Below are 43,437 nucleotides of genomic sequence, written 5' to 3'. Positions count from 1 at the left end.
GCTGGCCCTAATAGGCCAGCCGCCTTTTCTTTTTCAAAATGTCAGCGCTGCCACAGATCTGAAGTCATGCGCCTCATGTTTGCTGCGCGACAGCGCAGCCCGGAAGGGCTGGGTGATCTCCCACAGGCATAGCGGCACATATGAAGTCGGTGCTGTACCTGTGGGAGCGGGTTTACCCGCGAAGAGGCTGGTACAGGAGTACCCCCTGCCGTAACCCCCCGCTACAAACTCCCCGGGCATGATCCTGACTTAGCCGTATAATGGCCCACCTGTCGTGTGTGAAAATTTACCCATCCGCAGGTAACCGAGCCTACGCCCAAGAACACAGGTGCTGTACATGGATTTCAACCCGCTGGACCTTATCCTGCATCTCGATGCCTACCTCGATCTGCTGGTCACCAACTACGGCCCCTGGATCTACGCCATCCTCTTCACCGTGATCTTCTGTGAAACCGGGCTGGTGGTCATGCCCTTCCTGCCTGGCGATTCGCTGCTGTTCATTGCCGGCGCCGTGGCCGCCGGTGGCGGCATGGACCCGTTGCTGCTGGCCGGCCTGCTAATGGCCGCCGCGATCCTCGGCGACAGCACCAACTACGTGATCGGCCGCACAGCCGGCGAGCGGTTGTTCAACAACCCCAACTCGAAGATCTTCCGTCGCGACTACCTGCAGCGTACCCACGACTTCTATGAACGCCACGGCGGCAAGACCGTGACCATGGCGCGCTTCCTGCCCATCCTGCGCACCTTTGCGCCGTTCGTCGCCGGCATCGCCCACATGCACTACCCGCGCTTCCTCGGTTTCAGCGTCGCCGGTTCGCTACTGTGGGTCGGCGGCCTGGTGACCCTGGGCTACTTCTTCGGCAACGTGCCATTCATCAAACAGCACCTGTCGCTGATGGTGGTGGGCATCATCATCCTGTCGCTGGTACCGATGATCCTCGGCCTGCTGCGTGGCCGCCTGGGCCGCACGGCCAAAGCGCACTGAAACTTGCCGATGTGGTCGTTCAGCGCCTGGCGGCGCAAGCGCACCCTGGCGCGCTATCCCATCCCCCCCCAGCAATGGCAGGCCGTGCGCGAGCGCCTGCCAATGCTGGACGGCATCACTGACGAAGAGGATCGCTGGCTGCGTGAAGCCTGCATCCTGTTCCTGCTCGACAAGCACCTCACCTGCCTGCCCGGCGTCGAGCCGGATGACGAGCAGCGCCTGTTGCTGGCCGCCCAGGCGCAGTTGCCGCTGCTGCACCTGGGCGAGCTGAACTGGTACCAGGGTTTCCACGAAATCATCCTCTACCCCGACGACTTCAAGAGCCCACAGCGCCACCGCGATGCCAGTGGCGTGGAGCACGTGTGGGACGGTGAGCACAGCGGCGAAGCCTGGCAGCAGGGCCCGATCATCCTCGCCTGGAGCGGCGTGCTAGCCAGTGGTGGCTGGGAGGCCTACAACCTGGTTATCCATGAACTGGCGCACAAGCTCGACATGCTCAATGGTGATGCCAACGGCCTGCCGCCGCTGCACAGCGGCATGCCCGTGGATGAATGGGCAACCGCCATGCAACAGGCCTATGACGACCTCAACCGCCAGCTGGACGCCAACCCCGACGCCGAAACCGCCATCGATCCCTATGCCGCAGAGAACCCCGCGGAGTTCTTTGCCGTCACCAGCGAGTACTTCTTTAGTGCTCCCGACCTGCTGCAACAGGCTTATCCACAGGTCTACCGCCAGTTGTCGCTGTTCTACCGCCAAGACCCGCTGGCGCGCCTGTGCCGGCTGCAGGCCGAACACCCGGAATACCGCGAAAGCCACGCCTGACGGGGCCGCACATCAGGCCAGGCGTGGCATGCCCATGCAGAATGTGCCTATAATCGCCGCCACTTTTTTGGTCAAACACGGGGGCACTGCCCAATGAGCTACAGCAAGATTCCGGCGGGCAAAGACCTGCCGAACGACATCTACGTCGCCATCGAGATCCCGGCCAACCACGCGCCGATCAAATACGAGATCGACAAGGACAGCGATACCCTGTTCGTCGACCGTTTCATGGCTACCCCGATGTTCTACCCAGCCAACTACGGCTTCATCCCGAACACCCTGGCCGATGACGGTGATCCGCTGGACGTGCTGGTCGTTACCCCTTACCCGGTAGCCCCAGGTTCGGTTATCCGCGCCCGTCCGGTCGGCGTGCTGAACATGACCGACGACGGCGGCGGCGACGCCAAGGTCATCGCTGTTCCTCACGACAAGCTGTCGCAGCTGTACGTCGACGTGAAGGAATACACCGACCTGCCAGCCCTGCTGATCCAGCAGATCGAGCACTTCTTTGCCAACTACAAAGATCTCGAGAAGGGCAAGTGGGTCAAGATCGAAGGCTGGGAAGGCGCTGACGCCGCCCGCGCCGCGATCACCAAATCGGTTGCTGCCTACAAGGGCTGATACCGATTGCATGAAGAACCCCGCCTCGGCGGGGTTTTTTTATGCCTGATGGATGGCTGGTCGCCCTGGCACTGGATGACCTGCCTGCGCAGCACTTTTGTGGGAACAACTGTCTTGCTCAAATTCTAGATGCCGACCCGCTCCCACAGGAACCGCGCACTTGCCTGGGAGAGTAAAAAATCCTACGCAGTCCTACTCCAACGCCCTACAAACAGGCGCTTTTCACACAAGCCCCATCAACATCCGGTTCATATCCTTGCTGGCACCCCGCCGCTACACTCGCCGCCATGAACACATCCGGTGACAGACTCAAAGCCCTCCTCCACGAATGTGGCCTGACCCCTTCCGATTTCGCCGCCCAGCGCAGCGTCACGCCCCAGCACGTCAACAACTGGCTCAAGCGCGGCGTGCCCCTGGCCCGGCTGGACGAAATGGCGGACCTGTTCTGCGTGCATCGTCGCTGGTTGCGCACGGGCGAAGGCCCCAAACACCACAACCCGATCCTGCGCACCTGCCCACCGGAGCCGGCGCCCGCCAACCCGCACACGCCGCTATCGGCGCAAGGCGGCCGTACATTGAAGGTGCCCTTTTACGAGTTGCACAACGGCCTGCTGTCGCCCGTGGCCGGCAAACACCTGTGCCTGCCCGCAAAAGCCCTGAAAGGGTTGGGAGTGCATGCCGACGACGCCATCTGCCTGGCCATGCCCGCCAGCAACATGACCCCGCTGATTCCGCTGCAAGCTACCCTGGCCATCGACCTGGGCATGACCCAGGTGGTCGAGGGCGAAACCTATGCCCTGCTGCACAACGGCGCGCTCAGGGTTAACAACCTCAGCCTCGGCCAGCACGGCACGCTGTACCTGCACAGCCATGATCGGCGCAACTATGCGGTCGAACGCTACACCGCCGCCCAGCGCCAGACACAAGGGCTAAAGGTCCTGGGCTGGGTGTTCCACTGGTCGCATTTCCGCCAGCAACGGCCCGACTGAAACAACCTGTGCCATTTTTTGCTGGGCATCCTGCGCGCGCCCTTGTATGCTACGCCGCACATTCAGCCCCGACCGGCGCAAGCCGCGGTCCAGAGGGCTCGGCGATATCCCACACGGGCATCTGCCATCTCTTTCAGGCCCTTGATGGCCACACAGTTAAGGCGATTGCGGCTTACCATAAATTAGTCGGAAGCGTCCCCGAGAAGCCGGCCACAAGCCGGCTTTTTAATGCCCGCCATTCCCATCCTCTGAAACTTTCTGCAGCCTTCCCATGGCCAGGGAATCGCCGCTGCGTGAGCGAAAAAAATCTCATTCGCCATTTATCTGACACTATACTAACGCTCATCCGAAAATCGTCGGATAAATGACGTTTCGCGTAGAGCTTTCACCCTCCTGATCTAGGCTCAAGCCATATGGGAGGAGGTGTAGTCCATGCGCAAATTATTGATTGGCTCGTCGATCCTGGCTTGTCTCGTGGTGTTGGGCGGCTGGTTGAGTCGACCGCAGCCGGTGCCGGTCAGGCTGCTGGAAGTTGAGCGGGGACCGGTGGAGACGGTGGTGGCCAACACGCGCGCGGGTACGCTGAAGTCCTGTCGACGCTCGCACCTGTCCTTCAATGTCGGCGGCCAGGTTGCCGAGTTGCTGGTCAGCGAGGGCCAGCGGGTCCAGCCGGGTCAGGTGCTCATGCGCCTGCGGCAGGACGAGCAACAGGCCAGGCTACAGGAAGCCGAGGCGCGGCTGGAGGCCCAGCGCAACAGCCGCGAACAGCGCTGCCAGCAAGCTCTGCTGGACCGGCGCGACCTTGATCGCCTCGGCCAGTTGGCCGACCGCAAGTTGATTGCCGCCGACCGCCTCGATCAGGCCACGACCAAGGCCAACCTGGCGAAGTTGATGTGCAGTGCCAGTGCCGTGCTGATCCGCGAGGCCGACGCCAGCCTGCAGTTGCAGCGTTCACTGCTGGAACAGACAACTCTGCGTGCACCATTCGCCGGCATCGTCGCAGAAATCAACGGCGAACTCGGCGAGTTCGTCACCCCGTCGCCGCCAGGTATTCCCACGCCGCCGGCAGTCGACCTGATCGACGACAGCTGCCTGTTTGTAGAGGCACCGATCGATGAGGTGGACGCTGCCCGGGTTCACCCCGGAACCGCCGTACGGATCAGCCTGGATGCCTTCCGTGGTCAGCATTTCACCGGCCGCGTCAGCCGCATCGCGCCCTATGTGCGCGAACTGGAGAAGCAGGCGCGCACCGTCGATGTCGAGGTGCGCTTCGACCAGCCGCCGGCAGACCTGGCCCTACTCACCGGCTATAGCGCCGATGTCGAGATCCTCCTGGAGCAGCACGCGGGTGCCTTGCGCATCCCCACCGAGACCCTGCTGGAGGGGCAACGCGTGCTGCGATACGACCCGAGCGCCCGGGTGTTGCGCGAGGTGCAGGTGCAAACCGGGCTGAGCAACTGGCGCTGGACCGAGGTGCTTGCAGGGCTGGACGAGGACGCACGCATAGTCGCCAGCCACGAGCAGGAAGGGCTCAAGGATACCGTGGCGGTGATCCCGGCGGATGCCGCGGAGACCGAGAAATGATCCGCCTGCGCGGCGGTAGCCGCAGCTTCCAGTTGGGCGAACAGCAGGTGATGGGACTGGATGGCCTGGACCTGGACATCGCCGCCGGTGACTACATGGCGGTGATGGGCCCGTCGGGCTCGGGCAAGTCGACCTTGCTGAACATCCTCGGCCTGCTCGACGCGCCGAGCGCCGGCGAATACTGGCTGCAGGGCGAGGCCACGGCGGCCCTGAGCGAGGCGCGCCGCGCCCAGTTGCGCAGCCGGCTGATAGGTTTCGTGTTCCAGTCCTACCACCTGATCGCACGGCTGACGGTGCTGGAAAACATCGAGCTGCCGATGGTCCTTGCCGGCATTGGTGCGGCACAACGGCGCAAGCGCAGCAGCCAATTGGTGGCACGCCTGGGGCTGGGCGAGCGCATTGCCCACCGCCCGGCCGAGCTGTCCGGTGGCCAGCGCCAGCGCGTGGCGATCGCCCGGGCGATGGTCATGCAACCGGCGCTGCTGTTGGCCGACGAACCCACCGGAAATCTCGATAGCCAGGCCGGCGCAGAGGTCTTCAGCCTGCTGGAGGAGCTCAACGGCGAGGGCCTGACCCTGATAGTGGTGACCCACGATGCCAACCTGGGCGCCCGTGCACAGCGCCAGCTGCACATGCGTGATGGGCGGATCCACAGTATTGCGCCGCAGTGGGCGCTGGCCTGATGCGCGCTGCCGATGCCCTGGGCTTCTGGCTAGGTGCCTTGCGTGGGCATCGCTCACGCAGCCTGATGCTACTGCTGGCCATCGCTATCGGGGTGGTCGCGGTCAATCTGCTCACCGGTCTTGGCGCGGGGGCGCGGGCCTTTGTCCTGAACGAGTTCTCGCTGCTCGGGCGCGACATACTCATCGTTTTCCCGGGGCGCAAGGAAACCACCGGGCGAATGCCGCCGCTCACCGGGCTGACGCCACACGAGTTGACCTTGCAGGATGTCCAGGCCATCACCCGGTTGCCGGGCATCCGCCGGGTCGCGCCGCAGCAGGCCGGGCAGATGGAGGTGATAGTCGGCAACCGCAATCGTGAAGTGCTGACGCTGGGCACCACCCGGGACTTCTTCGCCATTCGCCAACTGACCGTCGTACAAGGCCAACCCCTGCCGACGCTGGACCCTGAGCAGGCCGAAGCCGTCTGCGTGATCGGCGGCAAACTCCGGCGCGAGCTGTTCGGGGCTCGCCCGGCCCTGGGTGAATGGTTGCGCGCTGGCGACCGGCGCTTCCGGGTGGTTGGCATTCTCGGCGAGCGGGGCGAATCGCTGGGGATGGATTTCGCCGAGATGTTGATCATCCCGGTGGCCAGTGCCCAGGCCTTGTTCAATAGCGAGGGGTTGTCGCGGGTGTTTGTCGAGGTGCATGGTCCGAGCTTTCTCGACCGTAGCAAGCAGCTGATACTCGCCGCGCTCAAGGAGCGTCACGAGGGTGAGGAGGACGTTACCCTCGTCAGCCAGGACAGCCTGCTCAGCGCCTTCGACCAGATACTCGCGGTGCTGACCCTGGCGGTGGCCGGCATTGCCGCGATCAGCCTGCTGGTGGCAGGCATCCTGATCATGAACGTGACCTGGATTGCAGTAAGCCAGCGCACCGCCGAGATCGGCCTGCTCAAAGCCATAGGCGTGACGGCGGCGCAGCTGCGCCTGCTGTTCCTCGGCGAGGCGGCGCTGTTGGCCCTGACAGGGGCACTGGCAGGGCTGCTGCTGGCCGAAACCTTGCTCTGGCTGGGGCGCCTGGCGTTCGATCTGCCGCTCTATGCCCCCTGGTGGGCGCGGGTTGGCGCCGTGCTGCTGGCACTCGGCACGGCGCTGCTTTTCGCCTGGCTGCCTGCCGCTCGGGCCTCGGCGCTGGAGCCGGTGGCGGCGCTACGCCCGCCGGGGGCGCACTGATGCGCTGGCAAGATGGTTTCCGGCTGACCAGCTCGGCGCTGACCTGCCGCCCGCTGCGCAGCCTGCTGACCCTGCTCGGGGTAGCGATCGGCATAGCCGCCGTGGCGCTGCTCACGGCCATAGGCGAAGGCGTGCGCGGCTATGTGCTGGAGAACTTCTCGCAGTTTGGTACGCGGATCATCACCGTGCGCCCGGGCAAGACCCAGACCAGCGGCCTCGGCGGCCTGCTTGGCAGCGTGCGGCCACTGACCATCAGTGACACCGACGCCCTGCGGCGCTTGCCGCATGTCGAGGCGGCGGTGCCGATCATTCAGGGCAGCGGGAATATCCAGTTCGGTCACCTGAGCCGGCGCAGCGACATTCTCGGTGGCGGCCATCAGATGGCACAGGCCTGGCGCATGCAACTGAGCCTGGGCGAGTTCCTGCCCCCGGCCCGTGACGGCCGTTCGCCGCCCTATGTGGTGCTCGGCCATCAGCTGCGTACCGAGCTGTTCGGTGCGCGCAACCCGCTGGGTGAGCTGATCCGCGTCGGCGGCGTACGTTTCCGGGTGATCGGCGTGATGGCGGAGAAAGGCCAGTTGCTCGGTTTCAACCTCGACGATATCGCCTACATCCCGGTGGACTGGGCGGAAAGCCTGTTCAACCGCACCGGGGTGGTCAAAGCCCATGTGGTGTTTGGCGCCGGTACCACTTCACGGGCGTTGAGCCGGCAGATTCGCGAGGTGCTCGGCGAACGACACGGTGCGGAGGACTTCAGCCTGACCACCCAGGACGACATGCTGCGCAGCTTCAACCGCGTTCTCGGCACCCTGAGCCTGGCCATTGGTGCCTTGGGGGGCATTTCGCTGTTGGTCGGCGCCGTCGGCATTCTCACCATCATGACGACCACTGTGGGCGAGCGCACGGCAGAAATCGGCCTGTTGCGGGCGATTGGCGCCAGTCCGCGGCAGGTACTTGGGTTGTTTCTCGCTGAAGCGACGCTGCTGTCCCTGGCCGGTGGCCTGCTTGGCCTGCTGTTGATGGGCCTGCTGCTGGGGCTACTGCACCTGGCCATGCCGAGCCTGCCCTTGGCGCTGCAACCGCTGTTTCTGCTGCTGGCGCTGCTGCTGGCGGCGGTGCTCGGCATTCTCGCCGGCCTGGCCCCGGCCGTGCGGGCGGCTCGCTTGCATCCGGTCGCGGCGCTGCGCATCGAGTAGCGGCCAGGCCAAAGAGCCCCTTGATGGGGCTGCTTTGCAGCCCTTCGCGGGCACGCCCGCTCCCACAGGCCGCGCGGCGCGCTTACTGAATTTGACCCACCACAAGCTGACAGAAAAGTAATCTGAAGCTCAGCCAGCTGACAGCGCAGGTCCGCTAGCGTTAAGGAAGATTGTGGGGGGCTTCTAGCCCCACGGGCTGGGGCGTTGAACCGCCTGAATACCAGCAACTTTTCGACTGACTGGACGCAACGGCATGCAAAGCAAAACCACCAGACGCTCTTTCGTCAAAGGCCTGGCCGCTACCGGACTGCTTGGCGGGCTTGGCATGTGGCGCGCGCCGGTCTGGGCCGTGACCAGCCCGGGCCAACCGAGTGTGCTGAGCGGCACGGACTTCGATCTCTACATCGGTGAGCTGCCGGTCAACATTACCGGCGCTGCGCGCACAGCGATGGCCATCAACGGCTCCATTCCCGGGCCCATCCTGCGCTGGCGCGAAGGCGATACCGTCACGCTGCGTGTGCGCAACCGCTTGCAGCAGGACACCTCCATCCACTGGCACGGCATCATCCTGCCGGCGAACATGGACGGGGTGCCGGGCCTGAGCTTCCATGGCATCGCCCCCGACGGCATGTATGAGTACAAGTTCAAGGTCCAGCAGAACGGCACCTACTGGTACCACAGCCACTCCGGTTTCCAGGAGCAGGTCGGGGTGTATGGCGCCCTGGTCATCGACGCGAAAGAGCCTGAGCCGTTCACCTATGACCGGGACTACGTGGTCATGCTCAGCGACTGGACGGATGAAGACCCTGCACGGGTGCTGTCCAAGCTCAAGAAGCAGTCCGACTACTACAACTACCACAAGCGCACGGTGGGCGATTTCGTCAACGATGTGAGCGAAATGGGCTGGTCCGCCGCGGTAGCCGACCGCAAGATGTGGGCCGAGATGAAAATGAGCCCCACCGATCTCGCTGACGTGAGCGGCTACACCTACACCTACCTGATGAACGGCCAGGCCCCCGACGGTAACTGGACGGGCGTGTTCAAGCCGGGCGAGAAAATCCGCCTGCGCTTCATCAACGGCTCGGCCATGACGTATTTCGATGTGCGAATTCCCGGCCTGAAGATGACGGTTGTCGCGGCGGACGGGCAGCATGTAAAGCCCGTTTCGGTCGACGAGTTCCGCATTGCCGTTGCCGAAACCTACGATGTCATCGTCGAACCCGAAAGCGAGCAGGCTTACACCATTTTCGCTCAATCCATGGACCGCACCGGGTATTCCAGGGGCACCCTGGCTGTTCGCGAAGGCTTGCAAGCCCCTGTTCCAGCTGTCGATCCACGGCCGATCATTTCCATGAGCGATATGGGCATGGACCATGGCGGTATGGGTGGAATGGACCACGGCAGCATGGCTGGCATGGATCACGGCGACATGGCTGGCATGGACCACGGCAGCATGGCCGGCATGGACCATGGCAACATGGCTGGCGCCAACGCAGCCATGCAGAGCCACCCAGAATCCGAGACCAACAACCCCCTGGTCGACATGCAGACGATGACCCCTACGCCAAAACTGGGCGATCCGGGCATCGGGCTGCGTGACAACGGCCGCCGTGTGCTGACCTATGCGGACCTGCGCAGCACCTTCCCGGACCCGGACGGCCGCGCGCCAGGTCGCACAATCGAGCTGCACCTCACCGGCCACATGGAAAAGTTCGCCTGGTCCTTTGACGGCATCAAGTTTTCCGATGCCGAGCCATTGCGCCTCAAGTATGGCGAGCGCCTGCGCATCACCCTGGTCAACGACACCATGATGACTCACCCCATCCACCTGCATGGCATGTGGAGCGACCTGGAGGATGAGAACGGCAACTTCATGGTGCGCAAACACACGATCGACATGCCGCCTGGCTCAAAACGAAGCTACCGCGTCACTGCAGATGCTTTAGGACGTTGGGCCTATCACTGTCACCTGCTGTTCCACATGGAAATGGGCATGTTCCGCGAAGTCCGTGTGGACGAATGAACTGGAGATCCGAGATGAGCAAACCAATGAAACGAAGCGCGTTTTTCCTTTCTGCTGCAATGGCCGGCCTGTTTGCAGTTTATGCCCCATCATCCTGGTCCGACGGCAACGATCAGCAGTCTGCCGATGCCAAGGAAGCCAGGAGTGCCCAAGGCATGGACCATGGTGCGATGAAGGGCATGGACCATGGCGCCATGAAAGGGATGGATCACAGCTCGATGAAAGGTATGAACCATGACGCCATGAAGGGTATGGACCATGGTTCGATGCAGGGCATGGACCACGGCAAGATGATGGAATCCCATGGCAGTAACAAAGCCAAGGCAGGGAAAGATGCTCAATAGCCTGGCACGACCATCGCTGCTGGCACTGACCGTTACGCTGGGGGCGCTGGGCGCTGCGCCCAGCTTCGCCGCTGAAGAAATGGACCATTCGATGATGGACCACGGCGAGATGGATCATGGCAGCATGCAGGGCATGGACCATGGCGCGATGAATCATGGAGCTATGAATCATGAGGCTATGAATCATGAGGCTATGGACCATTCGACAATGAACCAAGGCTCGGCGGATACACCGACAACAAGCCGTACCCCGATCCCGGTCCTGACCGACGCCGACCGCCAGGCAGCCTTCCCCCCATTGGGTGGGCATCAGATGCACGACAGTGCTATCAACAGCTTCTTCCTGCTAGATCAGCTCGAGTACCAAGATGCGGATGAAGGCAGCACGCTGGCCTGGGATGCTTCTGGCTGGGTAGGCGGCGATATCAACCGGCTGTGGATCCGCTCCGAAGGTGAACGCACCAACGGTGTCACCGAAGATGCCGAATTGCAGCTGCTGTACGGCCGCTCGATCAGCCCATGGTGGGATGTGGTTGCCGGGGTGCGCCAGGACTTCAAGCCTGAATCTCCCCAGACCTGGGCGGCGTTCGGTATCCAGGGCATGGCGCTTTACGACTTCGAAGCCGAAGCCACCGCGTTCATTGGCGAGAACGGCCAGACTGCCGCTCGCCTGGAAGGCGACTATGACATTCTGCTGACCAACCGCCTGATCCTGCAGCCGACCGCTGAAGTCAACTTCTATGGCAAGAACGACCCTGGGCGCGGTGTGGGTTCCGGACTGGCAAATACCGAAGTCGGGCTGCGCCTGCGCTATGAAATTGTCCGCCAGTTCGCCCCCTACATCGGCATCACCTGGAGCCGCTCCTACGGCAAAACCGCCGATTTCGTCCGCGACGACGGTGGTGATGTGGATGAAGCGCGTTTCGTGGCCGGTATCCGCATGTGGTTTTGAGAACCAGACATGAAAAGAACAATAACAACGCTTGTTGCAGCAGGCGCAGTGGCCAGCGTGGCCGTGCTGGGTGCTGCGTACTCCGGCCTGGTCAACGTGGGGGCCGATGATCCCCATTTCCCCGCCGTGCATGCGTTTCTGGCCATGGCCCGGGACCGCTCCATCGCAGTACGGGCCAGGGACATCGAGGTGCCAGACCTGAAAGATGAAGCGCTGATTCGTACCGGCGCCGGTAACTACAATGCCATGTGCATCGGTTGCCACCTTGCCCCTGGCGTCGAGAAGACCGAGCTCAGCCAGGCTCTGTATCCATCACCCCCCAACCTGACCATAAGCGGTATCGGTGGCGACCCTGCTGCGGCGTTCTGGATCATCAAGCACGGCATCAAGGCCTCCGGCATGCCGGCCTGGGGCAAGAGCATGGGCGATGAATACATCTGGGGCATCGTCGCCTTCCTGGACCAGCTACCTCAGTTGAACGCCGAGCAGTACAAAACGATGGTCGCGGCCAGTGGCGGCCACCAGCATGGTGGTGGCGAAAGTGAAATGCACAACCATGAAGGCCAGCACCGCGGCAACGTGCCTGGCCACCATGGTGAGCAGGCCTCGGGCGCAAGCCAGCATGATGAGGGGCATTCAAAGGCCCATACTCATCGCGATGGCAAGCAGCACATGCATAAAGACTGAAGGCTGCTCGGCACTGCCTTCAGTTGTCACGCAGGGTACGCAGCACGCGATCCGCCAATGCCAGGCAACTGGTCAAACCCGGTGACTCGATACCAAACAGGTTCACCAGCCCCGGCACGCCATGCTCGATGGGCGTACTGATGACAAAGTCTGCCGCCGGGTCCTGCGGGCCGCTGATCTTCGGGCGGATGCCGCTGTAGGCCGGTTGCAGGCTGGCGTCTGGCAGGTCGGGCCAATAGCGCCGTACTGCAGCGTAGAAGCTGTCGCCGCGTCGGGGGTCTACCGGGTAGTCGATATTTTCCACCCACTCCACATCCGGGCCGAAGCGCGCCTGGCCGCCCAGGTCGAGGGTCATGTGCACGCCCAGGCCGGCGTGCTCCGGTGCGGGGTACACCAGGTGCCGAAATGGCGCGCGACCGCTCAGGCTGAAATAGCTGCCTTTGCATAGATAGGCCTTGGGCACATGGGCCGGATCGAGGCCGGTGATGTGCCCAGCGACTTCAACTGCCGATAACCCGGCGCAGTTGACCAGCCGCTGGCAGGTCAGGCTCATCGGCTCGGCACCGCCCATGTCCAGGCTGAAACCGGCCTCGATCACCCGCGCGGCAAGCAGTGGGGTATGCAGTACCAAGGTGGCGCCTGCGGCCTCGGCGTCACCCAGCAGGGCGAGCATCAAACCGTGGGAGTCGATGATGCCGGTGGACGGCGACCACAGCGCGGCGACACATGACAGCGCCGGCTCCAACTCACGCGCTTGGTCGGCGTCGAGCCATTGCAGGTCATCGACACCATTGCGCCGGCCCTGCTCCAGCAGGCGCTGCAAGCCTTCGACCTGGGCCGCATCGGTGGCGACGATCAGTTTGCCGAGGCGTTGGTATTCAACGCCCCGACTGTCGCAATAGGCATACAGGCGTTGCTTGCCCTCGACACACAACTGCGCCTTCAGGCTGCCATCGGGGTAATACAGGCCGGCGTGGATCACCTCGGAGTTGCGCGAGCTGACCCCGACGCCAATGCCCTCGCCCGCCTCCACCACCAGCACTTCATGGCCAGCCTGGGCCAGGGCGCGCGCCACCGCCAGTCCGACCACGCCGGCCCCGACCACCACACACTCGATATCAACGCTCACCTGCACCTCGCTTGTCGAAAGGCTTGACTGGCCTGTATCACCCCAGGCGCCACTCTAATCAAGCGGGCCATCAGGTGTATACCGACAGGTTTGCAGCGCCTGTGAGACCGAGCGCCGCCCGCGCGGCGCTTCGCAGCACAAGGCTGCTCCTACATTTGTTTCGGGCCAATATCGCCTGTGCCAGGGGCGCGCGGTCGCCTTGTTTGTGCGACGCGTTATCACGGCATGCGCCAAGGCGTTCGCACGCGAATTACACAGGAAGGACTGGCCCGAAACAGATGTAGGAGCAGCCTTGTGCTGCGAAGCGCCGCGCGGGCGGCGCTCGGTCTGACAGGCGCTGAAACTGCCGCGGCGAACACCTTGCGGCCCTCATGCGACCTAAAGGCAAACGCTCACTGCCCCATGCCCAATTCAGCATCATCCATCAGCGCCTTGGCCATCGCACTCAGGTAGTGCGCAGCCCAGATCATCATCGGCTTCTCATCCATCAGGCCGGTGATGGTCAGTTCGCGGACATAGCCCATCAACTCTGAGGACTGCTCGCGGGCATCGCGGCAGGGGATGCCGGGCTCGATGCGAAACAGTGGGTGGGTGCCGTGTTCGCCTTGGTAGAACGTGGTCTTGCCGACAGTGAAATGGGTGTCTTCTGTGGTCATTTTTGAACCCCCTGAAAATTCTCGACTGCCTGGACGGGCCCTTTCGCGGGTAAACCCGCTCCTACATGGACCACCGATCGTTGTAGGAGCGGGTTTACCCGCGAAAAGGCCGGCCCAGACAACACATCACTCAAGCCTCAGTGCAAAGTCCGAGGCTGAGCGGGCAGCAGCATGGCCTGATGCACAACGGTCGCCGCGCACAGCGCGTAGTCCGTGGCCCGGATCAGGGTGTCTTCAAGGGAATGAATATCGTGGGGGGATCGGGGACAATCTTAAGCATGGTGAGGTTCTCAGTTGATTGGCTAGAACCGCCACTCATTACTTGCAGTGTGATGGGTGGCGGCCACGTACAGGTCTGCAAGACCGGCAGAGAACGAAACCGGCAGGTTCGAAAACCTCCCGTACGCAGCCACCCTCAAGCGCGCGCAATGGCATGCCATTGGGGCGCTAGGAAGCTATTTCAGAAATGGCCTACGCGCAACGGGAAAAATCTGATTATCAGAAGTCATACCGCGGCTCGAATGAAGGGATATCTCGGTAAACCTGTCAGCCCTTCACACACACCACCTGCCGCAAGGTGTGCACCACCTCCACCAATTCCTGCTGCGCGCGCATCACCGCATCGATGTCCTTGTAGGCCATGGGGATCTCGTCGATCACCTCCTTGTCCTTGCGGCATTCCACATGCGCCGTGGCCCGCCGCTGGTCTTCCACGGTGAAGCGGCTCTTGGCCTTGGTCCGGCTCATCACCCGGCCGGCACCATGGCTGCAGGAACAGAAAGACTCCTCGTTGCCCAGCCCTCGCACGATGAAGCTCTTGGCCCCCATCGAGCCGGGAATGATGCCCAACTGCCCTTTCTGCGCCGACACCGCCCCCTTGCGCGTCACCAGCACCTCTCGGCCAAAATGCTGCTCGCGCTGCACATAGTTGTGGTGGCAGTTCACCGCTTCCAGGCTGGCCTCGAACGGTTTACCGAGCGCCTTGCGAGCCGCACCGACCACCGCCAGCATCATCAGCTCGCGGTTCTGCCTGGCGTAGTCCTGCGCCCACTCCACCGCTTCGACGTAGTCGGCGAAATGGCGGCTGCCTTCCTCGAAATACGCCAGGTCCTTGTCCGGCAGGTTGGCCAGGTGCTGGCGCATGTCGGCCTGGGCCAGTTCGATGAACAGGTTGCCAATGGCATTGCCCACGCCCCGGGAGCCGCTGTGCAGCATGAACCAGACGCGGTCGGCCTCGTCCAGGCACACCTCGATGAAGTGGTTGCCGCCGCCCAGCGTCCCCAGGTGATGGCGGTTATTGGTCTTCTCCAGGCGCGGGTACTTGTCGGTGATGGCCTTGAAGCGCCCGGCCAACTGCCCCCAGGCCTTGTCCGCCTTGGCTGGCACATCGGCCCAGGCGCCCTGGTCATGTTTGCCGAAGGTCTTGCCATGCGGCACGGCGTGCTCGATGGCATTGCGCAGGCCATGCAGGTTGTCCGGCAGGTCGCGGGCGTACAGCGACGTGCGCGCGGCGATCATTCCGCAGCCGATATCCACACCCACCGCGGCGGGGATGATTGCGCCAACCGTGGGGATCACACTGCCGATGGTCGAGCCCTTGCCCAGGTGCACGTCCGGCATCACAGCCAGGTGCTTGAAGATGAACGGCATCCTGGCTGTGTTGAGCAGTTGCTTGCGGGCGTCGTCTTCCACCGGTACGCCGTCGGTCCACAACTTGACCGGCTTGCCGCCGGCGACCTGGAGAATGTCCATGGGGCTGTTCCTCGAATGCATAGCCGAATGATACCGCCAAAGGTCGTAGAGCCGTCGGTTGCCAGCGAGGTGGCAATGTGCTGTATGCTTGGCGGGTCTTCAGGGCGGGGTGAAAGTCCCCACCGGCGGTAAATCGAAAGATGAGCCCGCGAGCGCCCCGGCCATGCCGGGGGTCAGCAGATCTGGTGAGACTCCAGAGCCGACGGTCATAGTCCGGATGAAAGAAGGCGTCAGGCAGGGGCCATCCGGGCGCCCCTGCGCGCGCATTTTGTTCGCCCCGAGACGTTCATCGATCATTCACGAGGAGCGTTTCATGTCCACCACGCACCACCCGCAATTCCCCAATGTCAGCGCCGCCATCGCCGCCTTCCGGGCCGGGCGCCCTGTGCTGCTGCTCGACGACGACGACCGCGAGGACGAAGCGGACATCATCGCCGCCGCCGAGAACATCTCGCTGCAGACCATGGCCATGATGATTCGCGATTGCAGCGGCATCGTCTGCCTGTGCCTGGACGAGGCCACCGTCGACGAACTGCAACTGGCACCCATGGTGCAGAACAATCAGGCCCGCCATGGCACCGGCTTCACCGTCACCATCGAGGCGGCGGAAGGCATCACCACCGGGGTGTCCGCCCAGGACCGCATCACCACCATTGGCGCGGCATTGCGCTCTACTGCGGAGCAGCGCCATATCGTCAGCCCGGGGCATGTATTCCCGCTGCGCGCCCGCAATGGCGGGGTGCTGACCCGCCGTGGCCACACCGAAGGCTCGGTAGACCTGGCACGCCTGGCCGGGTTGCGCCCGGCGGCAGTGCTGTGCGAACTGATGAACCCCGATGGCACGATGGCCCGTGGCGAGCAGGTGGCGGTGTATGCGCGGCAATACAATCTGCCGGTGCTGACCATCGAGGAACTGGCGCGGTACCGTGAGGCCATGCTGGAGCTCGAGGCAGAGCCAGCCTGATCCACCGCACGGGGCCGCTTTGCGGCCCATTCGCGGGTAAACCCGCTCCCACAGGGACCGCGCAGACTCGGAACCGGTGCAGTACCTGTGGGAGCGGGTTTACCCGCGAAGAGGCCGGCAAGTGCAACCTCAGGCTGCCGGAAGTTTGCTCCCCCCGCCCCGCTCTGCTAGTGTCGCGCCGTTCTGAATGCTACCGAGACAGTCGCCATGGCCCGCAAAAAAGCCTCCCTCGATTTCGAGCAATCCCTCGCAGACCTGCAAGCACTGGTCGAGCGCCTGGAGAACGGCGAGTTGTCGCTGGAAGAGTCGCTGGCCGCCTTCGAGCAAGGCATCGCCCTGACCCGCGATTGCCAGGGTGCCCTGGCCCAGGCCGAACAGAAGGTGCAGATCCTGCTGGAACGCGATGGCGAACTGGCTGCCCAGCCCTTCGACGCGGAGCCGGAAGCATGATCGGCACCTACCAGGCCAGCTGCCAGGCGCGGGTCGACGCCGCCCTCGAACCGTTGTTCGTCGCCCCGACCAAGGAACTCGAACGCCTTTACACCGCCATGCGCTACAGCGTGATGAACGGTGGCAAACGCGTTCGTCCGCTGCTGGCTTACGCGGCCTGCGAAGCATTGGGCGCCCCGGCCGAACAGGCCAACGGCGCAGCCTGTGCGGTGGAACTGATCCACGCGTACTCGCTGGTGCATGACGACCTGCCGGCCATGGATGACGACGACCTGCGCCGCGGCCAGCCGACCACCCACAAAGCCTTCGATGAAGCCTGCGCGATCCTCGCCGGCGACGGTCTGCAGAGCCTGGCCTTCAGCGCCCTGCTCGACCCGCGCCTGAGCCCACAGGCTGACAGCATTCGCCTGGCCATGGTCCAGGCCCTGGCCAAGGCTGCCGGCCCGGCAGGCATGGTCGGTGGCCAGGCCATCGACCTGGGCTCGGTTGGCCTGAAGCTGGACCAGCAGGCGCTGGAGTTCATGCACCGGCACAAGACCGGCGCGCTGATCGAAGCCAGCGTGCGCCTCGGCGCCCTGGCCAGCGCCCGCGCCGAACAGGCGCAACTGGATGCCTTGCAGACCTATGCACAGGCCATCGGCCTGGCGTTCCAGGTGCAGGACGACATCCTTGACGTGGAAAGCGACACCGCCACCCTGGGCAAACGCCAGGGGGCCGATATCGCCCGTGACAAACCGACCTACCCGGCGCTGCTGGGCCTGGAAGCGGCCAAGGCCTATGGGATCGAACTGCGCGACCAGGCGCTGGTCGCACTGCAAGGGTTCGGCGAAAAGGCCGAACCGCTGCGGGCGTTGGCGCGTTACATCGTCGAACGCCGCAATTAAGCAACGACACCAATCCCTGTGGGAGCGGGTTTACCCGCGAATGCGATGTTGAGTTTACCGCCGCATTCGCGGGTGAACCCGCTCCCACAGGGGCCGCGTAACCCGTGGTTGAATGGGCAGTATTTCCTACAATGGGGTAAACTGCCGCGTCTTCACACACCTATAACGACTCGCCTGATGCCCACGACGTTTCAAGAGATCCCCCGCGAACGCCCGGTCACGCCGTTGCTCGACCGCGCTGACACGCCTGCCGGCCTGCGCCGGCTGGCCGAAGCCGACCTGGAGACCCTGGCCGACGAACTGCGCCAGGAACTGCTCTACACCGTGGGTCAGACCGGTGGGCATTTTGGTGCCGGCCTGGGCGTCATCGAGCTGACCATCGCCCTGCACTATGTCTTCGACACCCCCGACGACCGGCTGGTGTGGGACGTGGGGCACCAGGCCTACCCGCACAAGATCCTCACCGGGCGCCGTAACCGCATGCTCAGCCTGCGCCAGAAGGACGGCATCGCCGCCTTCCCGCGCCGCAGCGAGAGCGAGTACGACACCTTCGGCGTCGGCCACTCCAGCACCTCGATCAGCGCCGCACTGGGCATGGCCATTGCCGCCCGCCTGCAGAACAGCGACCGCAAGTCGATCGCGGTGATCGGTGACGGCGCGCTGACCGCCGGCATGGCCTTCGAGGCGTTGAACCACGCCCAGGAAGTCAACGCCGACATGCTGGTGATCCTCAACGACAACGACATGTCGATTTCGCGCAATGTCGGCGGCCTGTCCAACTACCTGGCCAAGATCCTCTCCAGCCGCACCTACGCGAGCATGCGCGAAGGCAGCAAGAAAGTGCTGTCGCGCCTGCCAGGCGCCTGGGAGATCGCCCGCCGCACCGAGGAGTACGCCAAGGGCATGCTGGTGCCGGGCACGCTGTTCGAAGAACTGGGCTGGAACTACATCGGCCCGATCGACGGCCACGACCTGCCGACCATGATCGCCACCCTGCGGAATATGCGTGACCTCAAGGGCCCGCAGTTCCTGCACGTGGTGACCAAGAAGGGCAAGGGCTTCGCCCCGGCCGAGATCGACCCTATCGGCTACCACGCCATCACCAAGCTGGAGCCGGCCGACAAACCCGCCGCACCGAAGAAAGCCAGCGGCCCGAAATACTCCGCGGTGTTCGGCCAGTGGCTGTGCGACATGGCTGCCGCCGACAACCGCCTGGTGGGCATCACCCCGGCGATGAAGGAAGGCTCCGACCTGGTCGAGTTCAGCGAGCGCTACCCGGAGCGTTACTTCGACGTGGCAATCGCCGAGCAACATGCCGTGACCCTGGCGGCCGGCATGGCCTGCGAGGGCAGCAAGCCGGTGGTGGCGATCTACTCCACCTTCCTGCAGCGCGCCTACGACCAGCTGATCCACGACGTGGCGGTACAGAATCTTGACGTGCTGTTCGCCATCGACCGCGCCGGCCTGGTCGGCGAAGACGGCCCGACCCACGCGGGCAGCTACGACCTGTCGTACCTGCGCTGCATCCCGGGCATGCTGGTGATGACCCCAAGCGACGAAAACGAACTGCGCAAGATGCTCAGCACCGGCCACCTGTACAACGGCCCGGCGGCTGTGCGCTACCCGCGTGGCACCGGCCCGAACGCGCCGATCAGCGGTGACCTGGAGCCGCTGGAAATCGGCAAGGGCGTGGTCCGTCGCCAGGGCGAGAAAGTCGCTTTGCTGGTGTTCGGCGTGCAACTGGCCGAGGCCATGCAGGTTGCCGAGCAGATCAACGCTACCGTTGTGGACATGCGTTTCGTCAAACCGCTGGACGAGGCGCTGGTGCTGGAGCTGGCTGCAAGCCATGAGCTGCTGGTAACCATCGAAGAAAACGCCATCATGGGCGGTGCCGGTGCGGCTGTGGGTGAGTTCCTGGCCAGCCAGGCGATCGTGAAACCGCTGCTGCACCTGGGGTTGCCGGACATCTATGTCGAGCATGCCAAGCCGGCGCAGATGCTGGCTGAGTGCGGGCTGGATGCGGCTGGGATCGAGGCTTCGGTGAAAGCTCGGATGGCCAGGCTCGGGTTGTAATCCCTTGGGGGCCGCTTTGCGGCCCTTTCGCCGGCAAGCCAGCTCCTACCTCGACCGCGCCAGCCTCAAGCCATGCGCTATCCCTGTAGGAGCCTGGCTTGCCAGCGATGGAGGGCGCAGCCCTAGCAGAACCTCACCTGGGCGTTGGTGCTTTAGCCTCGAGCAACGCACACAAACGCGCCGTAGCTTCGATCATCTGCCCACTAGGCCGCTCCAGGCCCTTGTCTGGCACCACCAGTAAACGATCATCGGCAACTGCACGCAGTTGTGGCCAGGCCTTCCAACCCGCCAGCTGCGCCTGATCTCCCGCCAGAATGACCTGCGGGTTGCGCAGCAGCACAGACTCCACATTTACCTGCGGCGCCGCCTGGGTGAAATCGGCGAAGACATTACGCGCGCCGCAAACGGCCAGGGCATCGCTGACCACCTGCCGGCCACCGAGCGTATACAGCGGTCGGTCCCAGACCTGGTAGAACACCTGCAAGGGCTCGTCCCGTCGATACTGCTGGCGCAGCTGACGCAGTCGTTCACGCAGGGCCTGGGCATACCGATGGCCCTGTTCGGCACGGCCGATTCGTTCGGCGATGGCTTCGATCTGCTCGATCAGCTGGTCGATATCATGGGGTTCTGCGCTGTACGTTGCGATACCCAGGCGCTTGAGCTGGTCGCGTTGCGCCGGCGGCACGCTGCCCGGCCACAGCAGCAACAGGTCGGGGCGCAGGCTGAGCAGGCGTTCGAGGTCCAGTTGCCCCTGGCGCCCCACCGAGGGCAACTCGCGCAGCGCCGCCGGCCGTTCGCCACCGTCGAGCACACCGACCAGCAGGTCATCGGCCTGCAGTTCGAGCATGATCTCGCTCATCGACGGGGCCAGGCTGACCACCCGCAGGGGTTCGGCGGCCAGTGCGGAACAGGCGAACAGCACCAGCAGGCCGGGCAGCAGGCGCATCAGCCGAGCTGGCGTGGAATGCGATAGAGGTACAGCACCACTGCGGTGGACAACGCCAGCAGGATCTGCGGCACCGCCTCGAGGCCGACCAGCACCGACAAGGCGGCGACCCAGGCCGGGAAGCAGGCATACAGAATGGCCAGGCGCCGCACCCGCGCCAGCTCGATCCAGGCGGCGGGCTCTTCACCAGTGCCGAGCACCTTGGATGTGGCGATGAGGGCGCGCTTGTAGGCACCGAAGCGCGGCAGGCTGAGGAACATGGTCGCCGCGCCGGCAATGAACAGTGGCATGGCCAGCACCGAGGCCAGCGCATCACCGCCACCGAAGGCCCAGGCCATCACTGGCAGCGGCACCAGGCCCACCGCCAGGTACTGCCACCAGGCCAGCGCCAGGCGCCGCTTGACCTCGGCGCGGGTCACGCCTGAGGCACCTCGCCCTGGTGCTCGTTACCCAGCATGTGGCCCAGCTTGCCGGCCTTCGTCGCCAGGTAGTAGCGGTTGTGCGGGTTGTGCCCGGTGTGCAGCGGTACGCGCTCGGCGACGACGATGTTCATGTCGGTCAGGGCTTTGACCTTGCGCGGGTTGTTGGTCATCAGGCGCAACGACTTCACGCCCAGGTGCTCCAGCATCGGCAGGCACATGGCGTAGTCGCGCTGGTCGGCGGCAAAGCCCAGGCGCTCGTTGGCCTCGACGGTATCGGCGCCACCATCCTGCAGCTCGTAGGCGCGAATCTTGTTAAGCAGGCCGATGCCACGGCCTTCCTGGCGCAGGTACAGCAGCACGCCACGGCCTTCACGGGCGATGGCCTGCAGCGCGGCTTCCAGCTGCGAGCCGCAGTCGCAGCGCTGGCTGAACAGGGCATCGCCGGTCAGGCACTCGGAGTGCAGGCGCCCCAGCACCGGCTGGCCGTCCGCGATGTCACCCAGGCTGAGCACCACGTGCTCACGGCCAGTGGCTTCGTCGAGGAAGCCATGCATGGTGAAGGTCGCGAAGGGAGTCGGGAGTTTAGAGGCGGCAACAAAGACGACGGGCACGTTGTGCTCCTGGAATAAGTTGAAAATTTCTCGTGCGCCGATTGTATCAGCAGGTTGGGGGATGTGGGCTGGCTGAATACCGTGGGGTAAGATCGAAAAGTTCGATGCTTATTAGGCCATCGATCAACCCTGCCCCCTACGCGGGCTTCTGTGGGAGCGGGTTTACCCGCGAAGAAGGTAACGCGGTGCCTGGCACCGGCTTCGCCGGTGTTCGCGGGTAAACCCGCTCCCACAGGGACCGCACAGGCCTTGGTGCTCTGCGCCTCAATGCGGTTTGCTATCCGGGCTGAACGGATACGGCTGCTGCCAGTGCTCGAAGATCGGCTTCAGCTCACCACTGCGCACCAGCTCGGCCATGCGCTTGTCGAACAGGTCGCGCAGGGCCTTGGCCTGGTCGCTGCGGGCAAAGGCCAGGTACAGCGGCAGTTCGGCCACATGGGTGCGGCGGAAGCGCTCGGGCTGGGAGGTCTGGCCGAGCACGTAGTCGATCTCGGTCAGCGCATCGATGTAGAAGTCCACGCGGTCATGCTCGAGCATCGGCAGGATGCCTTCGCGGCGCTGGACTTCGCGGAAGTCATGCACATCGGGCAGATAGCTACCGAAGTCGTAGCCACGCACCCAGGCCAAGCGGTAGCGGCCTATGGTCTGCCGAGTAGGCACTGGCTTGCTGACCAACCCTAGCGCGTAGATGTGGTCCATGTCGAAGTGCCAGCGCGGGTACAGGTTGTCGTCGTTCTCTTCCTTGTACGAGCCTACCCAGGCGTCAGCCTCGCCACGCTTCACCAGCCCGACCGCACGGCTGTAGGGCGCGCTCTGGGTCACTACCTTGACCCCGGCCGGCTCGAACACCTTGCGCAGCACATCCCAGGCTACCCCGGTACCGTCGGCGTTGGTGTAGTCGAGCCACTCTTCGCTGACCAGGTGGATCTGTTTCGGCACACCCTCGGCAGCCGCCGCCCACGGGGCAAGGCTCAGCAGCATTGCCAGCAGCACGGTCCTCATGGCCATTCACACGCTCCCTGTATCAGGCAACCGCCCAAACCAGAACCTGCATCCCCAGCCAGGCAAACACGCCAGCCAGGATATCGTCGAGCATGATGCCAACACCCCCATGCACATGGCGGTCGACCCAGCGGATCGGCCACGGCTTGAGAATGTCGAAGAAGCGGAACATCAGGAACCCCGCCAGCAGCCACTGCCAGCCTTCCGGCACCAGCCAGAGGGTTATCCACATGCCGACGATCTCGTCCCAGACAATGCCTTCATGGTCGTGCACGCGCAAGTCATTGGCGACCTTACCGCATAGCCAGAAGCCGAACAGCATGCTCACGCCCAGCAACAGCCAGTAGCCCCAGTCGGGCAGCATCTGCCACAGCGGGATGAACGGTATGGCCACCAGCGAGCCCCAGGTGCCCGGCGCCTTTGGCAAGGTGCCAGAACCGAAACCGAAGGCGATGAAGTGCCACGGGTTGCGCCAGACCGAAGGCGGAACAAACTCCGCAGGCACCTGGTTGGGGTGATCGGTCACGGTGTCTCCCTAAAATGTTGATAGCCGCGTTGCCGCGGGGTGATGTCCTGGCCCTGCCGGTCGCGCAGGCTCACACCCTGCCCTTCGAGCACCCGCCCGATGACATGGAACGCCGCCAGGCCTTGTGCCTGCAGGGATGAAAGCTCGGCTGGCGGCAAGGTGAACGCCAGCACATAGTCGTCGCCACCGGTCAGCGCCGCCTGCACGGCCGCCTCGGCGCCGAGGAACCCCTGCAGAGCGGCTGACACCGGTACCTGCTCCAGGTTCACCTCGAGCGCCACACGGGAGGCCTTGGCGATATGCCCGCAGTCGGCCAGCAAGCCGTCGGAAATATCCAGCGCCGAGGTGGCACGCCCGCGCAGCAGTTGGCCCAGGGCGAACTGTGGCGATGGTGACCAGTAATGGTCGAGCAACGGTTGCGCCAGCGCGGCATCCGCCTGGCGCTGGCCCAGCACCAGCGGCAAGGCACCCGCCGCATTGCCCAGCTCACCGCCCACGCACAGCAAGTCGCCCGGACGAGCCCCGCCACGGCGCAACGCCTGCCCCACCGGAACCCGGCCGAACACGGTCATGGTGATACTCAGGGGGCCGCGAGTGGTGTCGCCACCGATAAGGCTTAGCTGGCAGTGGCCGGCCATGCGGTTGAGGCCGCTGGCGTAGGCTTGCAGCCAGTCGGCGCTGACCTCGGGCAAGGTCAGGGCAAGGGTGAAGCCGATGGGGGTGGCGCCCATGGCAGCCAGGTCGCTGGCAGCCACGGCCAGCGAGCGCTGGCCGAGCAACCAAGGGTCGCACAGAGCCGGAAAATGCACCCCGGCAACCAGGGTGTCGGTGGACACTGCCAGTTGCTCGCCGACAGGAAGGCCCAGCAAGGCGCAGTCGTCACCAATGCCAAGGGCCACGCCTTCACCGCCTTGCGCACAGGGCGCGGCGGCGAAGTAATGGCTGATCAGCTCGAACTCACCCATGGTCCGCAAGCGCCAGGATCAGCGCTTGTTCGCCTTGACTTCTGCTTCGCGCAGGTTCGGGGCCAGCTTGTCCAGCACACCGTTGACGAACTTGTGGCCGTCGGTGGCACCGAAGACCTTGGCCAGCTCGACACCTTCGTTGATCACCACGCGGTACGGTACGTCGACGCGCTTGATGAACTCCCAGGTAGACAGACGCAGCACGGCCAGCTCGACCGGGTCGAGCTCTTCCAGTGCCAGGTCCAGGCATGGCTTCAGGGCGCTGTCGATTTCGCTCTTGATCGCCGGGACCCCATGGAGGATCTCGCGGAAATAAGCGCCGTCGACATCGGAGAAATCGTTATCGACCCGGAACTGCGCTTCGATCTCGTTCAGCGAATGCTGCGCCATGTGCCACTGGTACAGCGCCTGGGTCGCGAGCTTGCGGGCTTCGCGGCGCTTGGCACTCTTCGATGGCTTGCCGGCATCCGCAGGTTTTGGATCGCGCGGGTTGAAACGATCGCTTTCGTCGCTAATCACTTGGCCTCCAACTGCGCCAGCAGGCTGACCATTTCCAGAGCGGACAGGGCAGCTTCAGCACCTTTGTTGCCGGCCTTGGTGCCGGAACGCTCGATGGCCTGCTCGATGGAGTCGACGGTCAGTACGCCGAAGGCCACCGGAACACCGAACTCCATGGACACCTGGGCCAGGCCCTTGGTGCATTCGCCCGCCACGTATTCGAAGTGCGGGGTACCACCACGGATCACGGCGCCCAGGGCGATGATCGCGTCGTAGGCGCCTTGCTGGGCGACCTTCTGTGCCACCAGCGGGATTTCGAATGCACCCGGGGCACGGATGATGGTGATGTCGCTTTCGCTGACACCGTGGCGTACCAGGGCGTCAACGGCACCGCTTACCAGGCTTTCGACGACGAAGCTGTTGAAGCGGCCAACCACCAAAGCATAGCGACCTTTGGGGGCGATGAAGGTACCTTCGATGGTCTTCAGGGTCATTCCGATATTCTCATCTTCAAGAGCGAGGCCGCATGCTGGCGGCCTCGACAGGGGTATGGACTCGAGCTGGAGGGCGTCACTGCCGCCTCAAGTCACTCGGAGGGCACGTATTCTACAACTTCCAGATCGAATCCGGATATCGCGTTGAACTTCATCGGCGAACTCATCAGGCGCATCTTGCGCACACCGAGGTCGCGCAGGATCTGCGAACCTGCACCCACGGTGCTGTAGGTAGTCGGTGCCTTGACTGGTGCATCGCCAGCGCTTTCGCGGATGTGCGCCAGCAACACGTCGCCGTCCAGCGGGTGCCCCAGCAGCAATACCACACCGCTGCCGGCCTCGGCCACGGCAGCCATGGCGGCGCGCAGGCTCCAGCGGCCCGGTTGCTTGACCAGCAGCAGGTCGCGCAGCGGGTCCATGTTGTGTACGCGGACCAGGGTCGGCTCTTCGGCGCAGATCTTGCCCAGGGTCAAGGCCATGTGCACGTCGCCTTCCACCGCGTCGCGGTAGGTGACCAGGTTGAACTCACCCAGCTCGCTCTCGACCGGTTGCTCGGAGACGCGCTGCACGGTGCGCTCGTGGATCATGCGGTAGTGAATCAGGTCGGCGATGGTGCCGATCTTCAGGCCGTGCTCGGCGGCAAACACTTCCAGTTCGGCGCGGCGCGACATGGTGCCGTCGTCGTTCATCACTTCGCAGATCACGCCGCTCGGCTCGAAACCGGCCATGCGCGCCAGGTCGCACGCGGCCTCGGTGTGGCCGGCACGGGCCAGGGTACCGCCAGGCTGGGCCATCAGCGGGAAGATGTGGCCAGGGCTGACGATGTCTTCGGCCTTGGCGTCCTTGGCAGCGGCCGCCTGCACGGTACGTGCGCGGTCAGCGGCGGAGATGCCGGTGGTGACACCTTCGGCGGCTTCGATCGACACGGTGAACTTGGTGCCGAAGCCCGAGCCGTTGCGCGGCGCCATCAGCGGCAGCTTCAGCGTTTCGCAACGCTCGCGGGTCATCGGCATGCAGATCAGACCACGGGCGTGCTTGGCCATGAAGTTGATGTGCTCGGGCAGGCAGCACTCGGCTGCCATGATGATGTCGCCCTCGTTTTCGCGGTCTTCGTCATCCATGAGGATGACCATTTTGCCCTGGCGGATGTCTTCGACCAGTTCTTCGATGCTGTTGAGCGCCACGCGGCACCCCCTTCTCAATCAGGATTTCAAGAAGCCGTTGGCGGCCAGGAAGCTTTCGGTAATGCCACTGCCCTTGCTCGGTTCGGCGGCCTTGTCACCCAGCAGCAGACGCTCCAGGTAACGGGCCAGCAGGTCGACCTCAAGGTTTACCCGACGCCCTGCACGGTAGTCGGCCATGATGGTTTCGGACAGGGTGTGCGGGACAATGGTCAGCTCGAACTCGGCGCCATTGACCTCGTTGACCGTCAGGCTGGTGCCGTCGACGGTGATCGAACCCTTGTGGGCGATGTACTTGGCCAGTTCCTTCGGTGCACGCACGCGGAACTGGATGGCGCGGGCGTTATCGCTGCGCGAGATGATTTCGCCGACCCCGTCGACGTGGCCGCTGACCAGATGCCCGCCCAGCCGGGTAGTGGGAGTCAGGGCTTTTTCCAGGTTGACCTTGCTGCCGCTCTTGAGGTCGATGAAGGCGGTGCGCTTGAGGGTTTCGACGCTGACGTCGGCCCAGAAGCCGTCGCCCGGCAGTTCGACGGCGGTCAGGCACACGCCGTTGACGGCGATGCTGTCGCCGAGCTTGACGTCACCCAGGTCGAGCTTGCCGGTTTCGACGTAGACGCGCACGTCGCCACCCTTGGGAGTCAGGCTGCGGATGGTGCCGATGGATTCGATGATGCCGGTGAACATTGGGTCTTCCTCAAAAACGTTTTGCGCAGGGCAAGCCAGGCATTATACGCGGGGTGCCGGCAGGGGGATGGCCGTGACCCGCCAGTCATCGCCCACTGCGCGCATTTCGGTAATTTTCAGCCGCGGCGCTTCGCTCATCTTGTCCAGTGGCCAGTCCAACAGCGGACGGGCCTGGGAACCAAGGAACGTGCCGGCGACGAAAAGCTGGTACTCGTCGATCAGGCCTAGCCGAGCGAAGGCGCCGACCAGGCCGGCACCGGCTTCCAGCAGGACTTCGTTGATGCCGCGGGCCGCCAGGGCCTGCAGCAACGCCGACAGGTCTACCTGGCCATTGTCACCCGGCAAGCTGAGCAGTTCGTGGCCGGCAGCGGCATAGCGCGGGTCATCTGCGACAGCGGTCACCACCAGCGCCGGGCCAGCCTGGAAGAACGGCGCATCCAGCGGCAGGCGCAGGTGGCCATCGATCAGCACGCGCAGCGGTGTGCGGCTGAGAGCCAGGGCAGTGGTTTCGGCATCCAGGCCCAGCTCGGCGCCGCGCACGGTCATCCGCGCGTTGTCGGCCAACACGCTGGTGGCGCTGGTCAGTACCACGCTGGAGCGGGCGCGCAGGCGCTGCACCGCCGAGCGGGCGGCCGGGCCGGTGATCCACTGGCTTTCGCCACTGGCCATGGCGGTGCGGCCATCCAGGCTCATGGCCAGCTTGGCGCGAACGAACGGCAGGCCGTGCTCCATGCGTTTGAGGAAACCGGGGTTGAGTGCGCGGGCCTCGGCCTCGAGCACGCCGCTGGCCACTTCGATACCGGCTTCGGCCAGGCGCCGCAAGCCCTGCCCCGCCACTTGCGGGTTGGGGTCCTGCATGGCGGCTACCACCCGTGCCACGCCTGCCTTGACCAGCGCTTCGGCGCACGGCGGCGTGCGGCCATGGTGGCTGCACGGCTCGAGGGTGACATAGGCACAGGCGCCACGGGCACGCTCACCGGCCTGGCGCAGCGCATGCACTTCGGCATGCGGCTCGCCGGCGCGTACATGCCAGCCTTCGCCAACCACCTCGCCATCGCGCACGATCACGCAGCCTACGCGCGGGTTCGGGTGGGTGGTGTACAGGCCCTTGCGCGCCAGCTCCAGCGCGCGGGCCATGTAGTGGGCGTCGAGGATGGCAGCTTGGCTGGGCATGTTCACTCTTTAGCCGGCTCGCGAGCCAGGCGGTCGATTTCTTCGCGGAACTCGTCGAGGTCCTGGAAGCGCCGGTAAACCGAGGCAAAACGGATATAGGCCACTTCGTCGAGCTTGCGCAGCTCGGCCATGACCATTTCACCCACCACCAGCGATTTGACTTCACGCTCGCCGGTGGCACGCAGGCGGCTCTTGATATGCGCCAGCGCAGCTTCCAGGCGCTCGACGCTGACTGGGCGCTTTTCCAGTGCCCGTTGCATGCCGGCTCGCAGTTTTTCTTCGTCGAAGGGTTGGCGCGTGCCGTCCTGCTTGATCAGCCGGGGCAGCACCAGCTCGGCGGTTTCGAAGGTGGTGAAGCGCTCGCCGCAGGCGACGCATTCACGGCGGCGGCGCACCTGCTCGCCCTCGGCGACGAGGCGAGAGTCGATTACCTTGGTGTCGTTGGCACCGCAAAAGGGACAGTGCATGGTGGCAGGCAACAAAAAAAGGGAGGGCCATGGTAGCGCATCCCACTGGCAAGACAAGCCAAAGGGGTTAACATCCATGGGAAATCTGCCCGTGAAGGACTACCCCATGCACTACCGAGCGCTCGTCGTGCTGTGCTGCGCCGCCCTGCTCGCTGCCTGCGGCAGCGACAGGCCGAAGCCCGACACCCCTCCGGCACCCACGCCAGCCCGCACGGCCAAGCCGGCCGCAGTACTGGGCCCGCTGCCGGCCTACCAGCGCGAGCTGAGCGGCACCTTGCTGGAAATCCCCGCCGGTGCCGACGTGGAGCTGGCCTTGCTGGTCATCGACGAACGCGACCGCCCACAACGCTTGCTGGCCAGCAGCAATCTGACTGGCACCGGCCAGGCCCTGCCCTACCAACTGCGCTTCAACCCCGAGGCCTTCCCCGCTGGTGCCCGGGTCGAGCTGCGCGGCCGCGCCAGCAGCTCTGGCCAGCTGATCATGCACCTGCCGCCGGTGCGCATTACCCAGGCCCAGACCCAGGCCACCGGCCCGCTGCGTTTCGAGAAGGCGCCGTAAGTGGCGCCAGTCTCCCTACAACAGCCCCTGCAACAGGCCCTCAGCGGCCTGATCGGCGAAGCGCGTCTTGTCGTCAGCGAGCTGCCCGGCTGCGACCTCAAGCTGTGGCTGATCGACGACCAGAACATGGACCGCGCCTTCAGTAGCGAGGAGACTCGGCGCATTCTTGAAGATCCGCCCTACTGGAGCTTCTGTTGGGCCAGCGGCCTGGCCATGGCCCGTTATCTGGCCGAGCACCCGGAATGGGTAGCCGGCAAGCGCGTGCTGGATTTTGGCGCCGGCTCCGGTATCGCCGGTATTGCCGCCGCCCGCGCCGGTGCGCTGGAAGTGGTGGCCTGCGACCTCGACCCGCTGGCACTCGATGCCTGCCGCGCGAATGCCGCGCTGAACGGGGTGGAACTGGGTTACAGCAGCGATTTCTTCGCCGAAGACGACCGCTTCGATCTGATCCTGGTTGCCGACGTGCTGTACGACCGCGCCAACCTGCCGCTGCTGGATGCCTTCCTCGGCCGCGGGCGCCAGGCGCTGGTGGCCGACTCGCGGGTACGCGACTTCAGCCACCCGCTGTACCAGCAGCTGGGCGTGCTGGAAGCGCTTACCCTGCCAGACCTGGCCGAGCCGCACGAATTCCGCCGGGTCAGCCTGTACCACGCCAGCCGCGACACTTTATAGTGGTGTTATCCACGAGTTTGCGAGAGTCGCGATGACCCAAGACACGCCTTACATTTTCGACGCTACCGATGCCACCTTCCAGCAACTGGTTATCGAGAACTCCTTCCACAAACCGGTGCTGGTGGATTTCTGGGCCGAGTGGTGCGCGCCGTGCAAGGCACTGATGCCGCTGCTGGCGAAGATCACCGAGGGTTATCAGGGCGAGTTGCTGCTGGCCAAGATCAACTGTGACGTGGAGCAACAGGTAGTTGCCCAGTTCGGCATCCGCAGCCTGCCGACCGTGGTGCTGTTCAAGGACGGCCAGCCGGTGGACGGTTTTGCCGGTGCGCAGCCGGAATCGGCGATCCGCGCGATGCTCGAGCCGCACGTGCAACTGCCTGCCGCGCCTACCGCCTCGCCGCTGGAGCAGGCCAAGGGACTTTTTGCCGAAAGCCGTTTTGCCGAGGCCGAAGCACTGTTGCAGGCACTGCTGGGTGAGGACAACAGCAATGCCGAGGCACTGATCCTGTATGCCCGTTGCCTGGCCGAGCGCGGGGAGCTGGGTGAGGCCCAGGTGGTGCTGGATGCGGTCAAGACTGACGAGCACAAAGCTGCACTGGCCGGTGCCAAGGCACAACTGACCTTCCTGCGCCAGGCCGCCAGTCTGCCGGAAGTGGCTGACCTGAAAAGCCGCTTGGCGCAGAACCCGCAGGATGATGAAGCGGCTTATCAGCTGAGCGTGCAGCAGTTGGCGCGCCAGCAGTATGAAGCGGCGCTGGAAGGGTTGTTGAAGCTGTTCCAGCGTAACCGTGGTTATGAGAACGGGCTGCCGCAGAAGGCGTTGCTGCAGGTGTTCGAGCTGCTGGGCGGTGATCACCCGCTGGTCGGCGTGTATCGTCGCAAGTTGTCGGCGGCGATGTTCTGACAATGCCGGGGCCGCTTTGCGGCCCATTCGCAGCACAAGGCTGCTCCTACACCACGTGTTGCGCAGTCCCTGTAGGAGCAGCCTTGTGCTGCGAATGGGCTGCAAAGCAGCCCCCAAAATCCTGAAAGCCTTCACCCAACCCAGTGATACACCGGCGCGTCCACGCCACTTTCCACCTTGACTTCACTGCTATGCCGCAAGCGCACCAGCAGCCGCTTACCCGCTGCCGTACTTCCCGCCAGCCCTTCGAGCCGATCCAGCAATTCCGGCCCGCTCATCTGCCCCGCCAGGCGCAACACCTCACGCGCCGCAGTCCATTGCCCGTCATCCTGACGCGTTGTCGCCACGGTTTCGGTTGCTGCGGTCTGCGCCACCGCGGGCAATTCGATCTGCCGCCCCAGTTGTGCCCACTCTTCAGGCGCCAGCTCGATGGTCAGGTCCACAGGCCAATCACCAATCTGTCCACGAATTCTCATGCTGCATTCCCTGAACCCAAGTCAATGCCGCCATCCTACCCCAACATGAAACCTGCGCCACGCAGGCTGGCAGCACGGGGAAAAGCTGTTATAACATAACCCAATCTTCTTGCCCGCTCCGGAGTCGTCCATGCGTCGCCTGTTGCTTGCCCTGCCCTTCGCCTTGCTGCCCCTGGCCGTGGCCCATGCCCACGATGATGATCACGATCACGACCACGCCCACGGCACCCTCGGCGCCCACGAGCATGGCGTGGCCAAGCTCAATGCCGTGCTCGATGGCAACACCCTGGAGCTGGAGCTGGACAGCCCGGCAATGAACCTGGTCGGCTTCGAACACGCCGCCAACAGCGACGCCGACAAGGCCAAGGTCGCGGCGGTGCGCCAGCAGCTGGAGCAACCACTGAAGCTGTTCGGCCTGCCCGCCGCTGCCGGTTGCAAGGAAGACCAGCAGGAACTGGAAAGCCCGCTGTTCGGTGATGCCCCGAAAGCCGACGACGATGGTGACGACCACGAGCACAGCCACCAGCACAGCGACATCGGCGCCCATTACCAGCTGACCTGCGCCAACCCCGACAAACTGACGCAGGTGGACCTCGCTCCGCTATTCAAAGCGTTCCCGGCTACCCAGAAAATCACCGTTCAACTGATCGGCCCCAATGGCCAGAAAGGCGTGGAAACCACACCGGCCAAGGCCGCGGTCGTGTTCTGAATGCGCCAGCCGTTGATCGAACTGCATGACCTGGTCTTCGCCTGGCCCGGCCAGCCGGCGCTGCTGGATATTCCGGCATTCCGCCTGGAAGCTGGCGAAGCACTGTTTCTCAAGGGTCCCAGTGGCAGTGGCAAGACCACATTGCTGGGCCTGCTGGGCGGGGTGAACGTACCGGGCCAGGGCCGCATCCAGTTGCTCGGCCAGGACCTCGGCCGCCTGGGCCAAGGCGCCCGTGACCGCTTCCGGGTCGACCACACCGGTTATATCTTCCAGCAGTTCAACCTGCTGCCGTTCCTCTCGGTACGCGAAAATGTCGAGCTGCCCTGCCGCTTCTCGCGCAGCCGCAAGGCCCGCGCCGAGCAACGCCATGGCAGTGTCGACCAGGCAGCCAGCACCTTGCTGGCCCACTTGGGCCTGGACGACCCCGCCCTGCTCGCCCGCCGCGCCGACAGCCTGTCGATCGGCCAGCAGCAACGGGTCGCTGCCGCCCGCGCACTGATCGGCCAACCCGAACTGGTGATCGCCGACGAACCGACCTCGGCGCTGGATGCCGACACCCGCGAAGCGTTCATCCGCTTGCTGTTCGATGAATGCCGCGCCGCCGGTACCAGCCTGCTGTTCGTCAGCCACGACCAGAGCCTGGCGCCGCTGTTCGACCGCCACCTGTCGCTGGCCGAACTCAACCGCGCCGCCAAGCCCCGGGAGGCCTGATGTACCTGCTCCGCCTTGCCTTGGCCAGCCTGGCCAACCGCCGCTTCACCGCATTCCTCACCGCCTTCGCCATCGCCCTGTCGGTGTGCCTGCTGCTGGCCGTGGAGCGGGTCCGTACCGAGGCCCGGGCCAGCTTCGCCAGCACCATAAGCGGTACCGACCTGATCGTCGGCGCCCGCTCCGGCTCGGTGAACCTGCTGTTGTACTCGGTGTTCCGCATCGGCAACGCCACCAACAACATCCGTTGGGACAGCTATGAGCACTACGCCAAGGACCCGCGGGTGAAATGGGCCATCCCCATCTCGCTGGGCGACTCGCACCGTGGTTATCGAGTGATGGGCACTACCGGCGACTACTTCAGCCATTACCAGTACGGCCGCCGCCAGCACCTGGAATTGAGCCATGGCCGCGCGTTTGCCGATGATCCGTTCGAGGTGGTGCTGGGTGCCGAAGTGGCCGAGGCATTGCACTACAAGCTGGGCGACAAGCTGGTGCTTGCCCACGGCGTGGCCGCGATCAGCCTGGTCAAGCACGACGACAAGCCGTTCACCGTAGTCGGAGTGCTCAAGCGCACCGGCACACCGGTCGACCGCACGCTGCATATCAGCCTGGGCGGCATGGAAGCCATCCACATCGACTGGCACAACGGGGTGCCGGCCCGTGGCGCCGGGCGTATCAGCGCCGAGCAGGCACGGACCATGGACCTGCAGCCTGCCGCCATCACTGCGTTCATGCTCGGCCTGAACAGCAAGATCGCGACATTCAGCCTGCAGCGGGAGATCAATGAATACCGCAGCGAGCCGTTGCTGGCGATCCTGCCCGGGGTAGCCCTGCAGGAGCTGTGGAGCCTGATGGGCACCGCGGAGCAGGCGTTGTTCGTGGTGTCGCTGTTCGTGGTGCTGACCGGCCTGATCGGCATGCTTACGGCGATTCTCACCAGCCTCAATGAACGCCGCAGGGAGATGGCGATATTGCGCTCGGTTGGTGCCAGGCCGTGGCATATCGCAGGGCTGCTGGTGCTGGAGGCACTGTCGCTGGCGGCGGTAGGGATCGCTGCAGGGCTTGGCTTGCTGTATGCGGGAATCGCCCTGGCACAAGGGTATGTGCAGGCCAACTATGGTTTGTACTTGCCGCTGGCCATGCCGAGTGCTCATGAATGGACATTGCTGGCTATCATCCTGGGAGCTGCGCTGCTGATGGGCAGCGTACCGGCGTGGCGGGCCTATCGGCAGTCGCTGGCCGACGGCTTGTCCATTCACCTCTGAGGGCGTGCAATGATCCAATACCTCACTGCCTTCTTCGCGGGTGAACCCGCTCCCACAAGGTCCACCACAAGCTTCAAAGCCTATGCAGGACCTGTGGGAGCGGGTTCACCCGCGAAGAGGCCAGTACAGGCAGTACAACTACTACTGGTCATGCTGCTTTCGCTGGCATCGCCCACCTGGGCCTCGGAACCCCGCGAACTTGACTGGCCCGCCCTCATCCCCGAAGGCGCCCCGGTCATCCCGCCCCAACTCGCGCCGTTGCACGACATGTCGCAGCTCAGCAACGCCCTGTCCGCCGAGTCCGCCCCACCGGCGCGCCAGCAGGCTCCCGATGCTCCAGTGGTAAAAAGCCTCGACGGCCAGCAGATCAAACTGCCCGGCTACATCGTGCCGCTGGAGGTGAGCGAAGAAGGCCGCACCACCGAATTCCTGCTGGTCCCCTACTACGGCGCGTGCATCCACGTGCCACCGCCACCGTCGAACCAGATTGTGCACATCTTCAGTGAAATGGGCGTTCGCATAGAAGACCTCTACCAGCCCTACTGGATCGAGGGAAAGCTTCAGGTTAGAGCCTCCAGCAGCGAACTGGCCGATGCCGGCTACCAGATGGAAGCCGAGAAAATATACGCTTATGAGCTGAGATGAGAACTATTTCGAATTTGTGACGATGCTTCGTTGAGCTGGGTCAAACTTTCCGTTCAGACGCATCCGTACCATTGGACTACTCGATTACTCACGTCCTCTGGGAGCTTCCATGAACAAGTCCTTGCTCAGCGCCGCCCTCGCGGCCCTGGCGCTCGCTGCCCCTGTCGCCAACGCCCACCAGGCAGGCGATATCATCGTCCGCGCAGGTGCCATTACCACTGCTCCCAACGAAAGCAGCGGCGACCTGAAATTCGACGGCAACAAAGTCTCGGGCACCAAGGCGACTCTGGACAGCGACACCCAACTGGGCCTGACCTTCGCCTATATGCTCACCGACCACATCGGCCTGGAGCTGCTGGCAGCCACCCCGTTCAAGCACACCGTCGGCGTCAAAGGTCTGGGCGGCGGCCTGGACGGCAAGCTGGCCGACATCAAGCAACTGCCGCCAACCCTGTCGCTGCAGTACTACCCGATGGAGCCGACTTCCAAGTTCCAGCCGTATGCCGGCGTCGGCATCAACTACACGCTGTTCTTCGATGAAGACCTCAGCAGCACCCGCAAGCAGCAGGGCTTCAGCAACCTGGAGCTGCAGGACTCGGTAGGCTTCGCCGGCCAGCTGGGCATGGACTACATGATCACCGACAACCTGCTGGTCAACGCTTCGGTCTGGTACATCGACATCGACACCAAGGCCAGCGTCGACGGCCCGTCCGCACTGGGCTACAGCAAGACCAAAGTCGACGTCGATGTCGACCCATGGGTGTACATGGTCGGCCTTGGCTACAAGTTCTGACCTGAACACTGCAGGGCGGCTTCGGCCGCCCTCGCGCGTTGCAGCCATAACCAGTACCCCAGCGCGACCGCGCTGATGCCCATCCCGAGCCCACACACCGCTGCCCAACCCCAATGGGCATACACCCAGCTCGCCAGCACTGCCCCCACTCCACTGCCAAGCGAATAGCAGCACATGTAGGCGCCGATCAACCGGCTGGCCATTGCGCCACGCCCCGCCAGCAGCAGGCTCTGGTTGGTGACATGCACCGCCTGCACGGCAAAGTCCAGCATCAGCACACCCAACCCGAAGGCCATCAGTGAATGCCCGACGAAGGCAGTGGGCAGCCATGACAGCACAAGCAGAATCAGCGCTACCCCGGTGGTGCGCTCCCCCAGCCCCTGGTCGGCCAGGCGACCGGCGCGCGCTGCCGCCAATGTGCCGGCAACACCCGCCAGGCCGAATAGACCGATCGCGGTATGGCTCAGCTCCAGTGGCTCGGCACTCAGGGGCATGACCATGGCACTCCAGAGCACGCTGAACGCAGCGAAGATCAACACGCCGAACAACCCGCGCTGACGCAGCAGCCGGTCGTGCCGGTACAGCCTGAACTGGGCAACGATCAGCGCCCGGTAGCCAGACCGCAGCGACACCGGTTGCCCCACGGGCAGGCTGCGCCACAGCACCAGGGCCAGCAGCATCAACAACCCGGCGGTAATCAGGTACACGCTGCGCCAGCCAGCCAGGTCGGCAAGCCCGCCCGAGACCAGCCGCGCCAGCAAAATGCCCAGCACTATGCCGCTGGTGACGGTGCCCACGGCCTGCCCTTGCTGGCCGGGGTCGGCAAGGCTCGCTGCATGCGCCACCATCACCTGCACCATGACCGCCATCAGCCCGGTGATAGCCAGGGCCAGCAGCAATAGCGCCCAGTTGGGCGCCATGCCTACCCCAACCAGCGCCAGGGCCGAGAACAGCAACTGCCCGAGCAGCAGGCGCTTGCGGTCGATCAGGTCACCCAACGGCACGATCAGCAACAACCCCAGGGCGTAGCCCGCCTGGGTCGCGCCAACTACCCAACCGATCTGCTGCTGCGCCACGCCAAGGTCAGCGGCCATCGACTCGAGCAGAGGCTGGGCGAAATACACTGTCGCCACAGCCATGGCGCTGGTAATGGCCAGCAGCAGGGTTATCCAGCGTGTCAGTGCAGGGTTCATCGGGCTGGTCTCGTTAATCTGGTTTCGAATTGAAACCACATGCTGGCTATTTAGCAAATGTGGTTTTAATCTGCAACCGAATGATCACGAAAGGCCCCGTCCATGCTCGATGAAAACAATGCGCAATGCCCCGTAGCCCGGGCGCTTGAGGTACTGGGAGACCGCTGGGCGCTGATGATCCTGCGCGACGCATTCGATGGGCTGCGGCGGTTCAGTGAATTCCAGAAGAACCTGGGGCTGGCGAAGAACATCCTCGCCTCACGGCTGAAGTGGCTAGTGGAGAGTGGGCTGCTGACGCTGCAGCCGGCGTCGGATGGCAGTGCCTACAAGGAGTATGTGCTGACCGAGAAAGGGCGATCGGTGTTCCCGGTGGTGGTTGGCTTGAGGCAGTGGGGGGAGCGGTTTCTGTTCGAGGCGGGCGAGGTGCGTTCGGAGTTGGTGGATAGTGATACGGGGCAGGCGCTGGAAACACTGCAGGTGCGGGCCCGGGATGGGCGGGTGCTGGCGGCAGGGGATTGCCTGCGAAAAGTGGTGCGGCATGAGTGATTCTGGGGCTGCTGCGCAGCCCATCGCCGGCAAGCCAGCTCCCACCGGGACCGCGTTCTCGCTCTTGTGGGAGCGGGCTTGCCGGCGATAGGGGCGCAAAGCGCCCCCAAGAATTTCAGCCCTTACCCAGTAGCCGCGACAAGCCCTCGACCATCGGCGTCGCCTGCGGAAACTCGAACCGCGCCAACAAGCGCTGGTTATCCGCCCGCGAATGGCGAATGTCACCCGAACGTGCCGCCACATAGCTGACCGCCGGCAAGCTACCCACCACCTTCTCAAGCGCTGCCAGCAGCTGGTTAAGCGATGTGGCCTGGTTGAGGCCGATATTCACCGCTCCCTCCTCGACCTGCGGCTGCTCCAGCGCCTGCACCATCACCTGCACCAGGTCGCCCACGTAAAGGAAGTCCCGGGTCTGCTCACCATCACCGAACACGGTAATCGGCAAACCCTGCACAGCACGTTGGGAGAAGATGCTGATCACCCCGGAATACGGCGAGGACGGGTCCTGGCGCGGCCCGAAAATATTGAAGAAGCGGAACACCACCGGCTCCAGGCCATGCTGGCGACGGTAGAAGTCCAGGTACTGCTCACTGGCCAGCTTGTCCACGGCATACGGGGTCAGCGGCGCCTTGGGGGTGTCTTCGGCAATCGACTCGCCTTCACCATTGTTGCCATACACCGCCGCACTGGAGGCGAACAGCACCCGGCGCAGCCCATGCACGCGCATGGCTTCGCACACGTTGAGGGTACCGATGAAATTGCTCTGGTGGGTCCGCACCGGGTCCTCGACCGAGGCCTGCACCGAGGCCACCGCTGCCAGGTGCACCACGGCACTGCAGCCAGCCGTAACCTGCGTAACCAGCTCGGCATCGGCGACATCGCCTTCAACCAGTTCCAGCCGAGGGTGGTCAACCTGCAGGTTGCCCCGCTGGCCAGTGGAGAAATCGTCGAGAATGCGTACGGCGTAGCCTTTCTCCAACAACGCATCGCACAGGTGGGAGCCAATAAAGCCGGCACCGCCGGTGATCAGGATGGGGGCGTCAGCCATGGCGGTAGAACCGGTCCAGTAGAGGCGGCAAGCCGGCGCGCCAGGCGCGCGGCTTGATGCCGAAGGTATGAAGGATTTTCTTGCAGGCCAGTACCGCGTGCTGCGGCTCTTCGCTGGCATCCGGCCGTGCGGCATGTGCCTGCGGCGTCGGCGCCTGCACGGCCAGCTGCCGGTACTGGCCTGCCTCGGCGAGGATCGCCTGGCCCAGCGCCAGCGGCGTGGTCGCTTCGTTGCCGGCGTAATGGTAGGTGCCCCACAGCGGCGCACTGCAATCGAGTTGTTTGAGCACCGACAGAATCACCCGGGCGGCGTCGTCGACCGGCGTAGGGTTGCCACGCCGGTCATCGGCCAGCAGCAGCTCCTGGGGTTGCTCGGCGCGGGTCAGGAAGCGGCCCAACGCCCCGTCGATGCTTTCGTCGAGCAGCCAACCAAAGCGCAACAGCACGTGTTGCGGGCAAGCCGCGCGAACGCTCTGCTCGATGCGCCACAGGGCCTGGCCACGCAGGCCCAGCGGTACCGGCTCGTCCTTTTCGCTGTAGGCCGTGGCCCGAGAACCATCGAACACCCGGTAGCTGGATGGCTGAACCAGGGTGATCTGGTGATGCTGGCACAGCTCTGCCAACCGCTCCACAGCCCGCTCCTGCTGGGCCAGGCGCTGCTCACTGACCGACTCGGCCTGGAACCAGTCGAAGTAATAGGCCAGGTTGACCAGTGCATCGGGACGATGATCGTCGAGCAGCTGGGTGAGGCTGGCCGGCGTCCAGCCGTTCTCGGGCGGACGCGGAGCCAGGAATGCGATGTCCTCCTCGGCCCCAAGACGAATCAGCGCTTGCCCGAGGGCATTGCCACCACCCAACAGCATTAGGCGCATACGCATAGAGTCAGCAGATCCGGAGAGGTTGATTGAAGGAAAGGGGTCATTTTGCGGTTTCCGGGCGGGGAAGTCCAACACCGGACCCGTTCGATGCCACAGGCGGTACTGATTTCAAAGTTCCACCGTTCAATACCGCAACACGCAGAAATCTCCTACGACATACCAGGAACGAGCTGACTTCCGCGCAACAGCACAACCGCATTGAATAGTTGACTCCCCCACTTGCCAGCCGGGGAGCTTCTCAAAAACAAGTACAGGGAACGTTCAATGCCTCGTTCGGAAGTTGCATACCTGGATTTCAGCCCGGAGCAAAGCAAGGCCATAGCCTTTGCAAGCCAGACCATTGCTGACCTGGGTGGCCCGGAGGCCAAAGGAGTAGCACTCCAGGCTCGTATATTCGCCGATCAACTCGAGCAAGCCTTGAGCGTGGAACAGCGTGGGTTGCTACAACGCTTCAGTGAAGGCCAGCTATCTGCCTTGATGTACAGGCATATGCCTTGTGCCGACGAGCCAATACCAGAATATCTGCCCCACATTTCCGCCCTGGCGCAAAACCCACGCTGCCAATACCTTGCCTCACGCAATCAACTGCTGCTGGAGCTCGTGCGCCACCGCAGTTTCGCCTTCGATATAGATAACGAGGGTAAGCAGGTTCGCCTGGTAGGCAACTTCAAGGGTGGTGGCCGCATTCCGCGACTCGACGAAGATCCCTGCCTGAAAGTTGAAACCAGCTCGCATGCGGGCTTGCGCTTGGGGCCGCACACTGAAGCGCCCTACAACTGCTCGACAATTTCCAGCAACGCTCACTCCCCTGCTCCCTCTGCACTGATTCTGACTGCGCGCTGGAACCCCGCCAATGAACCTACGCATGTCTTCCCGCTCCGGGGAATCATTGAACGCTTGGGTAGCATGGGCACACTTGCACTGACTTCAGCGTCTTTCGACTTCACCCGCAGTGACTGCTTCGGTCACGGACAAGGCAATGCAGGCAAAGCAGTTTCAATACTGCAATTCGAGCCAAATGGTGGTTTCTCGGTTCGTTACAATAGCTATCGCTTCAGTCTGAATGAACGCGCCTGCAGCGCTGCTGCGCGCGCTTTCGACTCCTTTCAAAAGTTACTGGATACCACACAACCGTTGGCGTTTGTCCTGCAGCCTGACACCGCACTGCTGATCAACAACAGCCGAGCCTTGCACGGCCGCGACATGGTTCAGGACAACCGGCGCCTGCTTATCCGTCAATTCGGATATTCCCCCTTCGCCGAACCGCTGGTGCTCGCTGAAGACCCGCTGCTGGTGCGTGGCTGATCATAGGAAAACACTCAATGATCGAATTAGATTTAACGCTTGTTCTGACACTCGCACTGGTGGCACTGATGGCCGGCTTTTTCGATGCCATCGCCGGTGGTGGGGGCCTGATCACGCTCCCGGTGTTGTTCATTGCCGGTATCGAACCCTTGGCGGCAATTGCCACCAACAAGTTCCAGGCGGCTTCGGCTACGGTTTCGGCTACGTGCGCCTTCGCCCGCAAAGGCATGATCGACTGGAGACAAGGCAGTCCAATGGCTGTCATGTCGTTTATCGGAGGGGCGTTGGGTGCCTTGTCGATAACTTACGTGCCCAAAAGCGTTCTGCAGGCGTGCGTTCCACCTCTGCTGATCCTGATAGCCGCCTACTTTGCCTTCAGTCCAAAGCCGAATGAACGAGCGCGCAAGGCAAAGATATCGACCAGCCTGTTCTGCATTACGGTTGCACCAATCATTGGCTTTTATGACGGGATCTTCGGCCCTGGCGTCGGCTCGTTCTTCATGCTGGCCTGCGTGATCCTCTTGGGCCAGCACCTGATACAAGCCGTGTGCACCAGCAAGCTATTGAACGCAGCCTGTAATCTGGGCGCGTTGTCAGTCTTTTCACTGAGCGGGGCGATCATCTGGCCGCTGGCACTGGCAATGGCATTCGCTGCTTTTGTGGGGGCTCAACTGGGCGCACGCTGCGCAGTACACTTTGGCCCCCGTCTGATCAAGCCATTGCTGGTCTGTGTTTGCTGCATCATGGCAATCAAGTTGCTGCTCGACCCAGGCAACCCTGTTGGCGAGTGGTTACATCAACTTGTTCTGTGAAAAAAGCATCACTCGATTTCGAACAGACTGTTACGCAACGGCCCCACGCTAAGGCGCTCACGCACATCGTCATCTATGCGTGGATCATCCGGCTGGTACAGTTTTACCTGCCGGTAGATATTGATGCGATTGATCTCCTCTCCCAGGTAGTCCCACACAACCCGAGTGCAGGCCGGGTTTCGCCGGTCTCCGCTGGATACGCCGGCCTTCAGGCCGTTGAGCCGGGTAATGCGGCTTTTGAAACTGGGGATGAGGATAGTCTGGCTCATCTCGTTGAACGTCAGCGACTCGTAATCGACCAGGAACATCCGGTCCTGCAGCTGGAACGCCGCTCCCAGATAGCGGCAACGCACCTCGGCATGGGGGTTGGTGGCGCTGGAACGCTCCTGGCGTTCCTGGCGTTCGAAAAGGAACTGCCCGCGCTCCTCCCACAGGTGCACCAATGACACCAGGACCGTACCCGGAACCGACATGCAGTTGGAATATTCCAGGTAGTAACCGCAATAGCGCGACAGGTTCCCCGCATGGGCGTGCAACGGGCGGAACAGATCACTGATCGGGTCGCCAGGCTGCTCGGCCGGGGTCGACACGCGGGCACCGATCAGGCGGCTGAACTGCTCGGGTGGCAAATGCAATTCGTAATCTTCTACCCCGAAGAAATCGCCGATGCGCTTGAGGTTGTAGGCCGTCGGGCGGCTTTGCCCACTCAGGTACTTGTTGAACTGCGCGCGGTTGATCGACAGCTGGCGGCAAACTTCGGAGATAGAGCGGTAGTGGCTGCAGGCCAGTTTGAGGTTGGTAGCGAAATGATCGCTCATGACTCGGGACTCAGGTGACGCGAATGGCGCAATTGTAGCATCAAGTTGCACCAAATCAGAGCAACCCGCGAAATTGTAACCGCTCTTGTCATAGCCAACCATGCGCCCCACGAATAGCGGTGCGCCTGCCGTCCGCTGATCTTTCCACACGAACAATAAGAATCGAGGTCATTTTCCAATGCTCGAAGTACTCAACGATTTCCTCTCGGGGAAACTTCTCATTGTGCTGATCGTAGGGCTGGGTAGCTACTTCACTATCCGCTCCCGGTTCGTCCAGTTCCGCCACTTCGGCCACATGTTCGGTGTGTTCAAGGAATCGCTGCGTGGCCAGGCAGGCCAGCTGAGCTCCTTCCAGGCCCTGATGCTGAGCCTGGCTGGCCGCGTTGGTGCCGGTAACATCGCCGGTGTCGGCATTGCCGTGACCCTGGGTGGCCCAGGCGCCGTGTTCTGGATGTGGGTCACCGCACTGGTGGGTATGTCCAGCAGCTTCTTCGAATGCACCCTGGCCCAGGTCTACAAGCGCGCCGATGGCGACGGCCTGTACCGTGGTGGCCCGGCGTACTACATCCAGCACGGCCTGAAGCTGAAAAGCATGGCCATCGTCTTCTCGGTCCTGCTGCTGGTCACCTACGGCTTCGCTTTCATCGGCCTGCAGTCGTACACCGTGACTCACTCGCTGCAGAACGCCTTCGCCTTCGACCCTAAGCACACCGGCATCGTCCTCGCCGTGCTGCTGGCCATCACCTTCATCGGCGGCATCAAGCGCATCGCCGCGGTGTCGGACCTGCTGGTACCGGTCAAGACCCTGGCGTACATCGGCGTGACCCTGTACGTGATCGGCACCCAGATCGAGCACGTGCCAGCCATGCTGGAAACCATCTTCAAGAGTGCCTTCGGCCTCGACCCGGCGTTCGGCGGCCTGCTCGGCAGCGCCATCGTCATGGGCGTGAAGCGTGGTGTGTTCGCCAACGAAGCGGGCCTGGGCAGTGCGCCAAACGTCGCAGCCGTGGCCGCCGTGAAACACCCGGGTGCGCAGGGCGTTGTCCAGGCATTCAGCGTGTTCCTCGACACCTTCGTGATCTGCACCTGCACCGCGCTGCTGATCCTGCTGTCGGGCTTCTACA

48 protein-coding genes and 1 riboswitch (1 of these 49 only partly in view) are annotated in these 43,437 nt (G+C 63.7%); of the genes, 28 read left to right on the top strand and 20 right to left on the bottom strand.

Features of this window, described 5'->3' with window-relative positions; translation table 11 throughout:
- The first annotated feature begins 337 nt into the window (after positions 1-337).
- The 12 genes from WM94_RS13125 (at position 338) to WM94_RS13070 (ending at position 12,100) form a co-directional block, all read left to right on the top strand.
- Positions 338-985, top strand: coding sequence for a DedA family protein (locus WM94_RS13125; RefSeq protein WP_025337547.1), 648 nt, complete (start codon positions 338-340; stop codon positions 983-985).
- A 9-nt stretch (positions 986-994) separates the two neighbouring features.
- Positions 995-1,810, top strand: a complete 816-nt coding sequence (locus WM94_RS13120) for a zinc-dependent peptidase (RefSeq protein ID WP_023660929.1) — start codon at positions 995-997, stop codon at positions 1,808-1,810.
- A 93-nt stretch (positions 1,811-1,903) separates the two neighbouring features.
- Positions 1,904-2,431 (top strand): inorganic diphosphatase, encoded by a 528-nt coding sequence (ppa, locus tag WM94_RS13115; protein WP_003255365.1) that lies wholly within the window; start codon positions 1,904-1,906, stop codon positions 2,429-2,431.
- A gap of 287 nt (positions 2,432-2,718) precedes the next feature.
- Positions 2,719-3,420, top strand: a complete 702-nt coding sequence (locus tag WM94_RS13110) for an XRE family transcriptional regulator (protein WP_061551368.1) — start codon at positions 2,719-2,721, stop codon at positions 3,418-3,420.
- A 432-nt stretch (positions 3,421-3,852) separates the two neighbouring features.
- Positions 3,853-5,004 (top strand): efflux RND transporter periplasmic adaptor subunit, encoded by a 1,152-nt coding sequence (locus tag WM94_RS13105; protein WP_061551367.1) that lies wholly within the window; start codon positions 3,853-3,855, stop codon positions 5,002-5,004.
- Positions 5,001-5,687, top strand: a complete 687-nt coding sequence (locus tag WM94_RS13100; RefSeq protein ID WP_039614639.1) for an ABC transporter ATP-binding protein — start codon at positions 5,001-5,003, stop codon at positions 5,685-5,687. The genes WM94_RS13105 and WM94_RS13100 overlap by 4 nt, the downstream gene beginning before the upstream one ends.
- The gene (locus WM94_RS13095; RefSeq protein WP_061551369.1) at positions 5,687-6,898 is read left to right on the top strand and encodes an ABC transporter permease; all 1,212 of its coding nucleotides are present in this window, start codon (positions 5,687-5,689) and stop codon (positions 6,896-6,898) included. The genes WM94_RS13100 and WM94_RS13095 overlap by 1 nt, the downstream gene beginning before the upstream one ends.
- Positions 6,898-8,094 carry an ABC transporter permease gene (locus tag WM94_RS13090; RefSeq protein ID WP_061551366.1) on the top strand — a complete coding sequence of 399 codons (1,197 nt, stop codon included), beginning with the start codon at positions 6,898-6,900 and terminating at the stop codon, positions 8,092-8,094. The genes WM94_RS13095 and WM94_RS13090 overlap by 1 nt, the downstream gene beginning before the upstream one ends.
- A 253-nt stretch (positions 8,095-8,347) precedes the next feature.
- Entirely contained in the window at positions 8,348-10,117 is a 1,770-nt protein-coding gene (locus tag WM94_RS13085; protein ID WP_061551365.1) for a copper resistance system multicopper oxidase, read from the top strand.
- Positions 10,114-10,461, top strand: coding sequence for a hypothetical protein (locus WM94_RS13080; protein ID WP_061551364.1), 348 nt, complete (start codon positions 10,114-10,116; stop codon positions 10,459-10,461). Before WM94_RS13085 ends, WM94_RS13080 begins: the two co-directional genes overlap by 4 nt.
- Entirely contained in the window at positions 10,451-11,413 is a 963-nt protein-coding gene (locus WM94_RS13075; protein ID WP_061551363.1) for a copper resistance protein B, read from the top strand. The genes WM94_RS13080 and WM94_RS13075 overlap by 11 nt, the downstream gene beginning before the upstream one ends.
- A gap of 9 nt (positions 11,414-11,422) precedes the next feature.
- Positions 11,423-12,100, top strand: coding sequence for a cytochrome c (locus WM94_RS13070; RefSeq protein ID WP_061551362.1), 678 nt, complete (start codon positions 11,423-11,425; stop codon positions 12,098-12,100).
- Positions 12,101-12,119: 19 nt separating this feature from the next.
- Here the strand turns inward: WM94_RS13070 and WM94_RS13065 are convergent, their stop codons facing one another.
- The 3 genes from WM94_RS13065 to WM94_RS13055 form a co-directional block, all read right to left on the bottom strand.
- Positions 12,120-13,229, bottom strand: coding sequence for an NAD(P)/FAD-dependent oxidoreductase (locus WM94_RS13065; RefSeq protein ID WP_061551361.1), 1,110 nt, complete (start codon positions 13,227-13,229; stop codon positions 12,120-12,122).
- 392 nt (positions 13,230-13,621) lie between these two features.
- Complete coding sequence (locus tag WM94_RS13060) at positions 13,622-13,885, bottom strand: DUF3077 domain-containing protein (RefSeq protein ID WP_061551360.1); 264 nt, start codon at positions 13,883-13,885, stop codon at positions 13,622-13,624.
- 546 nt (positions 13,886-14,431) lie between these two features.
- On the bottom strand, positions 14,432-15,637 hold the full coding sequence (locus WM94_RS13055; RefSeq protein WP_061551359.1) for an RtcB family protein: 1,206 nt from the start codon (positions 15,635-15,637) through the stop codon (positions 14,432-14,434).
- Between the two features lie 91 nt (positions 15,638-15,728).
- Positions 15,729-15,870: riboswitch (FMN riboswitch) on the top strand.
- Positions 15,871-15,950: 80 nt separating this feature from the next.
- Here WM94_RS13055 and ribB point away from each other — a divergent pair.
- From ribB to dxs, 4 genes are all read left to right on the top strand, one after another.
- On the top strand, positions 15,951-16,601 hold the full coding sequence (gene ribB / locus WM94_RS13050; protein WP_061303931.1) for a 3,4-dihydroxy-2-butanone-4-phosphate synthase: 651 nt from the start codon (positions 15,951-15,953) through the stop codon (positions 16,599-16,601).
- A 207-nt stretch (positions 16,602-16,808) separates the two neighbouring features.
- Positions 16,809-17,051 (top strand): exodeoxyribonuclease VII small subunit, encoded by a 243-nt coding sequence (locus WM94_RS13045; protein WP_003255380.1) that lies wholly within the window; start codon positions 16,809-16,811, stop codon positions 17,049-17,051.
- Complete coding sequence (ispA, locus tag WM94_RS13040; protein WP_061551358.1) at positions 17,048-17,935, top strand: (2E,6E)-farnesyl diphosphate synthase; 888 nt, start codon at positions 17,048-17,050, stop codon at positions 17,933-17,935. Before WM94_RS13045 ends, ispA begins: the two co-directional genes overlap by 4 nt.
- Positions 17,936-18,112: 177 nt before the next feature.
- Positions 18,113-20,008 carry a 1-deoxy-D-xylulose-5-phosphate synthase gene (gene dxs / locus WM94_RS13035; RefSeq protein ID WP_024086183.1) on the top strand — a complete coding sequence of 632 codons (1,896 nt, stop codon included), beginning with the start codon at positions 18,113-18,115 and terminating at the stop codon, positions 20,006-20,008.
- 133 nt (positions 20,009-20,141) lie between these two features.
- Here the strand turns inward: dxs and WM94_RS13030 are convergent, their stop codons facing one another.
- The 12 genes from WM94_RS13030 to nrdR all read right to left on the bottom strand — a co-directional run bounded on the left by WM94_RS13030 (position 20,142) and on the right by nrdR (position 28,980).
- Positions 20,142-20,954, bottom strand: coding sequence for a cobalamin-binding protein (locus WM94_RS13030; RefSeq protein ID WP_061551357.1), 813 nt, complete (start codon positions 20,952-20,954; stop codon positions 20,142-20,144).
- Positions 20,954-21,373, bottom strand: a complete 420-nt coding sequence (locus WM94_RS13025) for a hypothetical protein (protein ID WP_061551356.1) — start codon at positions 21,371-21,373, stop codon at positions 20,954-20,956. Before WM94_RS13025 ends, WM94_RS13030 begins: the two co-directional genes overlap by 1 nt.
- Complete coding sequence (gene ribA / locus WM94_RS13020; RefSeq protein WP_003260612.1) at positions 21,370-21,987, bottom strand: GTP cyclohydrolase II; 618 nt, start codon at positions 21,985-21,987, stop codon at positions 21,370-21,372. Before ribA ends, WM94_RS13025 begins: the two co-directional genes overlap by 4 nt.
- A 264-nt stretch (positions 21,988-22,251) precedes the next feature.
- On the bottom strand, positions 22,252-22,995 hold the full coding sequence (locus tag WM94_RS13015; RefSeq protein ID WP_061551355.1) for an ABC transporter substrate-binding protein: 744 nt from the start codon (positions 22,993-22,995) through the stop codon (positions 22,252-22,254).
- Positions 22,996-23,011: 16 nt separating this feature from the next.
- Positions 23,012-23,515 carry a phosphatidylglycerophosphatase A gene (locus WM94_RS13010; RefSeq protein ID WP_004376077.1) on the bottom strand — a complete coding sequence of 168 codons (504 nt, stop codon included), beginning with the start codon at positions 23,513-23,515 and terminating at the stop codon, positions 23,012-23,014.
- The gene (gene thiL, locus WM94_RS13005) at positions 23,512-24,480 is read right to left on the bottom strand and encodes a thiamine-phosphate kinase (RefSeq protein ID WP_061551354.1); all 969 of its coding nucleotides are present in this window, start codon (positions 24,478-24,480) and stop codon (positions 23,512-23,514) included. Before thiL ends, WM94_RS13010 begins: the two co-directional genes overlap by 4 nt.
- A gap of 18 nt (positions 24,481-24,498) precedes the next feature.
- Positions 24,499-24,999, bottom strand: a complete 501-nt coding sequence (nusB, locus tag WM94_RS13000) for a transcription antitermination factor NusB (protein WP_013970674.1) — start codon at positions 24,997-24,999, stop codon at positions 24,499-24,501.
- Positions 24,996-25,472, bottom strand: coding sequence for a 6,7-dimethyl-8-ribityllumazine synthase (gene ribE / locus WM94_RS12995; protein WP_003255395.1), 477 nt, complete (start codon positions 25,470-25,472; stop codon positions 24,996-24,998). The genes nusB and ribE overlap by 4 nt, the downstream gene beginning before the upstream one ends.
- Positions 25,473-25,564: 92 nt before the next feature.
- The gene (gene ribBA, locus WM94_RS12990) at positions 25,565-26,656 is read right to left on the bottom strand and encodes a bifunctional 3,4-dihydroxy-2-butanone-4-phosphate synthase/GTP cyclohydrolase II (RefSeq protein ID WP_003259341.1); all 1,092 of its coding nucleotides are present in this window, start codon (positions 26,654-26,656) and stop codon (positions 25,565-25,567) included.
- Positions 26,657-26,674: 18 nt separating this feature from the next.
- Positions 26,675-27,340, bottom strand: coding sequence for a riboflavin synthase (locus WM94_RS12985; RefSeq protein ID WP_003255399.1), 666 nt, complete (start codon positions 27,338-27,340; stop codon positions 26,675-26,677).
- A gap of 42 nt (positions 27,341-27,382) precedes the next feature.
- A complete protein-coding gene (gene ribD / locus WM94_RS12980) occupies positions 27,383-28,513 on the bottom strand; it encodes a bifunctional diaminohydroxyphosphoribosylaminopyrimidine deaminase/5-amino-6-(5-phosphoribosylamino)uracil reductase RibD (protein WP_061551353.1) in 1,131 nt (376 codons plus the stop codon).
- A gap of 2 nt (positions 28,514-28,515) precedes the next feature.
- Positions 28,516-28,980 (bottom strand): transcriptional regulator NrdR, encoded by a 465-nt coding sequence (gene nrdR / locus WM94_RS12975; protein WP_003255402.1) that lies wholly within the window; start codon positions 28,978-28,980, stop codon positions 28,516-28,518.
- Positions 28,981-29,086: 106 nt separating this feature from the next.
- On the opposite strand from nrdR, the gene WM94_RS12970 reads away from it, so the two are divergent.
- From WM94_RS12970 to trxA, 3 genes are read left to right on the top strand one after another with little or no spacing between them, the layout of a single operon-like run.
- Complete coding sequence (locus tag WM94_RS12970; protein ID WP_039614618.1) at positions 29,087-29,539, top strand: YbaY family lipoprotein; 453 nt, start codon at positions 29,087-29,089, stop codon at positions 29,537-29,539.
- Positions 29,540-30,211 (top strand): methyltransferase, encoded by a 672-nt coding sequence (locus tag WM94_RS12965; RefSeq protein ID WP_003259339.1) that lies wholly within the window; start codon positions 29,540-29,542, stop codon positions 30,209-30,211. It abuts the gene before it with no gap.
- A 31-nt stretch (positions 30,212-30,242) separates the two neighbouring features.
- A complete protein-coding gene (gene trxA / locus WM94_RS12960; RefSeq protein WP_013970670.1) occupies positions 30,243-31,115 on the top strand; it encodes a thioredoxin in 873 nt (290 codons plus the stop codon).
- Between the two features lie 131 nt (positions 31,116-31,246).
- Here trxA and WM94_RS12955 read toward each other — a convergent pair whose 3' ends face one another.
- Positions 31,247-31,591, bottom strand: a complete 345-nt coding sequence (locus WM94_RS12955; protein WP_043935270.1) for a hypothetical protein — start codon at positions 31,589-31,591, stop codon at positions 31,247-31,249.
- 130 nt (positions 31,592-31,721) lie between these two features.
- Here WM94_RS12955 and WM94_RS12950 point away from each other — a divergent pair, with 130 nt between their 5' ends.
- From WM94_RS12950 to WM94_RS12930, 5 genes are all read left to right on the top strand, one after another.
- Positions 31,722-32,300 (top strand): DUF2796 domain-containing protein, encoded by a 579-nt coding sequence (locus WM94_RS12950; RefSeq protein ID WP_061551352.1) that lies wholly within the window; start codon positions 31,722-31,724, stop codon positions 32,298-32,300.
- Positions 32,301-33,011, top strand: coding sequence for an ABC transporter ATP-binding protein (locus tag WM94_RS12945; protein ID WP_061551351.1), 711 nt, complete (start codon positions 32,301-32,303; stop codon positions 33,009-33,011). It begins immediately after the preceding gene.
- Positions 33,011-34,276 (top strand): ABC transporter permease, encoded by a 1,266-nt coding sequence (locus tag WM94_RS12940; RefSeq protein WP_039614614.1) that lies wholly within the window; start codon positions 33,011-33,013, stop codon positions 34,274-34,276. The genes WM94_RS12945 and WM94_RS12940 overlap by 1 nt, the downstream gene beginning before the upstream one ends.
- Before the next feature lie 150 nt (positions 34,277-34,426).
- Positions 34,427-34,921: a DUF3299 domain-containing protein gene (locus WM94_RS12935; protein WP_038408606.1), complete on the top strand. Its 495-nt coding sequence runs from the start codon at positions 34,427-34,429 to the stop codon at positions 34,919-34,921.
- A 109-nt stretch (positions 34,922-35,030) separates the two neighbouring features.
- Positions 35,031-35,714: an OmpW family protein gene (locus WM94_RS12930; protein ID WP_061551350.1), complete on the top strand. Its 684-nt coding sequence runs from the start codon at positions 35,031-35,033 to the stop codon at positions 35,712-35,714.
- On the opposite strand, the gene WM94_RS12925 is transcribed toward WM94_RS12930, so the two are convergent.
- On the bottom strand, positions 35,702-36,907 hold the full coding sequence (locus tag WM94_RS12925) for an MFS transporter (protein ID WP_061551349.1): 1,206 nt from the start codon (positions 36,905-36,907) through the stop codon (positions 35,702-35,704). The two genes, WM94_RS12930 and WM94_RS12925, sit on opposite strands and share 13 nt — an antisense overlap.
- A gap of 102 nt (positions 36,908-37,009) precedes the next feature.
- Between WM94_RS12925 and WM94_RS12920 the strand changes: the two genes are divergently transcribed.
- Positions 37,010-37,453, top strand: coding sequence for a helix-turn-helix domain-containing protein (locus WM94_RS12920; RefSeq protein WP_013970662.1), 444 nt, complete (start codon positions 37,010-37,012; stop codon positions 37,451-37,453).
- Between the two features lie 115 nt (positions 37,454-37,568).
- Here WM94_RS12920 and WM94_RS12915 read toward each other — a convergent pair whose 3' ends face one another.
- Together WM94_RS12915 and WM94_RS12910 are read right to left on the bottom strand one after the other, a co-directional pair.
- Entirely contained in the window at positions 37,569-38,501 is a 933-nt protein-coding gene (locus WM94_RS12915) for an NAD-dependent epimerase/dehydratase family protein (RefSeq protein WP_023662675.1), read from the bottom strand.
- Positions 38,494-39,378 (bottom strand): sugar nucleotide-binding protein, encoded by an 885-nt coding sequence (locus tag WM94_RS12910; protein ID WP_024086179.1) that lies wholly within the window; start codon positions 39,376-39,378, stop codon positions 38,494-38,496. Before WM94_RS12910 ends, WM94_RS12915 begins: the two co-directional genes overlap by 8 nt.
- A 264-nt stretch (positions 39,379-39,642) precedes the next feature.
- On the opposite strand from WM94_RS12910, the gene WM94_RS12905 reads away from it, so the two are divergent.
- Positions 39,643-40,683 (top strand): hypothetical protein, encoded by a 1,041-nt coding sequence (locus WM94_RS12905; RefSeq protein ID WP_061551348.1) that lies wholly within the window; start codon positions 39,643-39,645, stop codon positions 40,681-40,683.
- Between the two features lie 17 nt (positions 40,684-40,700).
- Positions 40,701-41,495, top strand: coding sequence for a TSUP family transporter (locus WM94_RS12900; RefSeq protein WP_061551347.1), 795 nt, complete (start codon positions 40,701-40,703; stop codon positions 41,493-41,495).
- Positions 41,496-41,503: 8 nt separating this feature from the next.
- On the opposite strand, the gene WM94_RS12895 is transcribed toward WM94_RS12900, so the two are convergent.
- The gene (locus WM94_RS12895; RefSeq protein ID WP_061551346.1) at positions 41,504-42,313 is read right to left on the bottom strand and encodes a helix-turn-helix transcriptional regulator; all 810 of its coding nucleotides are present in this window, start codon (positions 42,311-42,313) and stop codon (positions 41,504-41,506) included.
- A 178-nt stretch (positions 42,314-42,491) separates the two neighbouring features.
- Here WM94_RS12895 and WM94_RS12890 point away from each other — a divergent pair, with 178 nt between their 5' ends.
- Positions 42,492-43,437: the 5' portion of a sodium:alanine symporter family protein gene (locus WM94_RS12890; protein WP_013970656.1), read on the top strand. 497 nt of this gene lie beyond the right edge of the window; the window shows 946 of its 1,443 coding nt (coding positions 1-946); it begins with the start codon at positions 42,492-42,494; the stop codon falls past the right edge of the window.

Origin of the sequence: Pseudomonas sp. ABFPK, from assembly GCF_001586765.1 — a bacterium.
GTDB lineage: Bacteria > Pseudomonadota > Gammaproteobacteria > Pseudomonadales > Pseudomonadaceae > Aquipseudomonas > Aquipseudomonas asiatica.
This window is presented reverse-complemented; position numbering and strand designations above follow the sequence as displayed.

Coding starts and splice junctions, on each gene's coding strand:
- WM94_RS13125 (WP_025337547.1), top strand. CDS start 338: ATGGATTTCAACCCGCTGGACCTTATCCTGCATCTCGATGCCTACCTC.
- WM94_RS13120 (WP_023660929.1), top strand. CDS start 995: ATGTGGTCGTTCAGCGCCTGGCGGCGCAAGCGCACCCTGGCGCGCTAT.
- ppa (WP_003255365.1), top strand. CDS start 1,904: ATGAGCTACAGCAAGATTCCGGCGGGCAAAGACCTGCCGAACGACATC.
- WM94_RS13110 (WP_061551368.1), top strand. CDS start 2,719: ATGAACACATCCGGTGACAGACTCAAAGCCCTCCTCCACGAATGTGGC.
- WM94_RS13105 (WP_061551367.1), top strand. CDS start 3,853: ATGCGCAAATTATTGATTGGCTCGTCGATCCTGGCTTGTCTCGTGGTG.
- WM94_RS13100 (WP_039614639.1), top strand. CDS start 5,001: ATGATCCGCCTGCGCGGCGGTAGCCGCAGCTTCCAGTTGGGCGAACAG.
- WM94_RS13095 (WP_061551369.1), top strand. CDS start 5,687: ATGCGCGCTGCCGATGCCCTGGGCTTCTGGCTAGGTGCCTTGCGTGGG.
- WM94_RS13090 (WP_061551366.1), top strand. CDS start 6,898: ATGCGCTGGCAAGATGGTTTCCGGCTGACCAGCTCGGCGCTGACCTGC.
- WM94_RS13085 (WP_061551365.1), top strand. CDS start 8,348: ATGCAAAGCAAAACCACCAGACGCTCTTTCGTCAAAGGCCTGGCCGCT.
- WM94_RS13080 (WP_061551364.1), top strand. CDS start 10,114: ATGAACTGGAGATCCGAGATGAGCAAACCAATGAAACGAAGCGCGTTT.
- WM94_RS13075 (WP_061551363.1), top strand. CDS start 10,451: ATGCTCAATAGCCTGGCACGACCATCGCTGCTGGCACTGACCGTTACG.
- WM94_RS13070 (WP_061551362.1), top strand. CDS start 11,423: ATGAAAAGAACAATAACAACGCTTGTTGCAGCAGGCGCAGTGGCCAGC.
- WM94_RS13060 (WP_061551360.1), bottom strand. CDS start 13,885: ATGACCACAGAAGACACCCATTTCACTGTCGGCAAGACCACGTTCTAC.
- WM94_RS13055 (WP_061551359.1), bottom strand. CDS start 15,637: ATGGACATTCTCCAGGTCGCCGGCGGCAAGCCGGTCAAGTTGTGGACC.
- ribB (WP_061303931.1), top strand. CDS start 15,951: ATGTCCACCACGCACCACCCGCAATTCCCCAATGTCAGCGCCGCCATC.
- WM94_RS13045 (WP_003255380.1), top strand. CDS start 16,809: ATGGCCCGCAAAAAAGCCTCCCTCGATTTCGAGCAATCCCTCGCAGAC.
- ispA (WP_061551358.1), top strand. CDS start 17,048: ATGATCGGCACCTACCAGGCCAGCTGCCAGGCGCGGGTCGACGCCGCC.
- dxs (WP_024086183.1), top strand. CDS start 18,113: ATGCCCACGACGTTTCAAGAGATCCCCCGCGAACGCCCGGTCACGCCG.
- WM94_RS13030 (WP_061551357.1), bottom strand. CDS start 20,954: ATGCGCCTGCTGCCCGGCCTGCTGGTGCTGTTCGCCTGTTCCGCACTG.
- WM94_RS13015 (WP_061551355.1), bottom strand. CDS start 22,995: ATGGCCATGAGGACCGTGCTGCTGGCAATGCTGCTGAGCCTTGCCCCG.
- thiL (WP_061551354.1), bottom strand. CDS start 24,480: ATGGGTGAGTTCGAGCTGATCAGCCATTACTTCGCCGCCGCGCCCTGT.
- ribE (WP_003255395.1), bottom strand. CDS start 25,472: ATGACCCTGAAGACCATCGAAGGTACCTTCATCGCCCCCAAAGGTCGC.
- WM94_RS12985 (WP_003255399.1), bottom strand. CDS start 27,340: ATGTTCACCGGCATCATCGAATCCATCGGCACCATCCGCAGCCTGACT.
- ribD (WP_061551353.1), bottom strand. CDS start 28,513: ATGCCCAGCCAAGCTGCCATCCTCGACGCCCACTACATGGCCCGCGCG.
- nrdR (WP_003255402.1), bottom strand. CDS start 28,980: ATGCACTGTCCCTTTTGCGGTGCCAACGACACCAAGGTAATCGACTCT.
- WM94_RS12970 (WP_039614618.1), top strand. CDS start 29,087: ATGCACTACCGAGCGCTCGTCGTGCTGTGCTGCGCCGCCCTGCTCGCT.
- trxA (WP_013970670.1), top strand. CDS start 30,243: ATGACCCAAGACACGCCTTACATTTTCGACGCTACCGATGCCACCTTC.
- WM94_RS12955 (WP_043935270.1), bottom strand. CDS start 31,591: ATGAGAATTCGTGGACAGATTGGTGATTGGCCTGTGGACCTGACCATC.
- WM94_RS12950 (WP_061551352.1), top strand. CDS start 31,722: ATGCGTCGCCTGTTGCTTGCCCTGCCCTTCGCCTTGCTGCCCCTGGCC.
- WM94_RS12945 (WP_061551351.1), top strand. CDS start 32,301: ATGCGCCAGCCGTTGATCGAACTGCATGACCTGGTCTTCGCCTGGCCC.
- WM94_RS12940 (WP_039614614.1), top strand. CDS start 33,011: ATGTACCTGCTCCGCCTTGCCTTGGCCAGCCTGGCCAACCGCCGCTTC.
- WM94_RS12935 (WP_038408606.1), top strand. CDS start 34,427: ATGCTGCTTTCGCTGGCATCGCCCACCTGGGCCTCGGAACCCCGCGAA.
- WM94_RS12930 (WP_061551350.1), top strand. CDS start 35,031: ATGAACAAGTCCTTGCTCAGCGCCGCCCTCGCGGCCCTGGCGCTCGCT.
- WM94_RS12925 (WP_061551349.1), bottom strand. CDS start 36,907: ATGAACCCTGCACTGACACGCTGGATAACCCTGCTGCTGGCCATTACC.
- WM94_RS12920 (WP_013970662.1), top strand. CDS start 37,010: ATGCTCGATGAAAACAATGCGCAATGCCCCGTAGCCCGGGCGCTTGAG.
- WM94_RS12915 (WP_023662675.1), bottom strand. CDS start 38,501: ATGGCTGACGCCCCCATCCTGATCACCGGCGGTGCCGGCTTTATTGGC.
- WM94_RS12910 (WP_024086179.1), bottom strand. CDS start 39,378: ATGCGTATGCGCCTAATGCTGTTGGGTGGTGGCAATGCCCTCGGGCAA.
- WM94_RS12905 (WP_061551348.1), top strand. CDS start 39,643: ATGCCTCGTTCGGAAGTTGCATACCTGGATTTCAGCCCGGAGCAAAGC.
- WM94_RS12900 (WP_061551347.1), top strand. CDS start 40,701: ATGATCGAATTAGATTTAACGCTTGTTCTGACACTCGCACTGGTGGCA.
- WM94_RS12895 (WP_061551346.1), bottom strand. CDS start 42,313: ATGAGCGATCATTTCGCTACCAACCTCAAACTGGCCTGCAGCCACTAC.